Genomic DNA, 57,408 nt, shown 5'->3' with positions numbered 1-57,408 from the left:
ATCTTAAAGGTGCGGCGGCCACCTTCCGGGCGATGCTCGAGAAGCCGGCCTACCGCGAGCATCTGCGCGGCCTGAAGAACCAGCAGATGATCATGATCGGCTACTCCGACAGTACGAAGGATGGCGGATACGTCGCGGCCCAGTGGTGTTTGTTCCAATCGCAAATCGAATTGCAGCAGATTGCCGACGAGTTTGGCGTGACGCTCACCTTCTTCCACGGTCGCGGCGGGGCGCTCGGCCGCGGCGGCGGTCCGGCGGCTCGCAGTATTTTGTCGCTGCCGACCGAGGCCTTCTCCGGTTCGCTGCGGCTAACGGAGCAAGGCGAGGTGTTGGCCGAGCGGTACGACAATCCCTACATCGCGCACCGCCACTTGGAGCAAGTGGCGTGGTCGACGCTCACCGCCGTTTCGCGCCGCTCGCGACAGGCGCCGACGGAATGGCAAGAAGCAATGGATCGCCTCGGCGCCGAATCGCTCGCCGCGTATCGCCGGTTCGTCGACCATCCCGCCTTCGGAGAGTACTATCGCCTGGCGACGCCGATCAATGCGATCGAACGCTTGCCGATTGGCTCGCGCCCCTCGAAGCGCAAGGCGAGCGGCCGGATCGAAGACTTGCGAGCCATTCCGTGGGTTTTCTCCTGGACGCAAAATCGCTGTATCATTCCCGCGTGGTACGGCATCGGCTCGGCGTGCGAGGCGCTCACCACCGCCGAGCCGTCGATGGCCGCGATCCTGGCCAATATGTACCGCCAGTGGTCGTTCTTCACCGCGATGATCGACAACGCGTCGCTCGCCCTTGCCAAGGCGAACATGACCGTCTTCAAGCAATACGCTGAACTCGCGGCGGGCATCAGCGGCGCCGATGAACTGACGGCTTCGATCGTCGCTGAGTACGACCGCTCTCGTCGGGCGATCTTGACGATCACCGGCAATCGCGAGTTGCTCGACGAAGTCCCCTGGCTGCAGCGGTCGATTAACATCCGCAACGGCTACGTCGATCCGCTCAACATGATTCAGGTCGAATTGCTGCAGCGGGCTGCTCGCGGCGCCGCGACGCCGGAGCGGCAGGAAGAGCTCGAATACCTGACGAACCTCACCGTCAAAGGCCTCTCGACGGGAATGCGTACGACGGGCTGAGCCAATTGGATATGATGACAATCGCTTCGCAGATCGATGAAATCTCTCCGCAAAAGCGAGAGACTTCTGCGGCCGATCCCTAACGTCGAGATGACGGCTCGCGAGTAAGATAGGAACTGGAACAGTTCACATCTTCTCGAGAGGCAGCATGGTCGGTCGCCAGTCTCGCCGTTGGTTCGCACGCGCTTGCTGCGTCATGACAAGCCTTCTAGCCGCGGGCGAGGTGCGCGAAGCTCATGCTCAGACGGCGAGCCGCTCGGCTTGGGAAGCCGCGGACTTTCGCATTTGGGGGTATGTGCCGAACTGGACGACGGTCTCCCAGATCAACGCCTTCAACACGAACGGCATCTACGATCACGTGTCCGACGTTCTCTATTTCGGCGGAGTGCAGCCGAAAGCAGATGGCACGCTTTACTACGCTTCCGGCGCTACCAACCAGTTGGCGCCCTTGAAGACCGCGGCGCAAGCGCGCGGCTTCGCGTTGCACTCAAGCATGTTCACCGTCAACGGCGGGGCGACCGCCGATGTGTGGAACGCGATTATCTCAAGTCCCACGACGCGAGCGACGTTCGTCACCAACGTGAAGAACTTCCTCGTCGCGAACAACATGAAGGGGTACAACCTCGACTGGGAACGCCCGGCGAATGCGACCGAGTGGGGTAACTACACGCAACTTGCTCGCGAACTCCGCGCTACGCTGAATCCGCTCGGCATCGAGGTTTCAGTCTGCGACTTCGGCAGCACCGACTACTCTTGGGACAACACGGCGCTGTTCGATGCGAAGGTCTACGATCAGATCTTTATGATGAGCTATCATCTCAGTGTATTTTCAACGGGAACCTACGCGAACCAGAAGCTCGCTCTGACGGGACAAGGCGCCGCGAAGGCGTTCTCCAACGACCAGATTGGGATTGGCTTCGGCACCTGGGGAGTTAAGACCACCGATCCTCCCGCGACAGTCACTTTAGAAGCCATCGTCCAAGCGAACCCGAACCTTCCTTACGATGCGCTGACGTTCACCGGAACCATCAAGGATATTTCCGGTAATACTCAAACAGCCACCTGGAACATCGAGAGCCGCAAGCAAATTCGCGAGAAAGTGCAACTCGCCATCGACCGCGGCATGCCCGGCTTGTTCTCGTGGACGATGAACTACGACGCAACCGGCAAGTACAGCCTCCACCGCGTCGCCCAACATTACGCGATGGTGAAGAAGCAGACGCCCGATCTGAATCTCGACGGCAAAGTCGACGCCGCCGACGCCAACGCCCTCGCCGACAACATGGGAACGTTTTCTATCGCCACCGGGACGGCGGCGGGCGCCCAGATCGAGGCTTTTTACTGGAACGGCAACTGGGAGAAGGGCGACCGCGACGGCAACGGCTACGTGAACCAGGCGGATGCTACTTGGCTCGCAGGGCGTTATGCAGCTTTGGGCGTGGCGCTTCCGGATCGGCTGGCATTCACCGGCGAGTTCGAAAAGCTGAACGCCTCCGTCGGCCTCAGCGGCCGCTGGAAGTCCGGAGCGACACGCGCTGGCTTCGAGGAGACGGGCAACTTCCGTCAGCAAAATCCTGGCAATCTGCCGTTCGCCGGAACTGGCGTCGGCGCCAGTAAGTATTCGGCTTCGTCCGTGACGATCCGCAACCAAACCGCCGGCGAAGTCGCCGACGGCATCAATGGTGCGCAGCGCACGATGAAAACAACCCTGGCTCAAGCGGTCGATCTAGCCGCCGAAGGCGACACGTACATTACCTTCGTCGTGCGGCAAAGCACCGCGTCGCTCACGGCGACGCAACTCGCCTCGACGAATCGGACGCTATCGCTCGAACTGCTCAACTCCGCCAACTCGGTGCAGTACGATTTCTCGTTCCACGGCCAGCAGACAGACTTCAGCATTCGCAGCCAAGCCGACGCAGCGGGCGACGACGTGACGGCTGACGGGTTCGCCGCCGACGCGACCTATTTGTTTGTCGGCAAAATTTCCGGCAACGGAACCGCCGCCAACACGCTGCAGGCTTCACTGTTTGCCTACGGTTCTAACATTGGCAACTTCACCGATCCGCAGTTTCAGTGGATGCTCACCGCCAATGGCGGGGCCGGCTTCGACCCGGTCATTACTCAGCTGCAGTTCAAGTCATCCGCTGAGGGGAACTTCAGCGTCAGCAACCTGTGGGTTGGCCAGGAAAGCAGCTTTTTCGCTGCACCGATTGCGGGCGACTTCAACGCCGATGGCAAGGTCGACGCCGCCGATCTCGAGCTTTGGAAGCTCGGAGCAGGAACCGTGAACGCCACTCATTGGGATGGCGACGCGAACGCCGACGGCATCGTCGACGGAGCCGATTTCTTAGTGTGGCAACGGAATCTCGGGCAGACAGCGGCGACCGGCGCCACTGTCGCCGTTCCTGAGCCGAGTTCGCTGGCTCTCGCTTTAATCGCCTGCGTGGCGTCGATGATTCGCCGGCGCAGCGTTTCCCGACCGCCAAGCTTCATCTTGGCGTCGCTGTTGCGGCTTGTGAGGCGCCCTGCTCGTTCGAGGCGATCAGGCTAGGCTAGTAGGCCCGTCAAGTAGCTGCGCCCGCCGCCGGTACGCAGCCAACCTAATCGCTCCGCAGGCGAGCAACACGCCGCTCGTCGGTTCAGGTACGACTGTTGAACTTGTTTGCCGGGCGACGTTCAGCGATGACCAGCCGTAGTTGCGTTGCCAAGCCAAGTAGTCGGTCCCATCGACGTCGCCATCACCGTCGGCGTCGCCAATCGCGGAAGTTGCGCCAGTTTTGATACCGATGTTCCCTTCCCAGATCGCCAAATCAGCGTTGTCGACCTTCGCGTCGGCGTTGAAGTCTCCCGGCATTAGCGTATCGGTCACGATCCGATAGATCTCGCCGGTGTACAGGTAGGAGATGTAGAGGTTGCCCACGGAATCCTCGCTGATCGCAGCCGGGCCAGCCGGCGAACCGATGTCCGTGGGAATCAGATCGTTGAGGTAAACAACTTGTTGCGGAGACGTTTCCGTCGCCGGCGTCAGCATCCAGAGCCGGTTCATTGCATTGTCAGCGAAGAAGTAATTTCCCTGCAGTTCTGGATCGGGGCCGCGGTACGGGACGCCGCCAACGATGGAAACGCCAGTGAAATTTGGGTCTAGCCCGGAAGTCCCCGGACGCCCGTAGTCATAGACTGGCTCGACGGGGTCGGTCACCAGCACTTCCGGCAGGTTGGGATCGCGCGGGACGCTGCCTTCGCGAACGCGCCACCCGTAGTTTTCGCCGCCGCGACTGCTTCCCGACTGAAAGTTGACCTCTTCTCGCTGGGCTTGCCCGACGTCGCCAATCCACAAGTCGCCTGTAGCTCGATCGAAGCCAGCTCGGAATGGATTTCGCAAACCGTACGCCCAAATCTCGTCGTCCCCCTCGGGATTCTCCTCTCCCGGCGTCGTTGGCGCAAAGGGGTTGCCGGGAGACTGCGGCGTTTCGTAAGGAATCCCGTAATTGCGCGCGGAATCTTGTGGGAAATCGTCGCGATTGACGTCGAGCCGGAGCACCTTGCCAAGAAGGTTGTCGGTTAGGTCTTGCGCATTGCCTCCCGGCTCCGTGTGGCCGGGGCCCCAGTCGTTGCCCAGACCTCCGTCCCCAGACATCGCGTAGAGGTAGCCGTCGTTGGGACCAAAACCAATCCAGCCCGCATTGTGGGCGTAGTCGGGTTTTGCCCAACTGATGATCGGCGTGAATTCAGGGTTCGCCGTCGTCGCGTTCGCGCTCGGAGCAGAGTACTCACGAATGTACTCGCTGGTGACGCTAACCGGGTCGTCGTCGTTCGCCGTGACCGAGAGGTAGAACTTGTGATTGTTCTGAAAGTCAGGGTGAAACGCGAGGCCGAGCACTCCGCCTTCACCGATGTTGTTCACGCCCGGAATGGTGAGGTAAGGAGTCTCCTGCAGTTGTCCGGTCGCGAGGTCGATGACTCGGATGGCAGCGGTCGCGTTTTCGCTCCATTCCGGCGAGCCGCGTTCAATAACGAACAGCCGCTGCGAATCTCCCGGCGCGAACGTCGCGTACATCGGCCAGTTAAGGCCTTGGGCGACCAGTTCGCGTCCGACGACGCCGGCATCGGCGGCATTCGTGCAGCAACTCGCCGTGGCAATGGCTAGCAGCGACGACGCGTAGGAAGGAAGTGCGAAACGCCGCCGGCCGCTCGGCGCGCGCGCCGAGAGCGTGAGAGGTCTCTGATTCATGGTGCCTGTCCAGTGTTCCGTGTTACCGACTGGCGCTCGCCTCCGAGAGCGCCAGAATAGTAGATATGAGTGTATCAGAAATACGCGATTCCGGCGACTGCGGCGACGATAAAATATGCGGTTTGCCCTATGGAGCAACTCGCAACGCTGCTGGTAGGAATAGGAATCGCGCCAGCGAAGCTGGAAGGCGCCACTGCCTGCGCGAGCGTTGACGCCAGCGCAAGCACCTCAACCTGCGTGCCGAGTCACCTCTTTAGGTGATTGCGAAACCCGCCAGCCGACGGCCTCCGGCGGCCTTGCTCGTTCGTCCTAAGGGCTACTGATTTCAGGATTTAGGACTAAATTAAATAGTTAAGAGCCTTTTCGCCCCCTTCCCCTGGGCTATCTGTCGATTGGACGCGGTACGGCGTGCTGCGGGATCTTGGGAGGCTCGCCCGGAACGCCGGTACCACGACTTGCTGAGGACCGGGGGACGCGACTAGTCCACCCTTGCCAGCTCGCTTCTCGATGGGGCGGATTCAATCCCGGCCCTTGCCTGCCGCGAGACGCCGAGCATCGTCCCGCCACCCTGGAGCGCTGAGCTCGGGCGGAAAAGTTGGGGAGCGAATTTCGCAGCGCGATTAGGCAGTGCTGTTAGAAGGAGCGGGCGCTTTCTGACGCACACCCCGGAAGGAGAGTAGCCGCGGCGGGACTCGAACCCGCACGAGGGTTACCCCTCACTGGATTTTAAGTCCAGGGCGTCTGCCAATTCCGCCACACGGCCGTACCGACGCGTCATTGTAGTCGGTGGAAAACGATGCGTCGTGCGGGCATTGGAGCATTCGCTGCGCAAAGGTGCAAGGCGACGGGCCGCCGCATTCCGTCGGAGGCTGCCGTGCCGCCCCTCCGTCTGTTGGGGGCTTCTGTTAGGATGAACCTCGGGGCGGCGAAAAGGTTCGGCGAGGCTGTAAATTCGCTCCGCCATGTTCAGCATTCAGGCTTCGATTCGATTCGCTTCGGCCGTCGCAGCGCGTAGGGTTTCATGGATCACGCTTACATTTCCAGCAACGCCACGATCTTGGCGGTGCTCACCGGCATCTGTGCGTTTTATTTTTGGCTGGAGAAGGCGACGCGCTGGCCGCTCTTCAACTATGTGCCGCCGCTGGTGTTCATCTATCTGACGCCGGTGATTTTGGCGAATAGCGGGAACGTGCTGACCCACTTTCGTGATCGCGGAGCAGAGAAGCCGGCGACCGCAGCGCCGCTCGCGGCGATTCCGAATGTGCTGCCAACTGAATCGCCGGCGTACGACGTGATCAACGATTACGCGCTGCCGATGATGCTCGTGTTGATGTTGCTGAACGTTGACGTCGCCGGAGCGGTGCGCGTCGTCGGCAAGGGCGTCGGCGTCATGCTCATTGGCGCGCTTGGCGTCGTGGTGGGCGCAGTGGTGGGTTACGCCTGCGTGAAGCAATGGTTGGGGCCCGATGCTTGGAAGGCATACGCGGCGCTCACGGGCAGTTGGGTTGGCGGCACGGGCAACCTGGCCGCCGTCGCCGAAGCAACTGGCGCCAACGGCACGCAGTTCGGTCTGGCGGTGCTCGCTGATACAGCCCTATTGCTCATTTGGTTGCCGGTGATGCTGGCCTCGAAAAAGATCGCCGAACCGTTCGCGCGGTTCGCGAAGGTCGACGCCGAGCGCGTCGCTCACCACGATGCGATGTCTGCCGCGACGCAACTCGATGGACGGCCGCCAAACTATCAAGACTTTTTGCTGCTGTTGTTCACCGCGTTCGCTGTGACGGCGTTCGCGCTTTGGTCGACGCAATCCTTGACGGCGAAATTCGCTGAGTACGACCGCGTTTGGCCAGTGCAATTCAGCGAGAGCACGGCCCGTATTTTACTGATCACCACGATCAGCATCGGCCTGTCGTTCACGCCGCTGCGGCACGTGCCTTCGAGTCGTCACTTAGGGATGGCGCTAGTGTTCGTGTTTATGGCGCGAACCGGCGCCACGGCCGATCTCGCCCAAGCGGCCGATCAAGCCGTGCCGTTCTTAGTTGGCGCCACGATCTGCATCTTTATCCACGGCTTCTTCTGCCTCGCGGCGGCGAAGGTGTTGCGCGTCGACATCCACACGGCGGCGATTGCGAGCGCCGCGAACGTCGGCGGCATCGCCACGGCGTCGTGCGTCGCGGCGCATCATAAAGAAAGCTTGATGCCGGCGGCGGTGCTACTCGCGCTGTTGGGCTACGCGATCGGCAATTACGCGGGGCTGCTCACCGCTGCGATTTGCGAGAGTTTGTAGTGCGGTGGGTGGCCCCGACACTCGGCCGAGTATGCCTGCCAGCCCTAGCCGTTTCCCTCGGCCGCGTGTCGGGGTCGCGATAGCGACAAGAGGCCAAGCCATTTCACAAGCTGCAATGCCTCTAGTTGCCGATGGCAACACCGACACTCCGGCGTTTGGAATGTTCGGAATTGCCGATTGGTCTCGCCGGAGTGTCGGTGCTACCCGATCACACTTGGTCCGGCCGCTCTGCAATCGGCTGGCCCGCGCCGCTCGCGATCCGGTTGATCGCATTCAACTGAGCACAGGTACTCGCTTCCACCGTGTCGGTCGAAGTCCCGCGGCCGCGGTACAACTGGCCGTTGTATTCCAGCTCGACCATCGCTTCGGCGACGGCGTCTTTGCCCCGGGTCGCACTTTGCACGCGGTAGTCTCGCAAGACCGCCGAGATGCCGGTGAGCGTTTCGATCGCATGGAACAACGCATCGAGCGGGCCGTCGCCGTAGGTTTCGGTTTGCTGCTGCTCTTCGTTGCCGCGACGGACGGTAAGCGTCACGGTCGGCGACTCGCCGCTGGAAGCTTTGATTTCGTAGCTCACAAACTGCCAGGCGTCGAAGATCTCAGCGTTCCGCTGTTCGATGAGGGCCGCGATATCGCCGTCGTAGATTTCCTTTTTCTTGTCGGCGAGCTTCTTGAACGCTTCGAACACCGAGTCGAGCTGCTCCGACGTTAAGTGGTAGCCGAGCGCCGTCGCCCGGTCCGACAACGCGGCACGTCCCGAGTGCTTGCCAAGAACAAGATCGGTCTTCGTAAAACCAACGTCTTCGGGCCGCATGATTTCGTAGGTCGACCGCTCTTTGAGCATGCCATCCTGGTGGATGCCGGCCTCGTGGGCGAAGGCGTTGCGCCCGACGATCGCCTTGTTCCGTTGCACCACCATGCCGGTGATGCCGGAGACAAGCCGGCTCGTCGGCACCAAGCGTGGCGTGTTGATCCGCGTGTCGGCCTTATAGTAATCCTGGCGAGTGCGGAGGGCCATCACGACTTCTTCGAGCGAGCAATTGCCGGCACGCTCGCCGAGGCCGTTGATCGTGCACTCGACTTGGCCGGCGCCCGCTTCGATCGCGGCGAGGCTGTTCGCCACGGCGAGACCAAGGTCGTTGTGGCAGTGGACGCTAATGACCGCCTTGTCGATGTTCGGCACGCGTTCGCGGAGGTTGCGAATGACGCCGCCGTAGTGGGCGGGGGTCGCGTAGCCGACGGTATCGGGGATGTTCACCGTCGTGGCGCCGGCGGCTATCGCGGCTTCGACGACGCGGCAGAGGAAGTCGGGCTCGGTGCGGGCCGCGTCCTCGGGCGAGAACTCGATGTTGTCGCACCAGCTGCGGGCCCGCTTCACGCCGGCGACGGCCCGCTCGACGATTTCGTCCATCCCCATCCGGAGTTTGAACTCACGGTGAATCGCGCTCGTGGCGAGGAAAACGTGAATCCGCGTGTCGGGCGCTCCTTTGAGCGCTTCGCCGGCGCGGTCGATGTCCTTGTCGTTGCAGCGAGCGAGGCCGCAGATGGTGGCGCCGCGCACCGTTCGGGCGATCCGGCGGACCGATTCAAAGTCGCCGGGCGACGCGATCGGGAAGCCCGCTTCGATCACGTCGACCCCCAGATCGACCAGCGCCTGCGCGACCTCAAGCTTTTCGTCGAGGTTCATGCTGCAACCCGGCGATTGCTCGCCGTCGCGGAGCGTCGTGTCGAAGATGATGATCCGGCGTGAGTCGGAGGTGGACATGGCGGTAGGTCAGGCTGTTAGCCTGACGTTAGTGGTAGGTCAGGCGTTCAGCCTGACGGGCGTTACGTTGTGGAATGGAAACCGTAGGTCGCTGCCAGTCAGGCTAGAAAGCCTAACCTACTAACAAAAAAACCCCGAAGCCGGGCGGCTTCAGGGTTCTGGCAATTCTCACGATCAAGATGCAGACGAACCCTAAGCCTTGCCCTCGGCAAGTAGCAGCAGTAGCAGGCTGTTTAGGTTCAGAGCTGGCATCGGATGTTTTTTCGATCTTCGGGCTGGGCAGACAGACTCTCCCTGCAATCTGTTCTAGCTGACCCGATATCGAGGGTCAAGGTTCACCGGCGTCGCCGTAGGGCGTTCGAGCGAGGGAAAACCCCGCCTATTGGGCGATGAAAAACCGGGCGTCGCTCCCCCCGGGGCCGATCCCGAAGCGAACTCGCTTCGCACAGCGGGGGCAATGGCCGATGTACTCGGTCCCCTCGCGGTTGGCGTACACGCGGGAGTAAACGTCGCAGCAGGCGAACTGCACGCCCAGGTATCGCGACGACTCGCGGCGATTGTCGGCCGCCATCGTGGAGGGAGTCGGAACTGGACTGCAGAGATCGAGATGTTGGCCGGTCATGGCAACGCCTCATCAATAAAGTGGAAAGACTCGTTTCGCAATATTTGAATCACGACTGCAGGTGAGCCGCAGGCCTCGTGCCCGCGGTCCCACAAGTCGCGCCAACCGCCAATTCACGCCCCAAATCGTACGTCGTCCGGGGTAACGTCGCAGCGTCAATTTTTCCGCTATCCCCGCTATCGCCGGCACAGTCGGTACGGGCCGCTAGCACTCGCCCGCTCCGCCTTGCGGCGCCAGCGTGGTTTGCCTACTATCCGCCGCCCGCGTCGCTAGATTTGCCCCCGCTTCGCAGCGACATCGCTCTCCGCGCCTACCCAATCGCCCAGCCGATATGTTCGTCGATTTTGAAGTCACCAACTGTTCTCGCCAATGCGCCGCCAGCGGGCGAACCCTGGCGCCGGGCGAGACGTACTTCTCGACGCTGCAGGTCGACGGCGGCAAAACGGTGCGAGCCGACTACAGCGCTGCCGAGTGGCGCGGCGCCCCGGAGACTGCGATCGCGTGGTGGAAAGCCGCGATGCCGGCAGGCGATGCGGGCAAACCAAAGCTCGCGCCGCACGACGTGCTGCTGAACCTATTTGCCGATCTCGCGGAGCGGCCCGAAGAGGCCGACTTCCGCTATGTGCTGGGACTGCTGCTGATCCGACGGCGGCTGTTGAAGTTGGAAGAGACGCAACGCGACGCCTTCGGGGAACTGATGATTCTCGATTGCCCGCGACGCAACGAACAATTCGAACTCAGAGCGACGACGCCTGATCCCATGCAAACCGAGCAGTTGCAGCAGCGCATGATCGAGCTGCTCTACGGCGGCGAGTGAAGGAGACTCTCGACATGCGGAACAGTGCTCAAAACTTATCGTCTAACCTCTCCCTGCAAGGGAAAGGAATCGTCTCCACGCTCCTGCTCCTCGGCTTGGTCTTCTCCACGACCGGCGCCTCGTGCACGCGCACAATGCGCAGCCCCTTCACCGCGTGGCAGCCGCCGGCCCCGCAGGTGCTAATGACCGGCTCCTCGCTCGATCAGGTAATCGCGGCGGTGAACGCCAACGCGGCCCGTATCCAAAGTATTCAAACGAACAACGCCTCGATCACCGTCCCCGGCATGCCCGGCATTCCGCTCTTGGGCGGGAAGATTGCCGCGCAACGTCCCGGCCGCTTCCACCTTGTCGCCGGCACGGCTCTCACGGGCGACGAAGTCGACATGGGGTCGAACGACGACCTCTTCTGGTTCTGGGTTCGCCGCAACGAACCGCCGGCGCTGTTTTACGCTCGCCACAGCCAGTTCGCCGGCAGTGCGGCGCAGCAGATGATGCCGATCGAGCCGCAGTGGCTGCTCGATGCGATGGGCTTCACCGAATTCCGCCCCGGCGATCAGCACACTGGCCCCGTCCCTGTGGGCGACGGCAAGGTTGAGATCACCTCGGTGATTCAATCGCCGACAGGCCAGTTGACGAAGCGGACCGTCGTCGACGCGACCCGCGCGCTCGTGCTCGAGCAGCACGTCTACAACGCCCAGGGAACGCGCATCGCCAGTGCCGTGGCGAAGTCGCACTTTTACAACGAAGCACTCAAAATCTCGCTGCCGCAAAAGGTGGAAATCACCATGCCGGCCGCCGACCTGTCGCTGTCGATCGACATGGGAACGATCGAGATCAACACGCTCGCCGAGAACCCGCAGCTGTGGGCGATGCCGTCGAAGCCCGGCGTGCCGCTTACCGATCTGGGCGCGATCCAAACCTCGGCCGCGCCGCAGCGGATGGGCGACCAACTCACTGGCGCCAACTGGTACGGTCCCGGCCCCGCGGCTGGCCAAACGCCGCCGGCCGCTGTTTACGGGCAGGCGCCAAGCATCCCGATGGCGCCGCCGCACACGAACGCGCCACTCGCCGCCGCGCCGCAAGCCATGCCAAGCTCGCCTGCGCCGCAATTCGTGCCGCCCAACGGCGTCGAACTTCCTGCCGCGCAAGTGGCGACGCAGCCATCGCCGTACGCGATCCCGCAGCAACTCCCGGCCGGCGGCGTGTCCGATGCGGGGGCGTTCGTGCGCTAGTTTGCGCTCCAGATGCCGCGCTGCGCTCGTTTCGCTTCTTGCTGCGCCTTCCGCAGTACTTCCTTCTTGCGCGGACTGAAGTCGTACCCTAGCGTCGCTCGCGCAAGTCCCGCGCGAACGAGCTCCCCATTCAGCATCCGGTCGCCGCTCCACGCGAACGCGAGGTACCGCCCATGCTGGTCCACGCCCTCGCCATCAACTTCGATGCGTAACTGGTTCCCCGCATCGCGGACGAACTGCTTCGTAAACGCACTCGCCTCCGGCCCAAACGGTTCCACGGGCCAGTCGGGCTTCACCGACTCGGGCGAGTTGACGCCTTGCAGTCGCAAACGGCGATGCCCTTCAAGCAGCAACGTATCGCCATCGACGACGCGCTCCACGCGGTAAAGGCCAGGTTCCAAGCCCGTCTGTGAAGTCGCAACTCCGCCACCACCGCTGCGGCCGCCGTTACCACCATTCGGCCGCGGCGAATCGAGCGTCCAATTGCCGCTCCACCAGCGGAACAGCCCGAGCACAATCACGCCCACGATCGCGGCGAGTTCCCGCCAATACGACCGGCGATAGCGTCTCATGGGGCAATCGCCGCGGGGCGTCTACGACAAGAAAAGGCGAAGAGAAAAGTTGAGCGAGCAGGCTCAGCTCACTGCGACCAGCTAGTTCTGGCTGAAGCCGAGCTCATGCAGCCCGACGCGACCGAGCGGGTTCTTCAGGTAAGCGTTGCGACACTTGCTGCAGAGGTCGTAGCGCTTCTGTTGGTAGACGTCGTCGCTGATCCGTTCATCCTCGGCGTCATCAAGCCGATCGAGGATGTCTTGAATTTCTTGCAAGTGGTCGTGCTCGTCTTCCAACTCGCTGTCCATCGGGTCGAGCGCGGCGTAAACCTCCAACCGAACGACGTAGCGTAATTCGCGCTCCGGGTCGATCACCCGTTTGCAGCAATCGCATGTGAAGTGAAGCATGGCCAGCGTCCCCTGCGACAAGTTCGTAAAACGATACGCTCTGTTCCGTTGAGCGCCCCCTGAAGATTCATCCTAACGACAGGATGAAGCGGCTCGCAAGTTAATCATCAATGTTTCCGTAACCTGCCAACTGCGCCGCGAAAACTTCGCGCGACGTCAACTCGCGCGATCCCCCATGTGCGGCATCTCCTCCGTGAGGAAGGGACACAGAATGGCAAATGCCGTGCCTAATGTAGGATTTGCGCGATTTCACAACGACTCTCGGAACACACACTTCGCCGCAAACTATACGCATGAATCGCCCAGCAACTTTGCAAGTGAGCAGGACTGTGCACGCCTCCCAAGTGCCGACAGGTTGAGCCGTTGCCGCCGTGAAATCGCGCAGACCGCGCTGGTTTTGCCGAAAACAGGCGACTAGAATGCAAGTGACGCCACTCGCTTCCGTCGACTTGCCGCGCCTCGGAACCCGTTCCCGAAGTCGCTCAGTTGCCGCGCGACGGCGGCATTGGTCTCGGGTCCCGGGCGCTGCTGCGTCCTGCCTGGCAGCGCCTTTCCTTCACACGTCATTAGCGCTCGTCGCCCAGAATGTGGGCAGCGATCGCAGCGAAGAAGCGCATGCGTCGTTCGAGCTTTCGAACCGCGTGAGCCTCTCCGCTACCGGCGTAGGCGGAAATGGCTTCGTCGTCGGCTACGTATGACGACCTGCTTGTTGGGGAGACTACCGCGAATGTCGACTGCTGATGCCAGCGGGCTCAATGCCAGCGTGCTCATCTTGAACCGGCACTATATGGCCGTTCACGTCGTCAACGTACGGCGTGCCTTCGGTCTGCTGGTCAACGCGTTGGCCGAGGTCATCCACATCGAGGATGGCGCCTACACGAACCACGATTTCGACTCCTGGCGCGAAATCAGCGAATTGCGGGCCACGTTCAAAGAACGCGAAGCCCACGATGACTGGATCCGCAGCGTCAACTTCGACATCTGCGTCCCGCGCGTCCTGCGGCTGCTCCACTACGATCGCCTGCCGAAGCAACAAGTGCGGCTCAACCGCCGCAACATCTTCGCCCGCGATGCAAACCTCTGCCAATACTGCGGTAAGAAGTTCCCCACGAGCGAGCTGAGCCTCGACCACGTCCTGCCGACCTGCCGCGGCGGCGGCGCGAGCTGGGAGAATCTCGTCTGCGCGTGCGTTCGCTGCAACGTCCGCAAGGGAGGCCGCACGCCGCAAGAGGCCGGCATGAAGCTAATCCAAAAGCCGGTGCGCCCCAAACGGAGCCCCATGCTGACGATCAAACTTGGCAACCCGAAATACGCCAGCTGGAAGAATTTTCTCGACAGCGCGTACTGGACAGTAGATCTCAAGTGATCGCCAGTAGCCGCGGGTCAACGACCCGCCGGAGCGCCACTTAATCGACTTCCCGCCCAGAAACAAAACGAGCCTCCAACGCCCAGCGTTGAAGGCTCGTTCGCTTTGAATCTATCAACCGCAATCCGCGAGCTTAGTTCCCCGCGAGCGGTTCCTTCTTTTCAGTGATCCCCGGACACTGCGGCGCCATTTCGGCGTTCAGTTCCGTAAAGCCTTTCCACTCTTCCGGCACGTTGTCTTCGTGGAAGATGGCTTCGACCGGACACTCCGGCACGCACGCTTCGCAATCGATGCATTCGTCAGGGTGAATGTAAAGAATCTGCTCACCCTCGTAGAAACACTCGACCGGGCATACCACCACGCAGTCGGTGTACTTGCAAGCAAAGCACGGCTCGCACACAACGTGGGTCATCTTCGGAAATCTCCTTCTATCGCGATCTGTCGCAGCAACGCGAATGAGTGGACTGGCTGGTTCAGCCGAAGCCGATTCCGCCGCCGGAATGCAGCCATCGTCCGACAATCCGGACGACGCTCCTATCCTAGCACTGTCGTTTCAACGGCGACAAGTATTGATGAGCGAACGACTTTCGGCCATCGGCTTTTCGCCGCGGCAATCTTAGATTCGGCCAAATCGAGCGTCAACCCAAGGAAAACCTTGCCCAATCGCGACTTTCGCCGGCAATTGCAGCCTCCTCGACCTCCGAAAACCCCGCGGACCCCGACATTATCTTGCTCCGCGCTCCCCGGCTATCTAGAATCGGATGGAGCGGTTGCGACCCTCGGCGCGCTATTCGCTCACGAGGCCAGGAGCTATTTGGGGCTCAACCAATAAGGTGGTGAATCGACGTGGCGCTTTCCGACATCGACCGCAATCTGCTGGAACGCTGCCTCGCCCGCAAACCGCGGGCGTGGGAAGATTTCGTAGATCGCTTCACCGGCCTCGTGATTCACGTCGTGAATCACACCGCTCGCTGCCGTTCGCTGATGCTCAGCTCTGCTGATCGCGAAGACCTCACCGCGGAAGTTTTGCTAGCAATCGTCCGCGACGACTTCGCCGTGCTCCGCCACTTCCGCGGCAAGAGCAGCCTGGCGACCTACCTCACCGTCGTCGCCCGCCGGGTCGTCGTCCGGAAGCTCGTCGACACCCGCACGGCCACGCCGCTCGGCTCGGCCGACGTCGCCGCCGATGGCTCAGCGAATGAACAGCGGATGACCGATCGCGAAGAGGTGGAAGCCCTCATGGAGCATCTCGACGACAGCGAAGCCGCCGTCGTCCGGATGTACCACTTGGAAGGTAAAACTTACCAAGAGATCAGCCGCACCACCGGCATGCCGACCAACAGCGTCGGCCCAATGCTGACGCGAGCCCGCGCCAAGCTCCGCAACGCGAGCGCTCGCTAGTCCCGGGCTCCGCCCGGGGGTGTGTTACCATTCAGCAGGGCGTCGTTGTGCGTGACGCCACCCCCGGGCAGAGCCCGGGGCTAGAAGGCGGTTCTAAAATCCAGGCCCGCGCAAATCAATCGTCCCGCTCGGCCAATGTTCCCCGCCGGGATAGCGCATCACCAGCTCATCCCAAAACGGCGAGGCCTTCGGCTCCGCGCCGAGCGAATTGATGAACGGGTTGAGCGCCCGCACGCAGCCGAGCTTCTCGTAGAAGCCGCACGTCTTGAAGTTCGTTTGAAACAGCGCGAACGGATACTCGCCGGCGTCGACGAGGCCGAACGCAGCGCGAACGATCAGCTCGCCCAGACCACGGCCGCGCATCGCGCCGTCGGTGCACACGCGAGCCAGCCCGCCGATCGTCATGTCGCCCTGCGACGTTCTGATTTCGCGCGGCAACATCGCCGCATGGGCGATCACGCGATCGTCTTCGACGACCACGAGCGACCGCGGCGCCGGGCCAGGCTTGTCGCGGAAATGTTGCCCTAGCGCCAGTTGCTGCTCCGCCCGATCGGCCGCGGTGAGATGGGGTTTGGGCCACACCTGAGCGACCAACTCCCCAATCGCCTGCGCCTGGGCAGGAGTGAACTCGCGCACGTCCCAAATCTCGACGGGCATAGCGGCAATCACGGCGGACCATCCTCGTAGCGAACCAGTGGCGTAACCCTATCAAAGGGTACGTCACGCCGCCAAGCCGAGGTCGCGCCGGGAGCGATTTTCACGGCCCCGCTGTATTTCGCGGAACCGCAACGAGGCTTTTACGGGACGAAATTGCGCCCAAAAAATCGGTTCGACACGGTTCATCCGCACATCTGCCGCTGCAATTTGGTGCAGCGAAGGTCTCGTGTGCCAGAGCCCGCGCGATTCCTAGCCCCGGGCTCCGCCCGGGGGTGACTTACCATACCGCTACGCTTTGCCGCGCGCAACGCGACCCCCGAGCGGAGCCCGGGGCTAAAAAACAGTACAATAGACTTCTGATCGCGAACTGCGAACCGCACATCGCAACCGCGCAACATTGCCCCTCTAGGACCCCCGCCGCCGATGGCCAAGAAATCCAGCACCCGCGACGCCAAGGTCGCCGCCGCTCGCAAACGCAAAGCGGCCGCCAACAAAGACGCCGACAAACGGCAACGCGTCGGTAACAAAGGAACCGGCACGCAGCAGGCCCGCGCCTCGCAAAAGGCGTCGGGCGGCTCGAAGCAAGCCCGCGAAGCGACGCGCAGCAAACTGCTTAAAGAAATCCGCTCGATCGCGATGGGCGCCCTCGTCGCCCTCGAAGAGCAAGACTACGAAGCCGTCCGCAACAGCCTGACGACGATCGCCCAACGTGGCGATAAGTGAGTTGCATGCGGAGATCGCCCGCAACTTCTGCTACGCTCGCCCAAGCCGTTTCCAAATGCTTGTGTCGGTGACGCGCTCGCGCGTTTCACTGTCGGCAAAGAGCTGATAGTGGCCGCAGTCAGCGCAGAGCACGGCGTCGAACTTCGCGTAGGAGAAGAGCTGGCCGAGCTTCGGCAACAAGAAGGGGCCGTAACCGCCGTTCGCACCGATTTTGGTGGTGTAGAGCGCCGTGCCGTTGCAGTGACTGCATTGAGTTGGCAGCGAGTTGTGAGCCATCGGCGTCCTCGATCGAGCTTCAGCAATCCGTGTTGAACCGAATACGCAACTCTACCGCGGCGGCAGTTCCTCTGGCCGGTGCACATGATGCTCCATCGCCACTTCCAGAAACTCCGCAATCTGATCGTCAGAGAATCCGCCGATCGAATCGAAGATCGATTCCTTCACCGTCTGCGCATCGTACGCACTTACTTGGGTGAGAATCTTGGAGATCTCCTCCGGCGAGTGGCCCCGTTCGGTGAGCCAGGCGATCAGTTCAGCGTGACGAGGATCTGGTGCGTGGGACATGCGACGGTCGTCTCGCGGGGGTCGAGGGGCGGTGGAGGGCCGGGCGGGCGACGAATAGCTATCGCCGCCATTTATCTTACCACGCTCCCGACGTCGCGGCGAAACCGCTAAGCTGACTAGCGACGGGCAGCCGTTCGTCCGCCGTATCTAGTGCAGAGAATCGCCCGATGCCCAAATTCGCCGTCATCCTCCCAGCCGCCGGTCGCAGCAGCCGCTTTCGCGATCCTCACTACAAAAAGCCGTTCGCCAACCTCGGCGGACGCGCGGTGTGGCTCCACTCGGCGGAGCGATTTCTCAATCGCAAAGACGTGAAGCAGGTGATCATCGTCGTCTCGGAAGAGGACCGCGAAGAGTTCGGCCGTAAGTTTGGCGCGAACCTTGCCATCATGGGCGTCGAGGTTTGCCTGGGCGGCGCCGAGCGAACCGACTCGATTCAAAACGCGCTCGCCAAGGTGAACGACGACATCGATTTTGTCGCGATCCATGACGCCGCGCGGCCCTGCACCGCAGATAAGCTTGTTGACCAAGTGTTCGCCGCCGCTGAACAACATGGCGCCGCGATCTTGGCGGTGCCGGTCGCCGCGACGCTCAAGCGGGCCGCGAAGGGCCAGCCGGCGCTGATTGGCGAGACGGTCGATCGCGCGGGTTTGTGGGAAGCCCAAACGCCGCAAGTCTTCCGCCGCGAACTCATCAACAAAGCCTACGCCGCCCGCACCGCGGCTCTCACCGACGACGCCCAACTCGTCGAAAAGCTGGGCGTCCCCGTGGCCCTCGTCGAGGGCTCGCCGATGAACCTCAAGATCACCACGAAGGACGACCTGCGGCTCGCGGAGCAGATCGTAAAGGTCCTCCCCAAAGCCAAGCCTGAGGGCTTTTCGCACCCGTTCGCCGGCGACGACCTCTGGCGGTAGCCGCTGGGCGGCATTTCTGATTTGTGATTTCTGATTTATGATGGGCTCTCGCCGTTTCTCGGCCGTTTGTCCAATGCATCGTGACAATCAGAAATCATAAATCCCAAATCATAAATTCCCACATGTCCTTCTTCGCAGATCTCCAGTGGCGCGGCCTGATCCACCAGACCACCGATCCCGCGCTCGACGCCTGGCTCGCTGAAAAGCCCCGCACGCTGTACGCCGGCTTCGACCCTACGGCCGACAGTCTGCACGTTGGCCACTTGATGGGCGTGATGATGCTCCGCCGCTTCCAGAAAGCGGGCCATCGTCCGATCGCCGTCATCGGCGGCGCCACGGGCATGATCGGCGATCCGAGCGGCAAGAGCGCCGAGCGGAATCTGCTCAGCAAGGAACAGCTGCAGCTCAACATCGACGGCATGAAGCGTCAGATGGAGCAGTTCATCGATTTTGACGAAAGCCAGCCCCGCGCGCTGCTCGTCAACAACTTCGACTGGACCGGCCCTTGGAGTTACCTCGAGTTCCTCCGCGACATCGGCAAGAACTTCCCGGTCAACGTGATGCTCGCCAAGGATTCGGTGAAGAGCCGCATCGGCCGCGGCGAGGAGAGCGATCCGCAGGCCGGCATGAGCTACACCGAATTCAGCTACATGTTGCTGCAAGCGTACGACTTCGTCCACCTGCACGATCGCCACAGCTGCGAATTGCAGGCGGGGGGCAGCGACCAATGGGGCAACATTACCGCTGGCATCGACCTCGCCCGGCGGATGCGTGGCGCCCAACTCCGCGGCTTCACGTGGCCGCTGCTCACGAAGAGCGACGGCGCCAAGATGGGCAAAACTGAGTCGGGCGCCGTCTGGCTCGACCCCGCGCGGACGAGCCCCTACGCGTTCTACCAATACTGGTTCAACGTCGACGACGTCGACGCGGCGAACTGCTTGCGGTTGCTTACCGAGTTGTCGCAGGCTGAGATCGAAGCCCTCGACGCCTCCCGCGCCGCCGATCCGGCCAAACGGGAAAGCCAACGTGCGCTGGCGGTGGAACTCACGCGTCTCGTCCACGGCGACGCCGGCCTGAACGCCGCCAAGCAAGCGACCGACATTTTTTTCGGCGCTGAGATCGCTAACCTCACAGATCGAGAACTCGGCCAGATTTTCGCCGACGTGCCGAGCAAAGAACTCTCGGCGGCTGCCCTCCAAGGCGCCGGCCTGCCGCTGATCGATGCGCTCGTCGAAGCGGGCCTCGCCGGCAGCAAAGGCGACGCCCGGCGGACGATCACGCAAGGGGGCGCCTACGTCAATAACCGCCGCGTCGAAGGCGTCGACGCGACGCTTACTCCGTCGAGCCTCGCTAGCGAAACGGTGGTGGTTCTCCGTAGCGGCAAGAAAAAGTACGCGCTGCTCCGCTTCGCGTGATAGACTAATTTCGATGCGACGCACCCCGGAACAGTTGCGCGCGGACGCGCTCCGTATTTGGCGAGCCGGCCTCGACGCCGTTCGCTCGCCACAGCTCATCTTCGACGCGGTCGAAGTTGAGGGCTCGACGCTGCGGCTCGGCGAGGAGTTCATCGACCTCGACGCGATCGACCGCATCGCCGTCGTCGGCGGCGGCAAGGCGGCGGCCGGCATGGCGGTCGCTCTCGAGCAAGCCCTCGGCCCGCGGTTGCTGAAGACGAAGCACGTCACCGGCATCGTCAACGTGCCGGCCGACTGCCTCCAGCCAACCGACGCGATTCGGCTCCACGCCGGTCGGCCGGCGGGTCTCAATGAACCGACCGAAGCGGGCGTCGTCGGCGTTCGCGAGATGCTGCAACTCGTCTCGCAGCTCGGCCCGCGCGATCTTTGCATCTGCCTCATTTCGGGCGGCGGCTCCGCATTGCTGCCGGCTCCGATTGACGGCTTCGCACTTGCCGACAAGGCGCTGCTCACCCGCGAGATGTCGGCCCGCGGCGCTACGATCGAACAAATGAACGCCGTCCGCCGCGCCCTCAGCAGCATGAAGGGGGGCGGGCTTGCGGCCGCATGCAAGGCGGGGCGGCTGGTCGCGCTGATCCTCTCCGACGTCCCCGGCGACGACCTGGCCGCAATTTCGTCGGGCCCCACTATCCTCGGCCGCTCCCAGCCGCAACCGGCGCTTGACGTGATTGCGAACCTATCGCTCGCGAATCTCGAAGCTGGGGCACGAGCCCAAATGCTCCTGCAGCAGCGCCTCGCCGCCGCAGCCTCATCGCCCAACAATCAAAACCACGCCGCCAGCGATCCGACGGCAACCGTCGCCAATGACTTTGGCTGCCGCATCGAAAATCTCCTCATCGGCAACAACGCCACCGCCGTCGATGGCGCCGGCGTCGAGGCCGAACGGCTCGGCTACAGCCACGCGATGGTCTCGGCCAACGCCCCCGAGGGCCCGGTCGAAGAGGTCGCCGCTGGCATCGTCGCGATCGCCCGCCGCATGCGCGACGAGCCGGGGCCCGATTGCCTCATCAGCGGCGGCGAGCCGACGGTCCGCCTCGCGCCCGCGGCCGAGCGAGGCAGGGGAGGGCGGAACCAACAGCTCTGCCTTGCGGCCTTGGTCGAAGAACGCGACTGGCGCCACCTCTGCCTCGTGAGCGGCGGGACCGACGGCGAGGATGGCCCCACCAACGCCGCAGGAGCCTGCATCGACGAGCTGATCGTCGCAGAGGTGCAACGCACCAAACTCAACCCGCGCTCGTACTTGGCTCGCAACGACGCCTACACGCTCTTCGACGCCGTCGGCGGCCTGCTCGTCACCGGCCCCACGCACACAAACGTCTGCGACCTCCGCGTTCTCACCGTCAGCCAACGCTAGCCCCGGGCTCCGCCCGGGGGTCGGTTACCATTCCGATCGGCGTTGCCATGCGTGAGGTCACCCTCGGGCGGAGCCCGGGGCTAAAAACGCCGGCAACCTTTGCGTCAGCGCAAAAATTAGCCCCCGGCTCTTCAAGCCGGGGGCCAATGTGCATCGCAATTAAAAGCAGCGTCTAGGTCTTCACTTACTCACCTAAACACCTAGCCACTCCGCGCCTTAATCCCACCACCACTGATCCGCCGGCAAGCTGCTCAGATCAATCGAGGCCTTCGCCTTCGCGACGGCCCCATCGGTGTCGGCGACGCGGTTCTCGGCGTCGACGGCCTTGTTCGCACGAATCTCCACGCCGCCGCCCACCGGCGTCATCAGCCGGCGGCCCTTCCACATGCTGTTCACAGCCGTGGCGACTTGCGTCGGAGCGTTGTAGGTTTCGACCGCGTACGAACCTTCGTCGCCAATGGCGCCAAGGTCGATCTCAGCCTGGCCGTACAGGTCTTCTTGCTGGATAAACGCCGCGGCCACGAGCAGATCAACGCAGTTGCGAAGCTGTCCGTACACTGGGGCCCGTTCAGCGAGGGCGTTGTAGTTCTTGGTGAAGCTCGTGGTGAACTTCTTGCTCGCGCCGCTTTGGCGGGCCGTTCCTTCGCGGCCACCCGATTGGCTGACGACTTCGTCTTCGCCGACGAGCTTCACGCCCGAGCCGACGAATTCTGCAGCCAAACCGTCGGCAGCAACCTTGATCCGTTGGTAATCAGGCACGAAGTACCAGCGTTGCAGAGCGTTGCGAGCCACGGTCGCCGGGTCGGCCATCGAGACGAAGCTGGCGATGTTCACCGGGGCTTCTTCCAGGCCGATGCCGATCAGCTTCATTCGGTAATCGGCTTCCACCAGCACTTGAGCAAAGTGGGTGTCGGCCGGCACGCCGCCGACGGTGATCACTTGCAGACCGAGGCTGTTACGCAGGTTCTCGACGATGAACTGTTCGTCGCCAGGGCCAATCTGCCGGCCCATTTGGCTGAGGAACTGCTGCATCCGCTGCAGCCCTTCTTGGGTCGGATCGATCGAGCAGTAGACGAGCGGGCTCTTCTTGCCGTTCGGGGCGAAGGTTCGCAGCGCGACGGCCAGGTCTTCCAATTGCATAATTGGTTGTCCTGAATTCCAGCCAACGACGCGACCATCCGGCGTGTCGACCCAACCTTCGGCGGGGCCGGCGAGGACAATGTCCTTCGTTTCCGGATAGTAGAAGACGTACTGCACGCGGGTGAGGCCCGCGAGGCTCTGCATCACTTCGTCCGGACCTTGGCCCGCGGCCGTGGCCTGGTTCATCAGCTTGATGAGCCGCGTCAGCGAAACCTTCCGCAGCTTGCTCGGTGCAAACACGTCGCCGCCGAGTTGGGCCTTCGCCTGCTCGACGCGGGTCTGCATCAACTCGCCCGTTCGGTCTTGGGCTTCGACGCGCTTCAGCACGCCGTCGGCGTCGACCGCGACGCCCGAGAAGGGGCCGGTGCCGATCGTGCTGCCAGTTCCGCCGCCGGTACCGCCGCCGCCTGTTTGAGCGAAGACCTGCGTCGCTCCAGTTGCGACCAGGCAGCAGAGCGCGGCCACGGCGACGCGGTGCGAGAGACGAGCCACGGACAAGTGCGACAGCATGACGACCTCAACGGAATCTGAAAGTGTGTTCTAAGCAACCGCCGCATTGCCGGATGGAGGCGTCCCGTAACGGGGCCGTTGTCGCGGTGCGGTGGTCAATCTTCTCTGCTCAATGGGCCGGATCGATGCCCAGCCCAGGTGTTCCTAACAGCCCGGCCCAGCCGTCGTTTCGGTTTGGCGAAACGGCGTAAACTGGGCAAGGGCCGATGCTTCTGATCTTAGTTGGGCCCGGCTGGGGAAGCAAGAATTCCCGCTCTCCCGGCCGTTTCCTGGAGGCATTTTTAAGCCCGAAGGACCGTAAGGACGCCGAGAAGCAGCCCGGAGCGAATTTCATCCCATCTGTGCTCATCTGCGTTCTTCCGCGGTTCCTCCTCCTTAGTCCGCCCGGAGAACCCGCAGAATCATCGCCAACCTGCTCGGACGTGGCGAAAAAGCAACACTGCCCGTTGGATTCTGGCATCACTCTCTTATCTAGGCGCTACATTTTACCAGCCGTGTCCCTGCGCGCTCGTTGTTCGCCTATGGCATTTGCCAGCGAGCGACTGGCGTCTGTCCGGGCCGGACACTCCCCACATGCCCACCCTCCCCGCCTATCACCGCCGTTTGCTCGTGCTGCTGGCCTTGGCCTGCGCACTCGTCGACGCTGGCTGCGCGGGCTTGCGCTGTCCCCGCTGCCCGCGGATCGATCCCTCGGGCGAACGCTGCCTCATCTGGCCGAAGGACGAAGCCGCGGTTGCGACCGTCCCGCCGCCGTCGACCGTCTTCCCCGCCGCCACCGCCTCGCTCCCGACAGTCCCCGGCAACACGACGGCGCCGCCGGTGCTCACTGATCCCGTCTTCCCGCAGCCCGAGTTGCCGGCCGTCGCCACTGCCGCTCCCGGCGTGCCGATCGCGCCCGTTTCCACGCAAGTCGCCACCGAGCCGCAAGATCGCCTCACGCTCTCGCCCGAGCGGATGCTCGCGCCGGTCGGCACCGAGGTCGTACTCAAAGCAAATATCTGTACCACCGACGGCTACACGCTCGCCGAGCAAAAGATCGATTGGATGCTCGGCCGTAACGGCGTCGGCGAGTTCGTCGAAGTCAGCGGCAAGGGCGCCTTCCACCCCTCGATCTACCCCTGGAACAAGGGTTCAAAAACAGATAATTACCTCGCCAATTCCTACACGGCGAACGGCCCCCACTGCATCGATCGTGGCACGCCCGACCCCAGCGACGACGTCGGCATCTCGCGCGGCGATGCGTGGGTTAGCGTGACCTCCGCCAGCGAGGGAACCAGCCACGTCACCGCCTACACGCAGAGCGTCGACTCGTGGCCGCTTCGCAAACAGATGGCGACGATCTACTGGGTCGACGTCCAATGGGTCTTCCCGCCGGCCGCCGTTACCAGCGGCGGGCGCGAGACGCTCACCACCACTGTGAAACGCCAAACCGACGGCGCCCCGCTCGCCGGATGGATCGTCCGCTACGAAGTCTCCGACGGTCTCACCACCACTGCCGGCGCCGGACAAGTGAGCGAAGTCGTCACCGACGCGCAGGGCATGGCCTCGGTGCAAGTCTCGCCGACCGCCGCCGGCGCTGCGAGTTCGAAAATCGACATGCAGCTCGTTCGCCCCGCCAACTTTGGCGGCGGCGACGCACCGCGACTCGTGATCGGCAATAGCTCGACGATCGTTAATTGGTCAGGCGGTTCGACCTACCTGCCGCCGAGCGGTTCATCGCCGTTGACGCCGGTCACCCCCTCCACCCCGGTCGTCCCCGCGGGGCCGCCGATTACCAGCACCCCGTCGAACCCGCCGCCCACGACGACGACCCCGGCGCAACCGCCGGGGCCGCCGCGCTTAGAGTTGACGATCGAGTCGCCTGCCACGGCGGTCATTGGCGGTAAGTGGCCTGCGATGGTCACCATCAAGAATGTCGGCCAATCGGCCGCCACGGGCATTGTGCTGACCGACGAGTTCGACCCCGGTCTCTTTAACGCCTTCGATCGCAGCCGCAACAAGTTCGAGAACAAAAGCATCGGCACGCTAGCGGCCGGCGAGTCGCGACAAGTTCCGATTGAGCTCGAGGTCTCGAAGGCCGGTTCACTCTGTCGTACGGTGAGCGTCAGCTACATCGGCGGCAACCCGGCGAGCCAGCAGAAGTGCGTTTCGGTCTCGCAGCCTGCGGCGCAGTCGAACGCTTCGTTCCGCATCGATATCGAGGCGCCGTCGCCGGCCGTCCAGGGCCAGAATTTGCCGGTGCGCATCACCGTTCGCAACACGGGCGAGGTTCCTCTCTCCAACGTGCGGATGCGCGAAGAATACCCACTCGCCGCGATGCTTCCGCAGCCTGCCGAAGCAGGCGTCCAGGTGATCAGCGGGCAAATCACTCGCGACATCGGCATGCTGCCCGTTGGCGCCGTCAAAGAGTTTCGCGTGAACTGCGGGCTAAAGATAGTGACTCGCGCCACGATCTACGCCCAGGGCGAAGCTTATACCGACACCGGCGCCAGAATCTCCACGGCCGACTCGGCCGACATCGATATTACCGCCGCGACCGGCGGCCAACCTGGCGTTGGCGGCACGCCCGGCGCGACCAGCGGCGCTCCGACGCTCAAAATTGGTATCGCGGTCGGCACTCCTTCGCAGCGCCCTGGGGGTCCGAGTTCTCTACGCGTGAGCGCTCGCAGCAACTGCGAGATCATGGTTCGCAATACCGCCTCAACCGCGCAGACAAATCTTGGCGTTCGCGTCTTCTTGCCGGCTCAATTGACTCCTGACTTGAGCGCCGTCTCTGGCTCAAGCACCTCGGCCCAGATCGTCGACGGCGCCATTCAATTCGCAACCATTCCCACGATCAATCCTGGCGAAGCGGTGCGGTTCGTCGTTCCGGTGAACCCCACGGCCCCGGTGAACGCCACTGTCATCGCGCAAGCCGCCAGCAGCAACGAAAGAACCGGCGTGCAGGAGAACCTCAACATCGAAATCCTCGAAAACCGCAACTAGCCCCGGGCTCCGCCCGGGGGTTGCGTTCCACTCCGTAAGACGTCGCAGTACGTCGCGGCTCCGCGAGGCAGAGAAGCTTGCTCTGCAGCAATCTTCGTAAAAGAAACATTGTGGCTCCCTCCCTCTTGAGGGGAGGGCGGGGGAGGGGGGAAGAACCCTGGTACACGCTGCCCTTACCCCTCCCTAACCCAGTGCTTCGCACGGACTACCGCCTGCGCTCGGTCGCCACTGGCGACCGTGCTCGTTGCTCCCCTCAAGGGGAGGGGACCTCAAGTTTTGGTTACAGTGAGGCTCCGGTCCCCGCACCGTCGACTCCCTCGCATAACTCCCGTAGCATGGAGCCGATGCCCACCGACGACGCCTCGCTCGACCGCTACCGCCGCCAAATGCGTTTTGCCCCCCTCGGCGAAGCGGGCCAGCGGCAATTGGCCCAGTCGCGGGCCCTCGTCTGTGGCTGCGGCGCCCTCGGCAGCGTCATCGCCGATCAGCTTGTCCGTGCCGGCGTCGGCTTCGTCCGCATCGTCGATCGCGACTTTCTCGAACGCGACAACCTCCACCGCCAGGTGTTGTTCGACGAACGCGACGTTGCCGAACAGCTCCCTAAAGCGGTCGCTGCGGCCCGCCGGCTCCGGCAGATTAACTCGGAGATCGAAATCGACGCCGTGGTTGCCGACGTTTCCGCGGCGAACATCGCCCAACTCGCGGGCGGCGTCGACGTGATCGTCGATGGCACCGACAATTTTGAGATCCGTTACCTGCTGAACGACTACGCCGTGGCGAACAACGTGCCATGGGTCTTCGGCGGCTGCGTCGGCGCCGAGGGGCAAACGCTCGCGATTCTGCCCGGCGAGACAGCTTGTCTGAGCTGCCTGCTCCCCGAACCGCCGCCAGCGGAGTTGCAACCGACCTGCGAAACGGCCGGAGTTATCGGCCCGATTGTCGCGACGATCGCCGCGCTCCAATCGGCCGAGGCGTTGAAGATATTGAGTGGCCATCGCGAGTCGGTGAATCGCCGTCTCGCCGTCGTTGATCTTTGGAACAATCAGCTTCGCTCGATCGGCATCGCGCGAGCCACGAGCGAAGCCCCCTGTCGCACGTGCGTCGAGCGCGACTTCCCCTGGCTCGATGGCCGCCGCGGCGCCGCGGCCATTGCGCTCTGCGGTCGCAACGCGGTGCAACTCGCCCCAACCGGCGGCGAGCCAACGTCGCTCGACCGCCTCGCGGCCAAACTTCAATCGGTCGGCAAAGTTTCCGCGAACCCGTACCTGCTGCGGCTCGAAGTCGACCGCTACCGCATCACCGTCTTCGCCGACGGCCGCGCCATCGTCAGCGGAACCGACGACATCGCCGAAGCCCGCGTGGCCCACGCCCGCTACATCGGCGGCTAGCGGCAGGCAAAATAGCCAGTTTCGCGCTTGCTTTCGGCCACCAGATTTGCGAATGTGGACGGGTGTTCATTTGCTGCAGGCGCTGAGATCTTGTGGCGCCCTCAAGGGGAGGGGACCACAGAGTTCAACGGCGAAGAAGCTAAGCGGCACGCTCACCTTAGATGTCGCCTCAAACGCGACACTAAGCCGAGGCGACAATCACTCAAACTCAATAAGAGAAACAACTTAAAGCATGTTTCTTAATGTCGCCTAAAATCGCACTTTGCTCCAACACGCAACGCGACACGACATTAACGGCACCACTCGCCCCGCCTGGATTGCCAAAGCCTCGGGCAGCAAACACGTAAGCCACCTTCCTCAACCCACCGCCGACAAATCCGCTTTTCGCCCCCATCCAGCCTCCACTTTTGCTCCGCTCCGCGTTAAACGCCCCGCCAGTTTCCCAGCTTCACGCTCGCCCGGCGTAGTCCGCAAAATCATCCCGTTCGGACTGAGCGCCGCCGCCGGTTCGGTCGATTTGCTGTCCTGGGGTCGGCAATCCCGCCGCTGATCCCGCGTCGGCGCCAGCGTTGCTTCGTGCAGCCAGTTCGCGCCTATGACCCTGTCTGTCCGGAGCGAATGCATCACGAATGGCCACTGTCGAGAGTTCGTTCGCCACGAAACATCCCGCGGTTCACACTCCAGTCAAACTCGAGCGCAAGCTGGTCGGCCGCATTGGCCCCTGGCAGCTCGTGCGGCTGATCAACGAGAGTGAGCTGGCGCGTGTTTACGTCGCCCGTCCCGCCGATTCAGCCGACGACAAGTCGGCGGCTTACGTCGTGAAGGTGCTGCGTAAAGAGTGGTGGCGCGACGCCCATGCAATCGAAATGCAGCGCCGAGCCGCGTGGGTCGGACGCAAGGTCTCGCATCCGCACTTGTTGCCGGTGCTCTCGGCCGGCGTCGATCAACCGCCGTTCTACACGGTGAGCCCGAAGCTTGAGGGCCGCTCGCTGGCGAAGATTCTCGAGCAACAGCGTCGCCTGCCGATGGCGATCACGCTGTGGATCGCTCGCCAAGTGGCCGAAGCGCTCGATGCGCTCCACACCACCGCCCGCATGATCCACTCCGACGTGAAGCCGGCGAACATTGTCGTCGCCCCCGATGGGCACGCGACGCTCGTCGATCTCGGCTTCGTCCACACGCCCGGCGAGAGCCGCCACTGGTCGTCGCGTCCGGTTTACGGCACGTTGAACTACCTGGCGCCCGAGTCGCTGACCTCCGCCCTGTCGGCCTCGCCGCAGAGCGACGTCTACAGCCTCGGCGTAACGCTGTATGAGGTACTCACCGGATCACTGCCGTTCGTCGGCCGCGATGCGGAGGAACTGATCCGCAAACACCGCGAAACGAAGCCCGACTGCATCACGCTCCGCCGGCCCGATGCCTCGAGAGAGGTCGCCTCGCTCGTGGCACGCATGCTGGCGAAAGACCCGCTCCGCCGCCCCGAAAGCGCCGCGGAAGTGGCGGAAGAACTCGTGCGGCTGGAGATCGACTCGTTCGCGGCGAGGTCGGCATAACGCCGTCGATCTCCCCTAGCCCCGGGCTCCGCCCGGGGGTGGCGCTGCGTGCGACGACGCTTAGCAGTACGGTGACCGACCCCCGGGCGGAGCCCGGGGCTAAATCGATCCGATCGAGCGCATAAAAAACGGGACGAACCACACGTTTGGTTCGTCCCGCGATTAGGCAATCAGTTAAGTGGCGTGTACCGGCTTAAGGCACGTCCACTGCGATCGGCTCGACGCCGTCGAGGAACCCAGTAAGGGCCCGCGAGCGATACGGGCTCTGCAGCTTGCGGACCGCCTTCGACTCGATCTGCCGCACCCGTTCGCGAGTGACGCTGAAGATCTTGCCGACTTCTTCGAGGGTGTAGGTGTAGCCGTCGGCCAGGCCGTAACGGAGGCGAAGGATTTCACGCTCGCGGTAGGTCAGCTCGGTCATTACCTCTTCGAGGCGAGCCTTGAGCGCTTCCATATGCGTGTCGTACAGCGGGTCTTCGTCGCGCTTCTCTTCGAGGAACTCGCCGAAGTAGTTGTCTTCGTGATCGCCGACCGGTTGGTCGAGCGACAGCGGCTGGCGGGTCATCTTGTGGACGCAGCGGGCGTCGTCGACCGACAGGCCGGCCAGTTCCGCGATCTCTTCCGGATTCGGTTCGCGGCCGTAGAGCTGGACGAAGTCGGTCGTTACCGAACGGATCTTGCTCATCGTGTCGATCATGTGGACCGGCAGACGAATCGTGCGGCTTTGGTCGGCGATGGCCCGCGTGATTGCTTGGCGAATCCACCACGTGGCGTAGGTGCTGAACTTGAACCCGCGGGCATGTTCGAACTTATCGACCGCTCGCATCAGGCCCGTGTTGCCTTCTTGGATGAGGTCGAGGAAGCTCATGCCGCGGTTGCGGTATCGCTTGGCGATCGAGACGACCAACCGCAAGTTGGCGGCGGAGAGATCCCGCTTCGCGGCGTCGTAGGCGGACTTGCGGCGGAGGGTCCGCGAGGCCAGACGACGCAGCGTAGCGGGCGTCTCTTGGGTGATCTTCATCAAGTAGCGAAGTTCTTGCCGCAGTTCGGCGACGTTCCCCTGGTGGAACGAGTGCTCAGCGTGCGAGAGCTGCGACTTGATCGTCCACATCCGATCGCTGATCTCGTGGAGCTGCGACATGAGCGGGGTGAGCCGCTGGATGCGGAGGTTCAACTCTTCGACAAGGCGAATGACCTTATTGCGGCGGGCGATCATGCGGCGCCACGAGCTGTGCTTCTCAGCGACTGACGTGCGGCGGCTGACGGCGCGGCGATAATCCTTCTGGTTGAGCGTGAGCAGTTCGCGAGCGGTGGTCAGGTTCGGGGCGATCCGCTTGAGGATCCGCTTCTTCTCGGCGGTGTTGGTCACCGAGATTTCGATCGTGCGGTCCAGCCGCAGCGTGCCGTCGGCGACCTTCTGCAATAGGTCGACGGCCGCGTGCAGCATGAAGTCGCTGCAGAGCATCGTGCGGCGGAAGCGGCGGCGGGTCGATTCGATCTGGATCGCCGCGGCGACTTCCTTGTCCCGATTGAGCATCGGGATCTCGCCCATCTGCATCAGGTACATCCGCACCGGGTCGTCGATGGCGGCGTCGCCTTCGACTTCGGCTGATTCGAATTCATCTTCGTGGCCATCCGCGTCGTCATCGAAGCCGGGGGCTTCCTCCGATTGCGGTTTGGGGCGCGAGGTGCGTCCAGCGGGAGCGACGGCCCCCTTCTTTCCCAGTGGCGAGACGGTTCCGTTGACCTGAGCACGTGAGCGAGACTTCGTCGACACTGGGGGCTTCCTCATGAAGTGACGCGGCTGTTGATGAGAGTGGATTCGACGAGATGCAGAGGTCGTGCCGCCGCTCGGTTGTCCGGCGGTTAGAAAAGGCGTAAAGTGTTTGATACGAGCGATTTTCGACGAGGCGGGAGACGTCGCGGCGAGTGCGGGAGGTCGCTCGGCGATGCTGTTTCACCACGGAAGCGGCGTGGCGATGTTCCGTAATCTCAACGTAACCCTTCGTTCGGAATCTTACGCACAATTGGCATATGCGGTTTGCAAGATTGCAATGCGACGGCGCCGGCGCACCACTGGGGATTGAAGAGCTGGCTGCCAGCGGGCAGCTCGATTTTCTGCAGCTCGACTACCCCCGCGCTCGTTGGGCGAAGGTCGACGGCGCCGCCGAGGCGGCGTTACCGGAGTGCGCCATCGGATTTTGCGACGCCCTACGGGCGATTGTGAAACCGCTTTACCTCGACCCGCAGCTGCATCTGTTCGCATCGGCCGGGTGGGCCGACGCCTACGGCGCCGTCGAACGGGCGGCTGGAGTGCTCGTCGAAGGGGGCTGTGGCGACGTCCCCGTCGCCGCGGTGCGGGGGAGCAATGTCGAGCCGATTTTGGAGATGCTGGAGGAGGAGGGCGTCGACCTCAGCCATGCCGAGACAGGGGCCCCCTGGCGGGAATTGAAGGCGCCGGTGTTGGCGGCCGACCTGCAACTTGGGGGCGGACCGTTGGCACTCGCGCTCGCTGAATCGGCTCGCGTGATCGTGGCCGGGGCGTTCGATCCGACCGCCCCGCTGGTGGCCGCCGCGGTCCACCGCCATGGTTGGAAGTGGCGTGATTGCAACCTCCTCGCCTCAGCCATCGCCGGCGCTCGCGCGGCGACGTGGATCGACTGGCAAGCGTACGCAGGCGAGGCGCCAGCGGCTCGGCCATGGCGTCCGCAGGTGGTCGAACTAGACAGTTCGGGCCGGTTGTTATTGGAAACCCCTCACGGCAATGGCGACGGCGCCACGCGGCTGCAGGAGTGGCTGCGGATGGGCAACGGGAATGCGGATGACGCGCTTCACCCAGACGTTCGCGAAGAGCGGGCCGCGCTGGAGTGCCACCGCTTAAACGCTTCGCAGCTTGAAATCACCGGCGCTCAGGGGGCAGCGAGCGACGATTGCTGGGAACTCGAAGTTCTCTACCAGACCGGTTTCGTGGTCGAAACGATGGTCGAGTTCGCCGCGGAATCTGATCTCCGCTGGCGACAACACCTGGCGACAATGGCCCGGGCGAGCCTGCCCGCCAACCGCGATCTCGACGAGCATCTGACGATCGAAGAACTTCACGGCAGCAGCGGCGGAGGGTGGCTGCACCTTGGCTTCCAATCGAAGTCCCGCCCGACGGCGCAGCAGTTCGCCGAGCAAACGATGAAACTTGTCGCGGCTCACCGCCCCCATGTCCGCCTCTCGGTACGCCCTGAGGTTCACGTCCACTGCAACTGCTGGCCCGTCCGCGTTCCGCGCGACGCGGTCGACATCGCCGTCGAGACTCGCATTGCCCGCGAGTGGCTCTAAGAAACAATTTGAACCGCCCAGGACGCCAAGGAATACAAAGCACCGCCTCTTCCCCTTGGCGTCCTTGGCGTCCTTGGCGGTTAATCTTCTTTTAGTTCAGTAAATCAGGTTCCCCATGTATATGCCCAGCAATGCCATCGACGTGAAAGTGTTCGACGGAGCGGGGACGATCATTCTCAATCGCCCCGACTACGGCAACGCGCTGACGCGGTCGATGGTGCAGCAGCTCATCGAGGCGATCGACGATCTGTACCTGGAGAAGCGGGTGCGGGCGATCATCATCACGGGGGCAGGGGATAGCTTCTCCGCCGGCGCCGACGTCGGCGAGATGCAGGTGAGCCAAGACTCGGAGGCGCCTGAAGAAGATTGGGGCTCCGACGCGGCCGACTTTCGCGATCTTGTCGTGCGGATGATGGAGATCACCAAGCCGATCATTGCTGCGGTGAACGGCCCCGCCGTTTCCGCGGGGGCGGCGCTCGTGGCGGCGGCCGACATTGTGGTGGCGAGCGAGCGGGCGACCATCGGCGTGCCTGACGCACGGCACGGCATGGTGGCGGGGCTCGCAACGCCGCTCATTGCGTTCCGCATCGGGGCGGGGCAGGCGGCGCGGATGATGCTCACCGGCGCCACGCTCGATGCGGCGGAGGCGCATCGCATCGGCTTGTTTCACGAACTCGCGCCAGACGACCTCGTGTGGGCGCGGGCGATGGAGGTCGCGAAGCAGTGCGCCGCCGGCGCGCCCGAGGCGATTCAGCTTTCCAAACGGCTCGTCAACGAAACGCTCGGCGAAGAGCTGGCAACACAACTCGCGTCCGGCGCCGTGATGGCCGCCACCGCTCGCACGACCGAAGCGGCGAGCGAAGGAATCAAGGCACTGCTCGAAGGCCGCCCGCCGGAGTGGAAATAGCTAATTGGGCTGTCGGCTATCAGCTATCGGCCGTCGGCCAGACCAAGAAAATTGGTCAAACGATATGCATCGGCCTCGTCGTTCTGGCTGATAGCCGCCGGCCGTCAGCCGATAGCCAAAATATTTTCCGCTTGCATTTGACTTCGAGAAAACTCGACCTAGATTTCAGTTGCCGGCGACGAGTTGCTGACGCTCGCCTGCGACGCCGCGATCGTCTGGCCCTTCATGCGACGCGGCGCTGGTCTCATCTCACTACTTATCCCGCCTTGTTTCCTTCCTCATCGTTTGTCGTGGCACGCGGCCTGTCGGCTCGTCGCTTCGACCCAGCAAGCCCTGTTAGGTTAGGCCGTCGGCGTGTGTGCGCGGTTCACCCCACGTATCGCTGCTGCGCACGCCGGCGGCCTGGCGCGTGTGGAACTCGTCATCGTCTCATCCGTTTGTCGGCATCCTGAGTGGAGCGAAGAATCTAGAGCTCATGGCGCATCGCCCGCGCCGGTTGCAACCCGGGCCTGACCTGGGGGACGCGGGACGTATGTTGGCCGATGAGGCTCAGTCGGCTCGGCGTCGTTGGCGCTCGAGTCGGAAATGCGGGCGGGGTTGGCTTCGCGCCGGCCGTCGTCGCTCTAGATCCTTCGCTGCGTTCAGGGTGAACAAATGCCCGCGACCGCCGGTCGCGGCTTTTTGGGCTGCTCGAAATTGTGAATCAATGGGAAACCCCAACGGGGAAAGTCCGGGACCTGCAGCGTTTGGCGCCCTCCAACGTGTGGCCGGACTTTTCCTTCCACCTGCCTGAGGCGCGGCGGCTCGTAGCGTGTGCTGCGGCCGCCGCCTCAGGCTCCTTCTAACGTTGAGCCGAGTCGTTTGGCTTGGTTCAGTCTACTTCCGCGTTCCCCGCCGAGGAGTTGTCGACAAATGTGTCTTGATACAGCGGCATATAGCGGTAGTAGACTTCGAGCGTCATCGTGGCCAGCGCGGTGGAATAGAGCCGGCCCCCTGCTGAACTGTGCGGCTCTGAAAAGTACCAGCTCCCTTTCTCGTGCCCCGCCGTGGCCTGGGTGCTGATGAGATGCTCGCGCATCCGCGGATTCCACCGCTTCCAGTTCGAACCGCCGACGTGGTGGAGCACCTGCGACGCGTAGTAGTTGAAGTAGACGTCTTTGGTGCTCGGCGTGACTTGGCCGAGCCGCGAGACGCTCGCCCGCAACGGGCGGTAATTCTTCTTCCAGCCGCCGATCATGCGGCAGAGCAGGCCGATTGGCGTTGAGGCGGTTCGTCGGTTCGGCGAATCGCCCTGCACGTACAGGTAGTTCATCCCGTCGTCATACTGCACGCTATCGAGATAGCTGCTGATGCGCTCCCAGATGTTCGACGGGAGCTCGATATCGGTGAGGCTCGCGCTTTTGAGGGCCGCGATCTGCCAACCGCTCACTGTGGTGTCGCCGGCCATCGGGGCTTCGAAGTTCGGGGTGTAGCGCCAGCCGCCGTCGTTGTACTGGGCTTCGAGAATGAACTGGATGGCAAGGATGGCCGACTTGCGCAGCTCACGGTCGTGCGTCATCGCGTAGGCTTCGGTAAGCGCGAGCGTGGCGATGCCTTGCGAGTACATGTTGTCGCCATCGCGCAGATCGCCGCCATGTGTGGTGACGGTCATCTGCTCCTGCAGGAAGTAGAGGCCGTGGCCAACGACTTCTTTATACGGCCCTTCCTTGTGCGTGTATCCGGCACCGAGAAACGTGAGCAGCGCGAGTCCGGTCGCCGCGGTTTTCGAACGGTTCGACCCCGAGTCGCCGCACTGGCCGACGCAATTGGGGTTTGCTTGCAGATCGAACCGCCAGCCGCCGTCGGACCACTGGTGTTTTTTCATCCAGACCAGGGCGGCCTCGACGGCCTCCTCGCTGCGAACCGTGCCACCGCCGGCGAGCGCGGCAGCTCGACGGTTTTCCAACTTGCGGCCTTCGAGTCCGCCGCCGCGCGAGGCGGAGGGCCCCAACAGCGTATCGAGCGGCAAGCCGCCCCCAAATTCGGAGCTGTTCGCCGCCGACGCCGCGGTGACGCCGCTGCCAACGTTCGCCGCGACCGCGCCCTCGGAGGGAAGATCGCCGATTAGGCCGCCAAGTTGCGGGGTGAGCTCCTCGCCGATGGGCGAACCGATCATGTCGCTTACCTCGCCGGGGAGCGAGATTTCGTCGCCGAGTTCGAATGGTCCGAGCGACGGAACGAGATCATCGGTGGGCGCGATTGGCAGTTCGCCGACGCCGACTTCCATCGGCTCCACCGACAGCGGTCCCGATGCTTCATCGTCGAATAATTCTCGCGCTCGCTGCGACGAGAGGATCGCGATCGACAGGGTGGCGAACAAGACGCCATGCACGACGGCGCTCGAAACCCAGGCCCCGGCGCCCGATTCTTCGAGCCAGGCGCCAAGGCGATCGATCAATCCCAGCGGCTCGTCGAGCGGGATGGCGGGAGAGGGGGGCTCCACCGGCGGTTCCGCGACGGCGGCAATTTCGTCAACTGGCGAGTTTAAAACGGAGCCGGAAAGCGGCGCTGGAAGGTCCGGCGGCTCGGCGTGAGGAGGCGGCGTATGGTCCAGCGGGGAGGACAAGCCCGTCTGTTCCGAGGTGGCTGCTAGGGGCTGAACTCGTCAATTATACCGACACGGCGTCGTTTTCTGCGTTTGAACGCCCGAGTTCCTCTGCTTTCCGGTTACCGCGAGGATGTTGGAGTCCCCACTGGCGTAATGCCGAAAAAGTCCATAAAATGCCGAGCTACCTATACCGTCCGGGCCGCAGCCGACAAACCGGCGCCCCGGAACCCCCGAGTTTTATCGCGTTTCGAGAGTTAGGTGACGTATGGCGAAGACCGGCAAGCGGAAGAAGAAAGTGGAAACCGTGTTCCTCGTGTGCGAGGAGACCGGCGATTACAACTACACGCTCCGCCGGAAGACGGGCGGCGAGAAGCTGAAGCTCAGCAAGTTTTGCCCCCGCTTGCGTAAGCACACGGTGCACGTCGAAAAGAAGAAGTAAGCTGCTTCTTCCGTTTCTTTTTCCGGCGGCGGGAGTTCTGCGCGCCGCTCCGGCGGGTCGTTGACCCGCGGCTGGTGGGTTCGTCCCGCGCGGCTGAGCAGGCGGAGCCTCGTCCATGCCCAAACATTGGCGCCTTGCCCCGCACGATCCGGCACGCATCGCCGATTTGGAGCGAGCGGCCGGGGTGCCGTCGCTGGTCGCCCATCTGTTGCTCTCCCGCGGCATTCATGACCCCGCGGACGTGCGGCAGTTTCTCGACCCGAAGCTGACGGGGCTGCGCGACCCTGAATTGCTCCCCGGCGCCGCGGCGGCGGCCGATCTACTCTATCAAGCCTATCGGGCGAAGCGGCGGATCACCGTCTACGGCGACTACGACGCCGACGGCATGACCGCGACAGCGATTCTTGTCCGCTGCTTGCGGATGCTCGACGCACAGGTCGATTTCTACGTCCCGCACCGGATCGACGAAGGCTACGGGGTCAACTCCGAAGCGATCGCGAAGCTCGCCGAGCAAGGGGCCGACGTCGTCGTGACCGTCGACTGCGGCATCTGCAGCGTCGCGGAAGCGAAGTTGGCGAAGGAACTTGGCCTGACGCTCATCGTCACCGACCATCACCAGATGGATGCTGAGCTGCCTGACGCGGCGGCTCTGGTTCATCCGGGCCTGCCTGGAAGCGATTACCCCTTCAAAGGGCTGTGCGGGGCGGCCGTGGCGTTCAAGCTGGCGTGGGCCCTCTGCCAACGCGTGGCGGAGAACAAGCGAGTCAACGAGCGGATGCGGCAGTTCTTGCTGCAGGCGGTCGGGCTGGCCGCCATCGGAACGGTGGCGGACGTCGTGCCGTTGATTGATGAGAATCGCATCTTGGTGCGGCATGGGCTGCAAAGCCTCACGGCATATCCCACCATCGGCATGTCGGCCCTCATGCGGCAGATCAAGCTCCACGAGAAGCACGCCCTCGAGTGCGAGGATCTGGGCTTTTCAATCGGCCCGCGTTTGAACGCTGCCGGGCGGATGGGGCAGGCGGAACTGGGCATCGAACTGCTCACCACCGACAGCGAGGTGCGGGCGGAGAAGCTGGCCAAGTATATCGACGAGCTAAACCTCGAACGGCAAACGCTGGAACGGAGTATCTTGCGGGCGACCGATAAGCAGGCCCGCGAACGCTTTGACCCGAGCCGCGATTCGGCGCTCGTGCTGGCCGACCACGACTGGCATCCAGGGATCATCGGGATCGTCGCCGGCCGCGTGGCCGACAAGTTCCACATGCCGGCGATTGTGATCGCCCTCGACAAGCTCGGCGTGAAGCCGGGCATTGGCTCGGCGCGGAGCGTGCCGGGGTTCAACCTGCACGCAGCCCTGGCGGAGTGCAGCGAACTGCTGGAGAGCCACGGCGGGCACGCGGCGGCTGCCGGCCTCCGCGTCACCGAGGCGAACTTGCCGGCGTTCCGGCGTAAGTTCTGCGACGTGGTGGCCCGGGAGTTGGGCGAGGGTTCGCGGCTTGCCGAGTTGTTCGTCGACGTCGAGACGACGTTCAGTTGCCTCACGCAGCGAACTGTTGAGCAGATCGAGAAGCTGGCGCCTTTCGGCCACGGCAATCTGCGACCGGTGCTGTGTGCTAGCGAGGTGCGGCTCACGGAACGCCCGAAGCGAATGGGCGGCGCGGGGCGGCACCTGTCGATGACGTTCGACCAGGCGGGGATCAAGTTGCGGGCCGTTGCGTTCGGCGGCGGCGACTGGGAAGACGAACTCGCGGCGATCAACGGCCAGATGTCGATCGCGTTCCGGCCGGTGATCAACCGCTATCGCGGCCGGGCGTCGGTAGAGATTCACCTTGCCGATTGGCGTCTCGATAGCGCGCAATAGACCTGCAACTCGCAGCGATCTGGACCGCGGCGCGTGCTAGCAGCGCCCACAAGCGGCAATCCACATTGGCCTGCGTGACAAACGCCGATCGGCGTTTACGCCGTCTGCACGCTTTCGTATGCTCCCCGCCGTTCAGTTTGATTGTTCGGGGCTGCGCGCCCCACGGAAGGGAGTTCCGCCATGGTTCGGCAATTCTTCGCCCTGCTGTTCGCCGTCGCTGCTGCGAGTCTGTTGTCCGCAGAAACGCAGTCCGTTTCGGCTCAAGAATTCCGCATCGAGACCGAGATCTATGTCGGCGACGCCACCGAACCGGCGAGCCACACGGTAACGCTGTTTGAAAAGTCGGCAGTCTACGAGTTCGTCGACAGCCCACAGCAAGTAATCGTTTATCGCCAAGGGCCTGAAGGCAAAGCGGGGCAGTTTATTCTGCTGGATACCGTTCGCGAACGCCGTACCGACGTCGAAGTCGAGCGTGTGTCGAAGCTGATGGCGAAGATGACCGAATGGGCGTCTGAGCACAAAGATCCGCTGCTCAAGTTCTCCGCGAAGCCGAGCTTTGAGGAGACTTTTGACGGCGACACCGGCGCTTTGACGCTGGCCAACAAAGAGTGGACCTACCGCACCGCGACGATCAAGGCGCAAGACGCCGCCAGTTTGACGCGCTACCGCGAATTCACCGACCGCTACGCCGAACTCTCGGCGATGGTATACAACTCGCCGCCGCCAGGTCCGCGGCTGGCTCTCAATTCGGCGCTCGCAAAACACGGCGTCGTACCGGTCGAGATTCAACGCTCGCTTGGCGGCGACGACAAGAACGCCGTCCGGGCGACGCACCTTTTCTCGTGGCGCCTATCGCGCGAAGATCGCACCCGGCTCGACGAAGCCCAGGCCCATTTGGCGAACTTCAAGAAGGTCGACAACGAGCAGTTTATTGCGGCTCGGAAGGGGAAGGACGTGGTTCGCGGGCAGTCGAAGTAGTCTGTGATCGCGAAGCAACCGTCTTCGGCTCTTCGTCAACGAAGTTACATTCAGCATCTATGCGGGCGCTGCATCTACGCGGGCGTCGCATTCAAATCGAATCCTGAAGGGATTCAATATTCCAGCCCAGGGTTGATTGCGCAGCAATCTACCCTGGGTTTGCTCGCGGCGATCAAGCACCAACCCTGTAAGGGTTGAACATTGTCGCTAAAGCCGATGATGCAACCCTTACAGGATTGTTGCCACCCCTCGCCAACTGCCCCAGGGTAGATCGCCGTGGCGATCAACCCTGGGCTGGAATCTTCAACGCTTTCAGCGTTGGATGCGGCTTGCGTGCTTTGCTAGATCCCTCGCTCTGCTCGGGATGACGGTACGGACTAACGACGTCCTACGCCCGCACCAGCTTGTGGAACGCCTCGGTCAGCTGCTTCGTGATCGGACCCGGCTTGCCGCTGCCGATGACGCGGTCGTCGACCTTCACTGCCGGGATGATTTCCGCGGCCGTGCCGGTGAGGAAGCATTCGTCGGCAACGTAAACGTCGTGCTTGGTGATCGCCGACTCGGAGGTGACGATGCCCGCTTCGGAGGCGAGTTCCAGCACGGCGTTGCGAGTGACGCCCTCAAGAATGCCGGCGTCGAGCGGCGGCGTGTAGAGCTTGCCTTGCTTCACCAGGAAGATGTTATCGCCCGTGCATTCGGCGACTTCGCCCTTGTGGTTGAGCATCAGCGCTTCGACGCAGCCCGCCTTCAGGCCCTCGATCTTGGCGAGGATGTTGTTGAGGTAATTGAGCGACTTGATCCGCGGGCTAAGCGCCGCCGGATGATTACGGATGACGCTCGAGGTGATCAGTTCGAGGCCGTTCTCGTAGAACTCTTTCGGGTAGAGGCTGATCGAGTCGGCAATGATGATGATTTGCGGATTGCTACAGCGGTTCGGGTCGAGCCCCAACGTGCCGCTGCCGCGGGTGATGACGGCGCGGATGTAGCCGTCCTTGATGCCGTTGGCGGCGACGGTGTCGTCGATCGCTTTGGCCATGTCGGGCTGCGACATTGGGATGCTCAGCCGGATGGCGAGCGCCGATTCGAACAGCCGGCGGACATGCTCGTTGAGCTGGAAGACCTTGCCGTTGTAGGCCCGTAGGCCTTCGAAGACGCCGTCGCCGTACAGGAGCCCATGATCAAAGACGCTGACAGTCGCCTGCTCGGCCGGGAGGAGTTTGCCGTTGATGTAGACCTGTCGTGACATCGTTGCTTTCGTGGGAGCGTTCGGGTTGTATTGAGCGACGGACGACATGGGCATGGCCTCTACGGTGAACGTGGAACGATTTCCCGTAAAGAGGGGCCGCCAATGTCGCAGGTTCGGCCAGCAGGGGCGAAACCTTCAACGCCGCCGGATTGGCCGATGGAACACCGCGCTAATAGCGTCGGCGCCAGGTTCGTCCACCGGCGGCGCCGGCGGCTTGTATCGGCCCTAACCGGCGATTCGGCCTTCGACGAGCTTCACTGTGCGGTCCGCTTGCCCGGCGATCCAGGGGTCGTGCGTCACCATGACTATAGTGAGCTTTTCCCGGGCATTCAACTCGGCGAGCATTTGCATTACCGACTCGCCGCTCGCTCGATCAAGATTGCCGGTCGGCTCGTCGGCAAACAACATTTTCGGCTTTAAGAGTAGGGCCCGCGCGATCGCGGCACGTTGCATTTCGCCGCCGGAAAGCTCACGCGGCTTATGCTTGGCCCGGTGTCCAAGGCCCACCAACTCGAGCATCTCGTAGGCCCGGCGGCGGTAAGCAGCGCGATTTCGCAGATAGCCGAAGATGCCTCCAGCAATCATCGCCGGAGCCAACACGTTCTCTAGCGCCGTCATTTCCGGAAGCAAATGGTAGAACTGGAATACCATGCCGAAATGGCGGTTCCGCAGTACGTCGCGAGCCGAAGAAGGAACATTGTCGATGCGATTGTGCTCGAAACGGATTTCGCCGGCATCGGGCTGATCGAGGGTCGCGAGCAAATGGAGTAATGTGCTCTTGCCGCTGCCACTTTGTCCGACGATTGCGAGGAACTCGCCCTTTTCGACATGCAGACTGATCCCCTGCAAAACCGGAATCCCTAGAGAACCTTTGCGGTAGCTCTTATAGAGATCTCGGCAAGCAAGCTGAACTGAAACCTCTTCCAAATGTGGCTCAGCTGTTGGGTGCACCTTCGCATGCGCGGCGTGTTCTGCCAATGTTCGATTCCCACTGACCGTTCCCGCAGCGTGCGGCGGTGCGGGAGGCGCACTCGCCGATCGTCTGGGGGTGATCCAGCCAGGAGTCGCGGAGGTAGATTCACGCGGCGAATTACTCATGGGAATTTGTCTCAAACGCTTGATTGTTCACTTCGGCCACGTTCGATCAGCAAGTTGAACTACTCAAACCGTAACGCGCGAACGGGATGCAACGACGCTGCGCGGATCGCGGGAATGATGCTTGCCAATACGGCAATCAGTACCGCCCCGACGATGATCAAGAACACCGTCAAAGGTTCGACCAAGGTCGGAATTTTATAGAAGTAGTAGACCGATGGGTCGAACACCTGCATGCCAAAAATATATCCGATCAGATCGGCGATTTCGTTGATTTTAGCCACGATATAGAGTCCCATTGCCGTGCCGACGCCTGCTCCGACAAGGCCTAAGCTCAGCCCGTAAATCAGGAAGATCGCCAGAATGCCGAAGCCGCTGGCGCCGAGAGACTTCAAGATGCCGATGTCGCGAGTTTTTTCGACGACGATCATTAGGAAGATCGCTAAGATGCCAAACCCGGCAACAGCGATGATCATGAACAGCAAGATGTTGAGCACCATCGTTTCCATCTGCACGGCAGCGAGCAACGCCCCTTGTTCGTCACGCCAGGTACTGACTTGGTAGAACTGAATTGGAAACGCGGCTTGAATTTTGTCTCGCATTGCCTCGGCGTTGACGCCGGGTTTTAGCTTGATTTGGATCGTCGTGAACTTGCCGACCCCGGTTTTGGGATCGATCATGCCGCGATCTTTTTGCAGCGCCTTGAGCGGGACGAACGCGAAGTTGGCGTCGTACTCGCTCATCTTGCTCTCGTAGAAATCGACGACGGTGTATTCCTGACCGACAATCTCCGGCGGCATCACCGCGAGGGGGAAGGCGACCTTCACATCGTCGCCTGGCAGGCCGAGGTAGTGGTCGACGCCGTCGGGGGTGCGGAATCCGCAGATGCCGATGCCGAGGACGATGCCGGTGTGTTGATCGGTGGCGGGGTCGAAGTCGCGACCTTCGCCCTCTCCGGCAGCTTCCGCCGCCAATGCGAACGGATCGGCCATTGCCGGCTCAGCGGAGTCAGCTGGCGCCGCGGCGGCTGGAGCTGGTTCGCTCTTGGCTTTGATCTCATCGAGCCGCTTCTGATCCGCGGCGCGTTGCTTGGCGAGCATCGCCTTGTACGAGCGATACTGCCAACCGGCGTCGCGCATCACTTCGCGCGGCTTGGCGTCGGCGGGATCGACCTGGTGATCGAGCACGTCGTAGCCGCCGTCGCGGAGGTCGAACGACAGCTGCTTACGATTCTCGGGATGCTGCAGGAAGTCGCCGAACTGGCTCACTGAGGCGTAGCTCGTTTCGTCGATGCCGATGAGCGTCACTTGCCGCGGCAATGTTTCGCCGCCGACGGTGAGGTAGAGGAGCGACGGCACGTGGACCGTCGGCGACATACCGGCGATCGTGTCGCCCGCGGCAGTCCGAATCTGCGCCATGTGAGCGTCGGCGTCGAACACGCCGTCGAGGCTGCGGGTACGGAAGATGAGGTCGCCCAACATGCCGTTGAGGCGGCCCTGCATCTCGTGCGTGAACCCCGCCATGACGCTGTTGACGACAATCATCGTCGCCACGCCGAGCGTGACGCTGACGATGCAGAGGAGCGCGATGTAGCGGGTGCGCAGGTAACGCCAGCAGAGGAGGAGTTTGTACATGGGGTGCCGTCCTTGGCGAGGGAAGCGTGTTAAGGCGTGCTGGTTGTTTCTGATGTCGGCGCGGGAACTTTGGCGGAGACGCGTCGGTAAAGTCGTCGCTGGCGAGTTGGCGGTTCGTTGACTCCGTAGATTTCATCGCTGTGCTTTTGGAGGCAGGCAGCCAACTCTTCAGCGCTTGACGTTACGTTGATGTCATCGATGATAAGCCCGCCTTCTACACGGCCGGTTAGCTTTTCTTCCTGTAGAAGGCGCCTGAGCACTGCCCGGTCAGGTAGCCAGATAGCTATCCACTCGCCGCGGCGTTCCCAGCGACATGGGAACAGGTTAATTGGCAAATCTGCTGGAGATTGTACTTCTCTTTCGCTCGGCTCCGCTCCCCTTACGGCAAGCCATTCAGCTAGGTTGCACTCCATGTAGGTGACATCGTCAACTTTCATCAACTTGAATACGCCTTCGCTTTCATCGCGGCGATCAAGTGCGTGTTGCCGATAGCATCCATTCTTGTGCTGTTGAATCACAAAATGATCGGATTCTCGAGGACCGAAGACGGAGTCCTGTTCCTCCCAAATGCCGACGATCTCGTCATCCGTCACCGTCTCGGCGACTTCGCTCAGTTGATGCGAAGTGCGCACGCAGCCGATCGACAGCATGGCAATGCTGAGCGCGGTCAATGTGGTGAACAATAGCGTCATCGGCGGCCTCCTTGCCGCGGTAGCCGTCATTTCTCAGGCCGCAGCACCGGGAACAGAATCACGTCGCGAATCGACTGCGTGCCGGTGAGCAGCATTACTAACCGATCGATGCCGATGCCCAAACCGCCTGCCGGGGGCATGCCGTGACGCAGAGCGCGGATAAAATCCGTATCCATCTTCGCCATCGAATCTTCTTCGCTCATCCCCGCAAGTTGGCTGCGGAAGAGTTCTTCCTGCAGGTCGGGGTCGTTTAGTTCGGTGTAGGCGTTGGCGATTTCCATTCCGCCGATGAACAGCTCGAACCGTTCGGCGACGGTCGGATCGCTCGCCTTCCGCTTCGTCAGCGGGCAGATGCTCGCGGGGTAATCGATCACAAAGATCGGGCCTTCGAGGGCATCCTCGACCTTCTCCTCAAAAACGTCGTTCTTAATGACATCGGGATGCCGGCCGGCGGTTTCGATGCTGAGCTTCTTCGCGAGCGCCGCGACGGCGGCCGAATCGGTGGGGTCGACGCCGGCATGCTGCTTGAACAACTCCGCGTAGGTCGCCCGCTTGAATGGCGGCTTGAAATCGACCGTCTTCCCAGCGAATTCGATGGTGTACGAAGTCGGCTTGCCGTCGCCTGCGCCGCGGATGGCGTGGATTGCCTCGCAGATGCACTCTTCGGTGAGATCCATCATCGAACGGTAATCGCCGTACGCCTGATAGACCTCGAGCATCGTGAACTCGGGGTTGTGCTTGGGGCTAATCCCCTCATTGCGATAGACGCGGCCGAGTTCGTAGACCCGTTCCACGCCGCCGACCAGGAGTCGCTTGAGGTGGAGTTCGAGCGCGATCCGCATGAACAGATCAAGATCGAGTGTGTTGTGATGCGTCGTGAACGGCCGAGCAGCCGCGCCGCCGGCGATCGTGTGGAGCGTCGGGCCTTCGACTTCGACGAAACCGCGGTCGCCGAGCGTCTTGCGAATCGACGAAACGATCCGCGTCCGGTCTAGGAACCGGTCGAGCACGCCTTCGTTGTAGGTGAGGTCGAGGTACCGCTGCCGCGTCCGCAGCTCGGCGTCTTGCAGGCCGCTATGCTTTTCTGGCGGAGTTTCGATGGACTTGGTCAAGATATGGAGCCGGTCGGCGAATATCGAAAGTTCGCCCGTCTTCGTTCGGCGGAGCGTGCCGTCGACGCCGATGATATCGCCGAGGTCGAAGCATTGAGCCAAATCCCAGCTATCGCCGACCTGATCGCGGCCGATGAACAGCTGCACTTGGCCCGTCATGTCGCGAATGTCGATGAACAGCAGTTTTCCTTTGTCACGCGACAAGATGATCCGGCCCGCGGCGCGGACTTGCGGACCGACGATCTCGCCGGCGCCTTGCTCAGCGAGCCAAGGGCGGAACGCGGCGCGTTCTTCTTCCGTCTCCAGCGACGGCAGCGTGATGTTCGCGCCATCCGCCTTGCGGTAGAGGATTTCGTTCGTGCGGGCGCGAATGTCGCCGATCAGCTGGCGATCGTCGAAGCGCGTGCCCCACGGATCGTGGCCGAGTTCGATGATGCGGGCGAGCTTGGCGCGACGCGCCGCTTCCAGAAACGATTGGTCGCGCGAGGGATCGGTTGCGTCGTCGGCGGGAGTCTGTTGGTCGGTCATCGATTGCGGGGCAGGCGTCATGGCTGGAGCCGCGGCGGCTCGAAAAGGAGGCGCGCGGAGGGTGGAAATTTCGCTAAGCTCAAGAGTGGAAAGATTTTAGTGAAGATAGGCAAGGGGTCAACGCCACTCGCCTTTCCCCGGTTCACCCCGCTACCACCATTCCGTCCCGCGGCGCCCGTTTAGCAGCGTGGCGCCAGCCCGCTTGCAGCCCGCATAACCGCAACTTCCAAATTGACCTAACCCCTCCCACGACCTAGGATTTCAGGCCCCCGAATCACCGGGAGGCGTCGGAGACGCTGCCGCTATGACTGCTGACACGCCCCCCCAAACATCCCGCCGCCCGTCGCTCGCACTGTCGATTATCGGCGGCGTGCTAGCAGTCTTGCTCGTCGTGGCCGGAGCCCTGTACTGGGCGGCCCAAGCGGTCGACCCGTTTTACGCGGCGGCGACCCAAGCAAAGCCGGCCGAACTGAAAGAAGCGGGCGAGCAACTCGAGAATCGCGTCGCCGATCTTACCGACCAAGCCGAGACGACCGGCCGTTGGGAATCCATTTTCAGTGACGAGGAGGTCAACGGTTGGCTGGCGACCGTGCTCCGTGAAAAATACCCGACGCTGCTGCCGCCCGAGGTGGTCGACCCGCGCGTTTCGTTCGTGAACGGGAAGTGCCTGCTCGGCTACCGCTACCAAGGCGACAAGGTGCGGGCGATGGTCACCATCGAAGGCGAAGCGTTCATGGCGAGCGACGACGTCGCCGGTCTGCGGCTCCGCAAAGCACGCCTCGGCTTCCTGCCATTGCCGCTGTCGAAAGTAGTCGACTACATCAACGATGGCGCTAAGCAACTCGAAATTCCCGTGAAGTGGGTAGAGCAAGAGGGCGACCCCGTGATGCTCGTGGGCGTCACCAACGCCCTCTCGACCGACGAAGAAGTTCGGCGGTTGGAGGCGATTGACCTCCGCGACGGGCAGCTGGTGCTGGCGGGTTCGATCGAACCGCGACCGACCTTGGCGCCGGCGAAGTCGAGCAGCATCGGCGACCGCGCGCGAGCGGCGGTTAACGCGGCGGCATCTGCTGCTGCAGCGGCAGCCGTGCAGTGATAGTGATCTGGCTTTGCTCGCCTCGCAGGCGAACGTCGATCGCATCGTCTGCCTCGCTCAGCACTTCATACTCGCCGCGATCGACGCGGGTCACTATTCCGCGATTCCCGCTGACGGGGCCTTCGTAGTCAAGATAGGCGATGCGGTGATCGGCGATGCGCGTTGCTTCGATGGCTTCGGCGTCGCCTCCCCAGGCGATCGGCAGCTGCAGTAAGTTCCAGGTGAGCAGCACGCTGTCGCGTTCGAGCATGAGATCCCAGTGGCTCGGCTTGCCGAGCGACGGGGGGCATTCGTGGTGAAGCAGGACGAAGCGGGGCATGGGGCTACTCGCTCGCTCCCACGCGGCCGGCGAAGTAACCGGCGAGGTTGAATTCGGGCGCGAGTTCCGCCTGTAGCCGATCGCACGCCGCTCGGGACTCTGCAAAGCTTGCGAATTCAGGCGATCGGCGCAGCGCGAGCACCGGTTTTCCTAATGCGACAAGCGAAGCGGGCGGGCGTTCGCCGGCGGCGAGATCGGCTACGATCAGTTGAGCACCTGCCGAATTTGCGGCGTCGTGCCACTGTTGCGACGAGAGAACGACCCCGGTCAAGAATACGTTTTCGTTCGTTCGGTCGTGAACGCCCGCAAGGTGGAGCAGCGCCGCCACCGCTGGCTCCCACGAAAGCCGTTGCCGCAGTTGTCGAACGTCGCCAGCAAAAGTCGACGCGTCAACCAGCACGGTCGCGCCCCATCGCGACGCGGCCGACAGGTCGGGAATCTCTTTAGCAGCGACAGCGATGATTGCCGACTCAGTTTCGTGCGCCTCGCGGGCTGCCGCTTCGTTTAGGCTTGTCGCAACGGCGCCACGCAGGACGACGCGTTCGCCGCCGAGACGGAGATTCACGCCATGGGCCGATAGCCGCTGCAAGCCCAGCATATGCACGACGCCATCGTTCGTGACGCCGGCATCAACGCGACGCAACTCGTACAAAAACGGCATCGCCGCCGACCAGTAGCAAGGCTCGGTGACGAGAAACTCGACCCGCTGCTCGCCCACAGATTTGCCGCGAAACGTCGACGCCAGCGTGCGACCATACTCGCAGCGAGGGCCGTAGAGTTCCCACTCGCCGCAAAGGTCGACGACGCCGTCGCCGACGAGCGACAGTCGCACGCTCGACTCGGTGGCAGCAGCGAGTTGGACAGTCACGCCCTCAATCATCGCTGTCCGTCGCGACGCGCGCCAGCTCCTCGGCAAGGTATTGGCCAGTCACCGAGGCTGGGTTGCGGGCGACTTCCTCCGGCGTCCCGACGGCGACGATTTGGCCACCCATTTCCGCGGGGCCGGGGCCGAGGTCGATGATGTAGTCCGCCGCCCGCATCATCTGAAGATTGTGCTCGACGACGATCAGCGAGTGCCCCATCGCGACGAGCGACTCGAAGCACTCGATTAGCTGCATCACGTCGGAAAAGTGAAGCCCCGTCGTCGGCTCGTCGAGCACGAACAGCGTCCGGCCCTTCCGCGCGGCAGACACATAATTGGCGAGCTTTAACCGTTGCGACTCGCCGCCGCTGAGCGTGTTCGCCGGCTGACCGAGCCGCAGGTAGTCGAGGCCAACGTCGATAAGACACTTCAGCCGGGCCAGCACCTTCTTGTGACCGCGGAAAAAATTAAAGGCCTCGCGGACCGAGAGGTTCAGCACGTCGGCGATGCTCAGGCCGCGGTATTTCACTTCGAGGACTTCGCGGCGATAGCGGGCGCCGTGGCACTCGGGGCACTTGATGTAGACATCGGCCATGAACCGCATGTCGATCATCTTGTAGCCGTCGCCTTGGCACGCCTCACAGCGGCCCTCCTCAGCGTTGAAGCTAAAGTGGCCCGCCTTGAACGAGCGGGCCTTCGCCTCGGTCGTCTCGGCGAAGAGCGTGCGAATCGGATCGAACGCTTTGACGTACGTGACGGGGTTTGATCGCGGGGTGCGGCCGATGGGGCTCTGGTCGACGCGGAGGGCGTCTTCGACCTGGCCGGCGCCGATGAGGTCGTCGAATTCGGCCGGGCGATCGCTTTCCATCCGCATTTTTTGGGCGACGGCGGGGAAGAGCGTCTGCTGGACGAGCGTGCTCTTCCCTGCGCCGCTAACGCCGGTCACGACGCAGAGCAGCCCGAGCGGAAACTCGGCGGTGACGTTTTGCAGGTTGTTGCCGCGGGCTCCAACGAGCTTCAGCCAGCCATGCGTGGTCGGGCGGCGAGATCCTTTGTCGGCGCCGATACGCCGGCCGGCGATCCACTCGCCCGTACGGCTCTCGGGATCATCGAGCATCGCGACCGGCGAGCCCTGAAAAATGACTTTGCCGCCGAATTCGCCGGCGCCGGGGCCCATCTCCACCACGTGCTCGGCTGCTTGGATAAGCGACGGTTCGTGCTCGACGAGCGCCACGGTGTTGCCGCGCTCCCGCAGGCTGCGCACCGCTTCCACCAGGCGCGGTAGGTCGGCGGGGTGAAGGCCGGCCGATGGTTCGTCGAGGACGTAAAGCATGCCCGTGAGATTTGAACCGAGCGCCGCCGTGAGCGAGACCCGTTGCGCTTCGCCGCCGCTGAGGGTGCGAAGGGAACGATCAATCGCGAGATGCCCGACGCCGACGCGTTCCAAATATCCAAGCCGCGCAGTCACCTGATCGACGAGCAACTGCCCCACTTGGCGTTGCCAATCGGTGAGCATCAACCCTCGCAGCCACGCGAGCGCTTCGCTCACCCGCATCGCCATCGCTTCGGCGATGTTCCAACCGCTGATCCGCACGGCAAGGGCTTCGGGTTTCAGCCGAGCGCCGCCGCAGGTAGGGCAGGGGTAGTAGCTACGCCAGCGACTGAGGAAAACGCGGATGTGCATCTTGTACTTTCGCCGCTCCAGCCAGCTGAAAAAGCCGTTCAGCCCGCCGAACTTCTTCTCCGGCACGCCTTCCCGAATCAGCCGCAGCTGCTCGTCATTCAACTCGCGGAACGGCACGTCGACCGGGATGCCGTACTTCGAGGCGAGAGCGAGCAGCTCGTCGAGTTCATGCGAGTAGGCGGGCGTATTCCACGGGGCGATCGCCCCGTCCCGCAGCGATTTCTCGGCGTCGGGAACGACGCGCTGCATGTCGACGTCGATAATGTTGCCGAACCCTTCGCACGCTTTGCAGGCGCCGAGCGGGTTGTTGTAGTTCAGCAGTTGCGGTTCGACGTCCGGGTATTGGATGTTGCAGCGTTCGCAGCGAAGGACGTTGCTGTAGCGGCGCTTGGTCCAGGTGCGACCATCGAGTTGCACGGGGTCGGGATTGTTTTGCGACTGGCAAGTCACTTGAATCGCAGAGTCATCGGGTCGCGCTAGAGTTCCGACCCCTTCCCCGTTGCCCTCCTCAATCCACGCCACCGCCGCGCCGCGGCCTGCTTCCAGCGCATTTTCCAGCGAGTCGCGCAGCCGGGTTCCATCTCCCGCCTGCACGTTAAGGCGGTCGATGACGACTTCGAGTTCCTTCAACTCGCCCAGCCGTGCGGCCAGTTCTGGAACGATCTCGTCAGTCTTCCCGTCCAGAACACAGCGTCGGTAGCCGAGCGCTGCCAAATCGGCCAGCCATTCCTCGGCGTTGCGCTCCTTGCCGCGGAGCGATTTGAAGCCGAGCATCAGCCGCGTCCCTGGCGGCATGCCGAGTAGCTCGTTCGCCGCCGATTCGGCCGAGTCGCGCTCCACCCGCTCGCCGCAGTCGTAGCAAATGACTTCCCCCAGCCGCGCGAACAGCAACTGCAAATGCTCGTTCACTTGCGTCGCGCTGCCGACGGTCGCGCGGCTTGAGCGGCTTACATGCTTCCGCGTGACGGCGACCGACGGTGGAATCCCCTCGATGCTTTCTGCGGCCGGTTTGTCGAGCTGTTCGAGAAATTGTCGCGTGTACGTCGAAAAGCTTTCGACGTACCGCCGCTGCCCTTCAGTGTAGAGCGTGTCGAGCGCTAGGCTCGTCTTGCCGCTGCCGCTTACCCCGCAAAAGGCGATCAGTCGCCGGTGGGGGAGGTCGAGATCGACGTTCTTGAGATTGTGGACCGCCACCCCGCGCAGTCGTATCATCGGCGGCGAACCATTGGCATCCATGCGGTCGGTCCTTCCCTGTGGTCGTCGGCAAGCTCTGGGCAAACCGCTCAGTGTACCGCGCCGGTTGGGGGAGACGCCACCGGGGGCGAGATTGCTATAATTCGCCGGCACCTCCAGTCAGGCCATTCGATGCCCGCCAAACGCAAACGAGTTAATCCGTTCTACGTCCTGCTCGTTCCCGCGGGATTCGTCTTCGCGGTGACGGCGTTCGCGTACGGGTATATGGCGTTCCAAGCAGTGAACGCAGTCCGCGCGCAGGCGGCCGTTCATGCGGGGCATCCGCTGAATCGGTGGCTGCGGGCGCACGGCGACGAGGCGATGCTGATCCAACTGGCGATTTTGGCCGTGCTGACGATCGCCGCCCTTGCGACCGACCGCTACTGGGATCCCGTCGAGAAAACGGAACCAAAACCTCCTGCCACGTGAGCCGATCATGCGCATCAAACGCAACACGGAAGTCCCGCTCAACGACGTCACCATGGAAGGCGCCGCCGGATGCAAAGTCCGCTGGCTCGTCGGCGAGGCCGACTCGGCGCCGAATTTTGCCATGCGGCAGTTCGAACTCGAACCGGGCGGCCACACGCCGCGGCACTTCCATCCGTACGAGCACGAGATCTTTGTGTTGGAAGGGGAAGGGGCCATCTTCGACGGCCAGCAGGAACAGCCGTTACGCCCCGGCGACGTCGTGCTCGTATCGCCGGACGACGTCCACCAGTTCCGCAACGTCGGCAGCACGCCGTTTAAGATGCTGTGCCTGATTCCGAATTCGGCGGTGGATAAGAAAGTGACCGTGGTACCGGAGTGCGGCATCGAGCGCTAACGGCGCGAGGTTGAATCGTCTGCTCTTAAATCCCGCTCCGCCCAGGCTAAAATTCGCGGCATGCCCGACGACATCCAACAGCAACTCGACGCTCTTCGAAGTGAAATCCGGGCGCACGATCGCGAGTACTACGTCGACGCGACGCCGACGATTACTGATCTCCAGTACGATCGGCTGCTCAACCGATTGAAGCAACTTGAAGCGGATCATCCGGAACTCGTGACGCCCGATAGCCCGACGCAGCGCGTCGGGGACGCGCCGATTCCGGAACTGAATTCGGTCGTCCATCGCATCCCGATGATGTCGATGGACAACACCTACAGCCTCGAAGAGCTGCAGCAATACGGCGAACGGATCGCGAAGCTGCTTCCCGGCGAGGAGGTCGGCTGGGACGTCGAGCTAAAGATCGACGGCGTGGCGATCTCGATCGTTTACGAAAACGGCTTGCTCGTCCAAGCGGCGACGCGCGGCGATGGCCAGACCGGCGACGACGTCACCCACAACATTCGCACGATTGCCGACATCCCGTTGCGGCTCGCGGGCGACGAGATTCCGCCACTCGTCGAGATTCGCGGCGAGGTTTACATGACCAACACCGATTTGGCTGACATCAATGCTAAACGGCAGGAAGCGGGGCAGAAGCTTTACGCCAACACTCGCAATACGGCGGCCGGCGCGGTGCGGCTGCTCGATCCGCGGCTAGCGGCGCAGTTGAGGTTGCGCTTCTTCTGTCACGGCGTCGGCTACAGCGAAGGGCTTACGGCGGAATCGCACTCGGAGTTTCTCAAACTCGCCCGACAGTGGGGAATCCCCGTGACGCCGCTGGTGGAGCGGTTTGATAACTTCGCCGCTGCAGCGGCGCACTGCGATTCGATGATCGCGCGGCTGCATGAGTTTGATTTCGAAGTCGACGGCTTGGTGATGAAGGTCGACCGTTTTGACCAACGGGCTCAGCTTGGCACAACGAGCAAGGCTCCGCGGTGGCTGGTCGCTTACAAGTTCGAAAAGTACGAAGCGACGACGAAGGTCAACAACATCTTCATCACCGTCGGGAAGAGCGGTGCGCTAACGCCGACGGCCGACCTCGAACCAGTGCAAATTGCCGGCACGACGGTGAGCCGTGCTGGCCTGCATAACATCGAAGAGATCGCGCGCAAGGACGTTCGCGTCGGCGATACTGTCATCGTCGAGAAGGCGGGGAAGATTATTCCGCATATCGTCCGCGTCGAAAAGCATCTTCGGCCAGACGATGCCATGCCTTTCGTCTACCCAACGCATTGCCCAGAGTGCGGCAGCGAGTTGGAGAAGGATGAAGGGGGCGTCTTTATTCGCTGCCTCAATCCTGCTTGTCCCGCGCAGCTAGGGCAGCGGCTCCTTTACTTCGCCAGCCGTTCAGCGATGGATATCGAGGGGCTCGGCGAGAAGCTGGCCGAGCAACTCATCGCTGAAAAATACGTCGACGATTTGGCGGACCTGTATGCCCTTACGGTCGAGCGACTTACGCAACTCGAACGGATGGGAACGAAATCGGCGCAGAATCTGGTCGACAACATCGCCGCCAGCAAGTCCCGTGGGCTCGCGCGAGTGCTGAATGCTCTCTCGATTCGCCATATTGGCGTCCGCAGCGCAGCCACGCTGGCGGGCTATTTCGGCAACATCGACGACATGCTCGCGGCGACGGTGGAAGAATTGGCCGCCGTCGAAGACATTGGCCCGATCATCGCCGCCAGCATTCACGACTTCCTGCACAACGAGGCCGGCATGCGCGCGATTGACCAGCTGCGTGCGGCTGGCGTTGGCATGACGGCGCCAAAGAAGGAGCGTGCCCCCGAGGGCCCGTTGACCGGCAAAACGGTTGTCGTCACGGGCACGCTGGAAAAATATACCCGCGAACAGATCGAAGAACTCATCGAAGCCCACGGCGGCAAAGCGGGAAAGAGCATCAGCAAAAAGACGGCGTATCTGGTCGCCGGCGCCGAAGCGGGCAGCAAACTCGCGAAGGCCGAGTCGCTCGGCGTGCCGGTCATCACTGAAGAAGCGTTCGAGCAACTCATCGCCGGCGAACCACCCGCGTAGCGCTTTTTAGCCCCCGGTTCTTCAAACCAGGGGCCGCTTGTTGCGCCAACGAGGTCGGGGGCCTTTTGCCACGACGGTCCCACCACTGAATGGACGATCGCCTGTGGCAAAAGGCCCCCGACCCCTTCCTCGCATCTTCATCACGCCCAATCAACGCCATGACGCCCCCCGCCAACCCCGCCGGCGAATACGTCGCTGAACCCCAACTCACCGACGCCCGTCGCGCGGAACTGATCGCGATTGTCGAGCAAGCGCCGCAGCGATTGAGTCAGGCGGTCGCGGGGCTCAGCGACGAACAACTCAACGCAAAGTACCGCAACTGGTCGATCCGCCAGATCGTCCAGCACATTGCCGACAGCCACGCTCACAGCTATATCCGCTGCAAGTGGACGCTCACCGAGGAGCAGCCGCTCATCAAAGCGTATGACGAGAACCTATGGTCGGCGCTTCCAGACGCCCGCAACGGCGATGTCGCTGCGCCGCTGGCGATGCTCGCCGGCGTCCACCAGTGTTGGGTGCAGCTACTACGCATGATGACGCCCGCCGATTTCGCTCGCAGCTTCAACCACCCCGAGACCGGCAACGCGGTAGTTCTCAACGACGCGCTCAGTTACTACGCCTGGCACGGCCGGCATCACACGGCGCAAATCGCATGGCTGCGCGAGCAGCATGGCTGATAATCGCAGGATCCGTGAATTGTTCGCTTCTCGGCGTTTCGGCCGGTAGAATAGCCAGTATGTCGCTTGGTTTCCGGTTTGGAGCGTTCCATGCTCGCCGATTCCCCAATTACGATCAACTTTCCATCGCAGCCAAGCTTCGGCTAGCGAGAGAAATCTGGAACGACATCGCCGCTTCCAACGAGCCATTCCCTATCGAAGCTTGGGATCGCATGGAACTGGAGCGGCGAGTCGCGGAGGCGGAAGCCCACCCGGAAGAATTGCTGACTCTCGAAGAAATGTGGCGTCGCGTCGACGAGACGCGTGGCTAACACGCTGCGATTCAACCGCCGCGTTCCCGACGATATTCGTCAGGCAGGCGCCTGGTACGCGCCATTGTCGGAGCCAATCGGCGAGCGTTTCAAAGAGGCGCTTGAAGAGACGTTTGAGCTCATCGCTGCTTCGCCGCACGCGATGGCCCTGCTGTTCGCAGATCTCGAACTGCGAGCCTGGCAAGTGCCGAGCTTTCCGTGCATCGTGCTGTATCGAATCGATGGAGCCGCCATCGTTATCGAAGCGATGTGGCATGCGGCCAGCGATCCGGTTGGTTGGCGGACTCCTGCAAGCGACGAGTAGAACCCGCGTCACGCAAGTACTATTCCGCCAAGCGCCCCGTCGACTTGCGCACAATGAGATCCGCCCCGACGCGGATCGTCGTCGGCGGGCTATCGAACATCTCGCCGTCGAGACGGTCAAGAATCAACTGAGCCGCCCGCCGGCCGATCTCTCGCGGCCGTTGCCGCATCGTCGTCAGAGCGGGCCGCAGCGTGGCGGCAAAGTCGAGATCAGCGAAGCCGATAATCGATAAGTCGCGCGGAATCTCTAGGCCCAGTTCCGCAGCCGCCTCGTACAGGTAGAGGGCCTCGTGATCGGTGACTGCAAAGACGGCCGTTGGCCGCGGCGTCTGCGACAGGATCTCGCGAGCCACTTCCAGGCCGTCGGTGCCCCAGGGGTTGAGCCGGCGGCTCGTCACTTCGACGCCGCACAACTCCTCGACGGCTTGCTCAAAACATTCACGGCGCCGCACGGCCCATGCTTGCCAGGCCGCTTCGCGCGATGATAGGCAGGCGATCCGTTTGTGCCCCAAGCTAATTAGGTGCTCGGCCACCGCACGCGCGCTCGCTGCTTCATCGGTCTCGATCGAGTCAGCGATTTGATCTTCTGAGTATTCGTGATCGATCACCGCCACGGGAACTTTCCGCTCTAGCAGTTCGCGGAAGTGATCGTAGTAGGCGACCGCAAACGATGGCCACAGAATCAGCCCGTCGACGCGGCGATCAAGCAATCGGCTGATTTGCTTAAAACCTTCGTCTTCGTCTTTCTCGAAGTGGGGCATCTCCTGGCAATCGCCGACCCAGACCGTGATCGGCAAGTAGTCCGCCTGAGCGAGCACCAAGTGAATGCCCGCCAGCACGTCGACCCAGAACGAGTCGAACGGCGGAATCATCACGCCGATGGTGCGGGTGCGGCCGGTTTGCATGCCGCTAACAAGTAGGTTGCGCCGCCAGCCAAGCTCTCGCGCTGCTTCGAGCACGCGATCGCAAGTCTCTTCGCCGAAGCGTTGCCGCTCGCCGCGGAGAATGCGCGACGCGGCGCTCAGCGAGACGTTGGCCTTCGCCGCTACATCTTTCAAACGCGGAACTTGCGAACTAGCCATATCTCATTCCCCTCCCTCGCAGGGAGGGGCCAGGGGAAGGATTCCCGACCCGACTCTCGACTCGCGCGATCTGAACCGGCGGTTGTCTCCGGACGCGACCGCAACGCTCCGGTGAACTGCCGCCGCACAACTACTTGCATTTTCCGCCGCCAAATCGCCGCTTCAAGCCTCTACTATCTCGACCGCAGGCGCTAGCAGCAATCGTCCGTTTTCGCTGCTTCCGAATTTTCCGCTGTTAAACTAGTTGAACGATTCTGACCCCGTAGCTAAACTTTGAATTGGCGGCGACGAAGCCGCTGCGCGCCTCCCGCCCGGCAAGTGGGGCATCGCGAACGGGGCTCCTCCACGGATTCCGACGCAGTTGCCGAGGACTGGGGCACGCCACCGGACTCCTCATCTTCCACAGGACTTTCCTCGGATGGCCGACCAATTCTCTCCCGTCAACGCTGGCGGAACCGCCTTGGCTGCTCACAAGGGGCAGGCAACCAATCGCGGTAAGCTGGCGGCCGCACCCGCCATGCCTTGGCAAGAGCGGCCGGCCGGATCGAAAGACGTCGTCTGGCGGCATTCCGCGAATCCTGTGATCGGCCGCCGGCCGTTGCCCGATGTTCTCGGAATCTATAACAGCGCGGTCATTCCGTTCGGCGACGGCTTCGCCGCGGTGTTCCGTCTGGAAGACCGCACTCGTTTTCCGCGGCTGCACATGGGCTGGAGCGATGACGGCCTGCAGTGGCACATCGAGCCGACGCCGATTGCCTTCAAGAATCGCCCCGGCGACGGTGATGAGGTTTCCGACTACGCCTACGACCCGCGCGTCGTGAAGATCGAAGACAAGTACTACATCACGTGGTGCGGCGGCACGAACGGCCCGACGATCAGCGTCGCCACGACGACCGACTTCCAAGAATTCACGCGGCTCGACAACGCCTTCCTGCCGCACAACCGTAACGGCGTGTTGTTCCCGCGGCGGATCGACGGCAAGTATTTCATGCTGAGCCGCCCCAGCGACAACGGTCATACGCCGTTCGGCGACATCTACATTAGCCAAAGCCCGGATATGATCCACTGGGGCAAGCACCGCAAGGTGATGGGCCGCGGCGGCGACGAGCACGGTCTCTGGTGGGAGCGGACGAAGATCGGCGCCGGTCCCGTTCCGATCGAGATCGAAGAAGGCTGGTTGATGATCTATCACGGCGTGATGGATACTTGCAACGGCTTCGTTTACCACATGGGCGCTGCGATTCTCGATCGCGACGAGCCGTGGAAGGTTGCTTACCGCTGTAGCAAGATCCTGCTGGCGCCGGAGGCTGATTACGAAGTTTTCGGTCATGTGCCGAACGTCGTGTTCCCGGTAGCAGCGCTCTGCGATCAGGAGCAAGATCGGCTGGCGGTTTACTACGGCGCCGCTGATACGGTGACTTGCCTCTGCTACTCGCGGTTGAGCGAGTTGATCAGCT

The 57,408-nt window shown here is 62.8% G+C and carries 48 protein-coding genes and 1 tRNA gene (2 of these 49 cut by a window edge); 27 read left to right on the top strand and 22 right to left on the bottom strand.

What is annotated here, in order from left to right:
• Together ppc and ACQY7R_RS07470 are read left to right on the top strand one after the other, a co-directional pair.
• A protein-coding gene (ppc, locus tag ACQY7R_RS07475) for a phosphoenolpyruvate carboxylase (RefSeq protein ID WP_428304961.1) crosses the window boundary here: on the top strand, positions 1-1,136 show its end. The gene continues 1,630 nt to the left of window position 1, outside the view; only the last 1,136 of its 2,766 coding nucleotides appear in the window; its start codon lies off the left edge, out of view; it ends in the stop codon at positions 1,134-1,136.
• A gap of 196 nt (positions 1,137-1,332) precedes the next feature.
• Positions 1,333-3,687: a glycosyl hydrolase family 18 protein gene (locus tag ACQY7R_RS07470; protein WP_428304960.1), complete on the top strand. Its 2,355-nt coding sequence runs from the start codon at positions 1,333-1,335 to the stop codon at positions 3,685-3,687.
• Here ACQY7R_RS07470 and ACQY7R_RS07465 read toward each other — a convergent pair.
• Positions 3,679-5,367, bottom strand: a complete 1,689-nt coding sequence (locus ACQY7R_RS07465; protein WP_428304959.1) for a PQQ-dependent sugar dehydrogenase — start codon at positions 5,365-5,367, stop codon at positions 3,679-3,681. The two genes, ACQY7R_RS07470 and ACQY7R_RS07465, sit on opposite strands and share 9 nt — an antisense overlap.
• Before the next feature lie 677 nt (positions 5,368-6,044).
• Positions 6,045-6,130, bottom strand: a tRNA-Leu gene (locus ACQY7R_RS07460).
• A gap of 258 nt (positions 6,131-6,388) precedes the next feature.
• On the opposite strand from ACQY7R_RS07460, the gene ACQY7R_RS07455 reads away from it, so the two are divergent.
• Entirely contained in the window at positions 6,389-7,654 is a 1,266-nt protein-coding gene (locus ACQY7R_RS07455) for a DUF819 domain-containing protein (RefSeq protein WP_428304958.1), read from the top strand.
• 208 nt (positions 7,655-7,862) lie between these two features.
• Here ACQY7R_RS07455 and ACQY7R_RS07450 read toward each other — a convergent pair whose 3' ends face one another.
• Together ACQY7R_RS07450 and ACQY7R_RS07445 are read right to left on the bottom strand one after the other, a co-directional pair.
• Positions 7,863-9,419, bottom strand: a complete 1,557-nt coding sequence (locus tag ACQY7R_RS07450; protein WP_428304957.1) for a 2-isopropylmalate synthase — start codon at positions 9,417-9,419, stop codon at positions 7,863-7,865.
• Positions 9,420-9,798: 379 nt separating this feature from the next.
• A complete protein-coding gene (locus ACQY7R_RS07445) occupies positions 9,799-10,041 on the bottom strand; it encodes a hypothetical protein (protein WP_428304956.1) in 243 nt (80 codons plus the stop codon).
• A gap of 331 nt (positions 10,042-10,372) precedes the next feature.
• On the opposite strand from ACQY7R_RS07445, the gene ACQY7R_RS07440 reads away from it, so the two are divergent.
• Together ACQY7R_RS07440 and ACQY7R_RS07435 are read left to right on the top strand one after the other, a co-directional pair.
• The gene (locus ACQY7R_RS07440; RefSeq protein ID WP_428304955.1) at positions 10,373-10,858 is read left to right on the top strand and encodes a hypothetical protein; all 486 of its coding nucleotides are present in this window, start codon (positions 10,373-10,375) and stop codon (positions 10,856-10,858) included.
• Positions 10,859-10,872: 14 nt separating this feature from the next.
• Entirely contained in the window at positions 10,873-12,090 is a 1,218-nt protein-coding gene (locus ACQY7R_RS07435; RefSeq protein WP_428304954.1) for a hypothetical protein, read from the top strand.
• Here ACQY7R_RS07435 and ACQY7R_RS07430 read toward each other — a convergent pair.
• Positions 12,087-12,662, bottom strand: coding sequence for a thermonuclease family protein (locus ACQY7R_RS07430; RefSeq protein WP_428304953.1), 576 nt, complete (start codon positions 12,660-12,662; stop codon positions 12,087-12,089). The genes ACQY7R_RS07435 and ACQY7R_RS07430 overlap by 4 nt on opposite strands.
• A gap of 81 nt (positions 12,663-12,743) precedes the next feature.
• Positions 12,744-13,049, bottom strand: coding sequence for a hypothetical protein (locus tag ACQY7R_RS07425; RefSeq protein WP_152098140.1), 306 nt, complete (start codon positions 13,047-13,049; stop codon positions 12,744-12,746).
• Positions 13,050-13,776: 727 nt separating this feature from the next.
• On the opposite strand from ACQY7R_RS07425, the gene ACQY7R_RS07420 reads away from it, so the two are divergent.
• Positions 13,777-14,415 (top strand): HNH endonuclease, encoded by a 639-nt coding sequence (locus ACQY7R_RS07420; protein ID WP_152098141.1) that lies wholly within the window; start codon positions 13,777-13,779, stop codon positions 14,413-14,415.
• Between the two features lie 133 nt (positions 14,416-14,548).
• Here the strand turns inward: ACQY7R_RS07420 and ACQY7R_RS07415 are convergent, their stop codons facing one another.
• Positions 14,549-14,827: a ferredoxin family protein gene (locus ACQY7R_RS07415; RefSeq protein WP_152098142.1), complete on the bottom strand. Its 279-nt coding sequence runs from the start codon at positions 14,825-14,827 to the stop codon at positions 14,549-14,551.
• A gap of 434 nt (positions 14,828-15,261) precedes the next feature.
• Here ACQY7R_RS07415 and ACQY7R_RS07410 point away from each other — a divergent pair, with 434 nt between their 5' ends.
• The gene (locus tag ACQY7R_RS07410) at positions 15,262-15,816 is read left to right on the top strand and encodes an RNA polymerase sigma factor (protein WP_152098143.1); all 555 of its coding nucleotides are present in this window, start codon (positions 15,262-15,264) and stop codon (positions 15,814-15,816) included.
• Between the two features lie 93 nt (positions 15,817-15,909).
• Here the strand turns inward: ACQY7R_RS07410 and ACQY7R_RS07405 are convergent, their stop codons facing one another.
• Positions 15,910-16,485, bottom strand: coding sequence for a GNAT family N-acetyltransferase (locus ACQY7R_RS07405; RefSeq protein WP_428304952.1), 576 nt, complete (start codon positions 16,483-16,485; stop codon positions 15,910-15,912).
• A 411-nt stretch (positions 16,486-16,896) separates the two neighbouring features.
• Between ACQY7R_RS07405 and ACQY7R_RS07400 the strand changes: the two genes are divergently transcribed.
• On the top strand, positions 16,897-17,196 hold the full coding sequence (locus ACQY7R_RS07400) for a hypothetical protein (protein WP_428304951.1): 300 nt from the start codon (positions 16,897-16,899) through the stop codon (positions 17,194-17,196).
• Positions 17,197-17,226: 30 nt separating this feature from the next.
• On the opposite strand, the gene ACQY7R_RS07395 is transcribed toward ACQY7R_RS07400, so the two are convergent.
• Both ACQY7R_RS07395 and ACQY7R_RS07390 read right to left on the bottom strand, forming a co-directional pair.
• Positions 17,227-17,472, bottom strand: coding sequence for a hypothetical protein (locus ACQY7R_RS07395; protein ID WP_428304950.1), 246 nt, complete (start codon positions 17,470-17,472; stop codon positions 17,227-17,229).
• A 51-nt stretch (positions 17,473-17,523) separates the two neighbouring features.
• Positions 17,524-17,760 (bottom strand): hypothetical protein, encoded by a 237-nt coding sequence (locus ACQY7R_RS07390; RefSeq protein ID WP_428304949.1) that lies wholly within the window; start codon positions 17,758-17,760, stop codon positions 17,524-17,526.
• Positions 17,761-17,927: 167 nt separating this feature from the next.
• On the opposite strand from ACQY7R_RS07390, the gene ispD reads away from it, so the two are divergent.
• From ispD to ACQY7R_RS07375, 3 genes are all read left to right on the top strand, one after another.
• Positions 17,928-18,671 (top strand): 2-C-methyl-D-erythritol 4-phosphate cytidylyltransferase, encoded by a 744-nt coding sequence (ispD, locus tag ACQY7R_RS07385; RefSeq protein ID WP_428304948.1) that lies wholly within the window; start codon positions 17,928-17,930, stop codon positions 18,669-18,671.
• Between the two features lie 122 nt (positions 18,672-18,793).
• Positions 18,794-20,086: a tyrosine--tRNA ligase gene (tyrS, locus tag ACQY7R_RS07380; protein WP_428304947.1), complete on the top strand. Its 1,293-nt coding sequence runs from the start codon at positions 18,794-18,796 to the stop codon at positions 20,084-20,086.
• 13 nt (positions 20,087-20,099) lie between these two features.
• On the top strand, positions 20,100-21,500 hold the full coding sequence (locus tag ACQY7R_RS07375; RefSeq protein ID WP_428304946.1) for a glycerate kinase type-2 family protein: 1,401 nt from the start codon (positions 20,100-20,102) through the stop codon (positions 21,498-21,500).
• A gap of 216 nt (positions 21,501-21,716) precedes the next feature.
• On the opposite strand, the gene ACQY7R_RS07370 is transcribed toward ACQY7R_RS07375, so the two are convergent.
• Positions 21,717-23,150, bottom strand: a complete 1,434-nt coding sequence (locus ACQY7R_RS07370) for a DUF1598 domain-containing protein (protein ID WP_428304945.1) — start codon at positions 23,148-23,150, stop codon at positions 21,717-21,719.
• Positions 23,151-23,723: 573 nt separating this feature from the next.
• Between ACQY7R_RS07370 and ACQY7R_RS07365 the strand changes: the two genes are divergently transcribed.
• The 3 genes from ACQY7R_RS07365 to ACQY7R_RS07355 all read left to right on the top strand — a co-directional run bounded on the left by ACQY7R_RS07365 (position 23,724) and on the right by ACQY7R_RS07355 (position 29,076).
• The gene (locus ACQY7R_RS07365; protein ID WP_428304944.1) at positions 23,724-26,135 is read left to right on the top strand and encodes a hypothetical protein; all 2,412 of its coding nucleotides are present in this window, start codon (positions 23,724-23,726) and stop codon (positions 26,133-26,135) included.
• A gap of 344 nt (positions 26,136-26,479) precedes the next feature.
• A complete protein-coding gene (locus ACQY7R_RS07360) occupies positions 26,480-27,523 on the top strand; it encodes a ThiF family adenylyltransferase (RefSeq protein ID WP_428304943.1) in 1,044 nt (347 codons plus the stop codon).
• A gap of 629 nt (positions 27,524-28,152) precedes the next feature.
• The gene (locus tag ACQY7R_RS07355) at positions 28,153-29,076 is read left to right on the top strand and encodes a serine/threonine-protein kinase (protein WP_428304942.1); all 924 of its coding nucleotides are present in this window, start codon (positions 28,153-28,155) and stop codon (positions 29,074-29,076) included.
• 193 nt (positions 29,077-29,269) lie between these two features.
• Here ACQY7R_RS07355 and ACQY7R_RS07350 read toward each other — a convergent pair whose 3' ends face one another.
• Positions 29,270-30,802 (bottom strand): sigma-70 family RNA polymerase sigma factor, encoded by a 1,533-nt coding sequence (locus ACQY7R_RS07350; RefSeq protein ID WP_428304987.1) that lies wholly within the window; start codon positions 30,800-30,802, stop codon positions 29,270-29,272.
• A 308-nt stretch (positions 30,803-31,110) separates the two neighbouring features.
• Here ACQY7R_RS07350 and ACQY7R_RS07345 point away from each other — a divergent pair, with 308 nt between their 5' ends.
• Complete coding sequence (locus ACQY7R_RS07345; protein ID WP_428304941.1) at positions 31,111-32,403, top strand: acyclic terpene utilization AtuA family protein; 1,293 nt, start codon at positions 31,111-31,113, stop codon at positions 32,401-32,403.
• A gap of 115 nt (positions 32,404-32,518) precedes the next feature.
• Positions 32,519-33,310 (top strand): enoyl-CoA hydratase/isomerase family protein, encoded by a 792-nt coding sequence (locus ACQY7R_RS07340; RefSeq protein ID WP_428304940.1) that lies wholly within the window; start codon positions 32,519-32,521, stop codon positions 33,308-33,310.
• Positions 33,311-34,181: 871 nt separating this feature from the next.
• Here ACQY7R_RS07340 and ACQY7R_RS07335 read toward each other — a convergent pair.
• Complete coding sequence (locus tag ACQY7R_RS07335; protein ID WP_428304939.1) at positions 34,182-35,915, bottom strand: prenyltransferase/squalene oxidase repeat-containing protein; 1,734 nt, start codon at positions 35,913-35,915, stop codon at positions 34,182-34,184.
• A gap of 247 nt (positions 35,916-36,162) precedes the next feature.
• Here ACQY7R_RS07335 and rpmG point away from each other — a divergent pair, with 247 nt between their 5' ends.
• From rpmG to ACQY7R_RS07320, 3 genes are all read left to right on the top strand, one after another.
• Entirely contained in the window at positions 36,163-36,336 is a 174-nt protein-coding gene (gene rpmG, locus ACQY7R_RS07330; RefSeq protein WP_428304938.1) for a 50S ribosomal protein L33, read from the top strand.
• A 115-nt stretch (positions 36,337-36,451) separates the two neighbouring features.
• Complete coding sequence (gene recJ, locus ACQY7R_RS07325) at positions 36,452-38,200, top strand: single-stranded-DNA-specific exonuclease RecJ (RefSeq protein ID WP_428304937.1); 1,749 nt, start codon at positions 36,452-36,454, stop codon at positions 38,198-38,200.
• A 180-nt stretch (positions 38,201-38,380) separates the two neighbouring features.
• Positions 38,381-39,178 (top strand): hypothetical protein, encoded by a 798-nt coding sequence (locus ACQY7R_RS07320; RefSeq protein WP_428304936.1) that lies wholly within the window; start codon positions 38,381-38,383, stop codon positions 39,176-39,178.
• A gap of 388 nt (positions 39,179-39,566) precedes the next feature.
• Here ACQY7R_RS07320 and ilvE read toward each other — a convergent pair whose 3' ends face one another.
• The 5 genes from ilvE to lysS form a co-directional block, all read right to left on the bottom strand.
• Positions 39,567-40,424: a branched-chain-amino-acid transaminase gene (gene ilvE, locus ACQY7R_RS07315; RefSeq protein ID WP_152101810.1), complete on the bottom strand. Its 858-nt coding sequence runs from the start codon at positions 40,422-40,424 to the stop codon at positions 39,567-39,569.
• A 225-nt stretch (positions 40,425-40,649) separates the two neighbouring features.
• Positions 40,650-41,402 (bottom strand): ABC transporter ATP-binding protein, encoded by a 753-nt coding sequence (locus tag ACQY7R_RS07310; RefSeq protein WP_428304935.1) that lies wholly within the window; start codon positions 41,400-41,402, stop codon positions 40,650-40,652.
• 179 nt (positions 41,403-41,581) lie between these two features.
• Positions 41,582-43,153, bottom strand: coding sequence for an ABC transporter permease (locus ACQY7R_RS07305; RefSeq protein WP_428304934.1), 1,572 nt, complete (start codon positions 43,151-43,153; stop codon positions 41,582-41,584).
• Positions 43,154-43,182: 29 nt separating this feature from the next.
• The gene (locus tag ACQY7R_RS07300) at positions 43,183-43,845 is read right to left on the bottom strand and encodes a hypothetical protein (protein ID WP_428304933.1); all 663 of its coding nucleotides are present in this window, start codon (positions 43,843-43,845) and stop codon (positions 43,183-43,185) included.
• A gap of 26 nt (positions 43,846-43,871) precedes the next feature.
• Positions 43,872-45,485 carry a lysine--tRNA ligase gene (gene lysS / locus ACQY7R_RS07295; protein WP_428304986.1) on the bottom strand — a complete coding sequence of 538 codons (1,614 nt, stop codon included), beginning with the start codon at positions 45,483-45,485 and terminating at the stop codon, positions 43,872-43,874.
• Between the two features lie 304 nt (positions 45,486-45,789).
• On the opposite strand from lysS, the gene ACQY7R_RS07290 reads away from it, so the two are divergent.
• A complete protein-coding gene (locus tag ACQY7R_RS07290) occupies positions 45,790-46,581 on the top strand; it encodes a hypothetical protein (protein ID WP_428304932.1) in 792 nt (263 codons plus the stop codon).
• Here the strand turns inward: ACQY7R_RS07290 and ACQY7R_RS07285 are convergent.
• Genes ACQY7R_RS07285 through uvrA form a run of 3 tightly spaced genes read right to left on the bottom strand, consistent with a single transcriptional unit; the run spans position 46,538 to position 50,682 of the window.
• The gene (locus ACQY7R_RS07285) at positions 46,538-46,900 is read right to left on the bottom strand and encodes a DNA polymerase ligase N-terminal domain-containing protein (protein WP_428304931.1); all 363 of its coding nucleotides are present in this window, start codon (positions 46,898-46,900) and stop codon (positions 46,538-46,540) included. The two genes, ACQY7R_RS07290 and ACQY7R_RS07285, sit on opposite strands and share 44 nt — an antisense overlap.
• A 4-nt stretch (positions 46,901-46,904) precedes the next feature.
• Positions 46,905-47,768 (bottom strand): hypothetical protein, encoded by an 864-nt coding sequence (locus ACQY7R_RS07280; protein ID WP_428304930.1) that lies wholly within the window; start codon positions 47,766-47,768, stop codon positions 46,905-46,907.
• 4 nt (positions 47,769-47,772) lie between these two features.
• The gene (gene uvrA, locus ACQY7R_RS07275; RefSeq protein ID WP_428304929.1) at positions 47,773-50,682 is read right to left on the bottom strand and encodes an excinuclease ABC subunit UvrA; all 2,910 of its coding nucleotides are present in this window, start codon (positions 50,680-50,682) and stop codon (positions 47,773-47,775) included.
• 129 nt (positions 50,683-50,811) lie between these two features.
• Here uvrA and ACQY7R_RS07270 point away from each other — a divergent pair, with 129 nt between their 5' ends.
• The 6 genes from ACQY7R_RS07270 (at position 50,812) to ACQY7R_RS07245 (ending at position 54,870) form a co-directional block, all read left to right on the top strand.
• On the top strand, positions 50,812-51,108 hold the full coding sequence (locus ACQY7R_RS07270; protein ID WP_428304928.1) for a hypothetical protein: 297 nt from the start codon (positions 50,812-50,814) through the stop codon (positions 51,106-51,108).
• 7 nt (positions 51,109-51,115) lie between these two features.
• Positions 51,116-51,502 carry a cupin domain-containing protein gene (locus tag ACQY7R_RS07265; protein WP_428304927.1) on the top strand — a complete coding sequence of 129 codons (387 nt, stop codon included), beginning with the start codon at positions 51,116-51,118 and terminating at the stop codon, positions 51,500-51,502.
• Between the two features lie 60 nt (positions 51,503-51,562).
• Positions 51,563-53,578: an NAD-dependent DNA ligase LigA gene (gene ligA / locus ACQY7R_RS07260; protein ID WP_428304926.1), complete on the top strand. Its 2,016-nt coding sequence runs from the start codon at positions 51,563-51,565 to the stop codon at positions 53,576-53,578.
• Between the two features lie 158 nt (positions 53,579-53,736).
• Entirely contained in the window at positions 53,737-54,255 is a 519-nt protein-coding gene (locus tag ACQY7R_RS07255; RefSeq protein ID WP_428304925.1) for a YfiT family bacillithiol transferase, read from the top strand.
• A gap of 59 nt (positions 54,256-54,314) precedes the next feature.
• Positions 54,315-54,566 (top strand): addiction module protein, encoded by a 252-nt coding sequence (locus ACQY7R_RS07250; RefSeq protein ID WP_428304924.1) that lies wholly within the window; start codon positions 54,315-54,317, stop codon positions 54,564-54,566.
• Positions 54,559-54,870, top strand: coding sequence for a type II toxin-antitoxin system RelE/ParE family toxin (locus ACQY7R_RS07245; protein ID WP_428304923.1), 312 nt, complete (start codon positions 54,559-54,561; stop codon positions 54,868-54,870). The genes ACQY7R_RS07250 and ACQY7R_RS07245 overlap by 8 nt, the downstream gene beginning before the upstream one ends.
• Positions 54,871-54,889: 19 nt before the next feature.
• Here the strand turns inward: ACQY7R_RS07245 and ACQY7R_RS07240 are convergent, their stop codons facing one another.
• Positions 54,890-55,951: a LacI family DNA-binding transcriptional regulator gene (locus ACQY7R_RS07240; protein ID WP_428304922.1), complete on the bottom strand. Its 1,062-nt coding sequence runs from the start codon at positions 55,949-55,951 to the stop codon at positions 54,890-54,892.
• A gap of 418 nt (positions 55,952-56,369) precedes the next feature.
• Here ACQY7R_RS07240 and ACQY7R_RS07235 point away from each other — a divergent pair, with 418 nt between their 5' ends.
• Positions 56,370-57,408, top strand: the 5' portion of a protein-coding gene (locus tag ACQY7R_RS07235) for a glycoside hydrolase family 130 protein (protein WP_428304921.1). It continues 29 nt past the right edge of the window; 1,039 of the gene's 1,068 nt are visible here — the first part of the coding sequence; the start codon lies at positions 56,370-56,372; the stop codon falls past the right edge of the window.

The sequence above is a fragment of the Lacipirellula sp. genome, from assembly GCF_965279485.1.
GTDB lineage: Bacteria > Planctomycetota > Planctomycetia > Pirellulales > Lacipirellulaceae > Lacipirellula.
The sequence above is the reverse complement of the archived record's forward strand: the minus strand, read 5'-3'. Positions and strand labels throughout refer to the sequence as shown.

Bases quoted from the DNA above. Each gene is read 5' to 3' on its own strand.
- ACQY7R_RS07470 (WP_428304960.1), top strand. From the start codon at position 1,333: ATGACAAGCCTTCTAGCCGCGGGCGAGGTGCGCGAAGCTCATGCTCAG.
- ACQY7R_RS07465 (WP_428304959.1), bottom strand. From the start codon at position 5,367: ATGAATCAGAGACCTCTCACGCTCTCGGCGCGCGCGCCGAGCGGCCGG.
- ACQY7R_RS07455 (WP_428304958.1), top strand. From the start codon at position 6,389: ATGGATCACGCTTACATTTCCAGCAACGCCACGATCTTGGCGGTGCTC.
- ACQY7R_RS07450 (WP_428304957.1), bottom strand. From the start codon at position 9,419: ATGTCCACCTCCGACTCACGCCGGATCATCATCTTCGACACGACGCTC.
- ACQY7R_RS07445 (WP_428304956.1), bottom strand. From the start codon at position 10,041: ATGACCGGCCAACATCTCGATCTCTGCAGTCCAGTTCCGACTCCCTCC.
- ACQY7R_RS07440 (WP_428304955.1), top strand. From the start codon at position 10,373: ATGTTCGTCGATTTTGAAGTCACCAACTGTTCTCGCCAATGCGCCGCC.
- ACQY7R_RS07435 (WP_428304954.1), top strand. From the start codon at position 10,873: ATGCGGAACAGTGCTCAAAACTTATCGTCTAACCTCTCCCTGCAAGGG.
- ACQY7R_RS07430 (WP_428304953.1), bottom strand. From the start codon at position 12,662: ATGAGACGCTATCGCCGGTCGTATTGGCGGGAACTCGCCGCGATCGTG.
- ACQY7R_RS07425 (WP_152098140.1), bottom strand. From the start codon at position 13,049: ATGCTTCACTTCACATGCGATTGCTGCAAACGGGTGATCGACCCGGAG.
- ACQY7R_RS07420 (WP_152098141.1), top strand. From the start codon at position 13,777: ATGTCGACTGCTGATGCCAGCGGGCTCAATGCCAGCGTGCTCATCTTG.
- ACQY7R_RS07415 (WP_152098142.1), bottom strand. From the start codon at position 14,827: ATGACCCACGTTGTGTGCGAGCCGTGCTTTGCTTGCAAGTACACCGAC.
- ACQY7R_RS07400 (WP_428304951.1), top strand. From the start codon at position 16,897: ATGGCCAAGAAATCCAGCACCCGCGACGCCAAGGTCGCCGCCGCTCGC.
- ACQY7R_RS07395 (WP_428304950.1), bottom strand. From the start codon at position 17,472: ATGGCTCACAACTCGCTGCCAACTCAATGCAGTCACTGCAACGGCACG.
- ACQY7R_RS07390 (WP_428304949.1), bottom strand. From the start codon at position 17,760: ATGTCCCACGCACCAGATCCTCGTCACGCTGAACTGATCGCCTGGCTC.
- ispD (WP_428304948.1), top strand. From the start codon at position 17,928: ATGCCCAAATTCGCCGTCATCCTCCCAGCCGCCGGTCGCAGCAGCCGC.
- tyrS (WP_428304947.1), top strand. From the start codon at position 18,794: ATGTCCTTCTTCGCAGATCTCCAGTGGCGCGGCCTGATCCACCAGACC.
- ACQY7R_RS07375 (WP_428304946.1), top strand. From the start codon at position 20,100: ATGCGACGCACCCCGGAACAGTTGCGCGCGGACGCGCTCCGTATTTGG.
- ACQY7R_RS07370 (WP_428304945.1), bottom strand. From the start codon at position 23,150: ATGCTGTCGCACTTGTCCGTGGCTCGTCTCTCGCACCGCGTCGCCGTG.
- ACQY7R_RS07365 (WP_428304944.1), top strand. From the start codon at position 23,724: ATGCCCACCCTCCCCGCCTATCACCGCCGTTTGCTCGTGCTGCTGGCC.
- ACQY7R_RS07360 (WP_428304943.1), top strand. From the start codon at position 26,480: ATGCCCACCGACGACGCCTCGCTCGACCGCTACCGCCGCCAAATGCGT.
- ACQY7R_RS07355 (WP_428304942.1), top strand. From the start codon at position 28,153: ATGGCCACTGTCGAGAGTTCGTTCGCCACGAAACATCCCGCGGTTCAC.
- ACQY7R_RS07345 (WP_428304941.1), top strand. From the start codon at position 31,111: ATGCGGTTTGCAAGATTGCAATGCGACGGCGCCGGCGCACCACTGGGG.
- ACQY7R_RS07340 (WP_428304940.1), top strand. From the start codon at position 32,519: ATGTATATGCCCAGCAATGCCATCGACGTGAAAGTGTTCGACGGAGCG.
- rpmG (WP_428304938.1), top strand. From the start codon at position 36,163: ATGGCGAAGACCGGCAAGCGGAAGAAGAAAGTGGAAACCGTGTTCCTC.
- recJ (WP_428304937.1), top strand. From the start codon at position 36,452: ATGCCCAAACATTGGCGCCTTGCCCCGCACGATCCGGCACGCATCGCC.
- ACQY7R_RS07320 (WP_428304936.1), top strand. From the start codon at position 38,381: ATGGTTCGGCAATTCTTCGCCCTGCTGTTCGCCGTCGCTGCTGCGAGT.
- ilvE (WP_152101810.1), bottom strand. From the start codon at position 40,424: ATGTCACGACAGGTCTACATCAACGGCAAACTCCTCCCGGCCGAGCAG.
- ACQY7R_RS07305 (WP_428304934.1), bottom strand. From the start codon at position 43,153: ATGTACAAACTCCTCCTCTGCTGGCGTTACCTGCGCACCCGCTACATC.
- ACQY7R_RS07300 (WP_428304933.1), bottom strand. From the start codon at position 43,845: ATGACGCTATTGTTCACCACATTGACCGCGCTCAGCATTGCCATGCTG.
- lysS (WP_428304986.1), bottom strand. From the start codon at position 45,485: ATGACCGACCAACAGACTCCCGCCGACGACGCAACCGATCCCTCGCGC.
- ACQY7R_RS07290 (WP_428304932.1), top strand. From the start codon at position 45,790: ATGACTGCTGACACGCCCCCCCAAACATCCCGCCGCCCGTCGCTCGCA.
- ACQY7R_RS07285 (WP_428304931.1), bottom strand. From the start codon at position 46,900: ATGCCCCGCTTCGTCCTGCTTCACCACGAATGCCCCCCGTCGCTCGGC.
- uvrA (WP_428304929.1), bottom strand. From the start codon at position 50,682: ATGGATGCCAATGGTTCGCCGCCGATGATACGACTGCGCGGGGTGGCG.
- ACQY7R_RS07270 (WP_428304928.1), top strand. From the start codon at position 50,812: ATGCCCGCCAAACGCAAACGAGTTAATCCGTTCTACGTCCTGCTCGTT.
- ACQY7R_RS07265 (WP_428304927.1), top strand. From the start codon at position 51,116: ATGCGCATCAAACGCAACACGGAAGTCCCGCTCAACGACGTCACCATG.
- ligA (WP_428304926.1), top strand. From the start codon at position 51,563: ATGCCCGACGACATCCAACAGCAACTCGACGCTCTTCGAAGTGAAATC.
- ACQY7R_RS07255 (WP_428304925.1), top strand. From the start codon at position 53,737: ATGACGCCCCCCGCCAACCCCGCCGGCGAATACGTCGCTGAACCCCAA.
- ACQY7R_RS07250 (WP_428304924.1), top strand. From the start codon at position 54,315: ATGTCGCTTGGTTTCCGGTTTGGAGCGTTCCATGCTCGCCGATTCCCC.
- ACQY7R_RS07240 (WP_428304922.1), bottom strand. From the start codon at position 55,951: ATGGCTAGTTCGCAAGTTCCGCGTTTGAAAGATGTAGCGGCGAAGGCC.